Origin of the sequence: Kordiimonas sp. (genome assembly GCF_048260245.1) — a bacterium.
In the GTDB taxonomy this organism is placed as follows: domain Bacteria; phylum Pseudomonadota; class Alphaproteobacteria; order Sphingomonadales; family Kordiimonadaceae; genus Kordiimonas.
Genome location: NZ_JBLXGZ010000023.1, coordinates 1 through 56071, shown reverse-complemented (window position 1 = coordinate 56071; position 56071 = coordinate 1). Strand labels below are relative to the sequence as shown.

Annotated in this window: 59 protein-coding genes and 1 other RNA gene (1 of these 60 cut by a window edge); 24 read left to right on the top strand and 36 right to left on the bottom strand. The window is 55.9% G+C overall.

Annotation, left to right across the window (positions count from 1 at the left end; all coding sequences use genetic code 11):
• The 4 genes from ACN0VM_RS12295 to ACN0VM_RS12280 all read left to right on the top strand — a co-directional run.
• Positions 1-942 carry the 3' portion of a S41 family peptidase gene (locus tag ACN0VM_RS12295; RefSeq protein ID WP_417451182.1) on the top strand. Its footprint begins 408 nt before the window's first position, so the window shows 942 of its 1350 coding nt (coding positions 409-1350); its start codon lies off the left edge, out of view; its stop codon occupies positions 940-942.
• Between the two features lie 74 nt (positions 943-1016).
• Positions 1017-2168 carry a divergent polysaccharide deacetylase family protein gene (locus ACN0VM_RS12290; protein ID WP_417451181.1) on the top strand — a complete coding sequence of 384 codons (1152 nt, stop codon included), beginning with the start codon at positions 1017-1019 and terminating at the stop codon, positions 2166-2168.
• A gap of 8 nt (positions 2169-2176) precedes the next feature.
• Positions 2177-2647: an RNA pyrophosphohydrolase gene (locus ACN0VM_RS12285; protein WP_417451180.1), complete on the top strand. Its 471-nt coding sequence runs from the start codon at positions 2177-2179 to the stop codon at positions 2645-2647.
• A gap of 67 nt (positions 2648-2714) precedes the next feature.
• On the top strand, positions 2715-3227 hold the full coding sequence (locus ACN0VM_RS12280; protein ID WP_417451179.1) for a hypothetical protein: 513 nt from the start codon (positions 2715-2717) through the stop codon (positions 3225-3227).
• Positions 3228-3276: 49 nt separating this feature from the next.
• On the opposite strand, the gene ACN0VM_RS12275 is transcribed toward ACN0VM_RS12280, so the two are convergent.
• The 5 genes from ACN0VM_RS12275 to ACN0VM_RS12255 are packed head-to-tail and all read right to left on the bottom strand — an operon-like array spanning position 3277 to position 8160.
• Positions 3277-3684, bottom strand: a complete 408-nt coding sequence (locus tag ACN0VM_RS12275; protein ID WP_417451178.1) for a F0F1 ATP synthase subunit epsilon — start codon at positions 3682-3684, stop codon at positions 3277-3279.
• A gap of 20 nt (positions 3685-3704) precedes the next feature.
• A complete protein-coding gene (gene atpD / locus ACN0VM_RS12270) occupies positions 3705-5123 on the bottom strand; it encodes a F0F1 ATP synthase subunit beta (RefSeq protein WP_417451177.1) in 1419 nt (472 codons plus the stop codon).
• Between the two features lie 25 nt (positions 5124-5148).
• Entirely contained in the window at positions 5149-6042 is an 894-nt protein-coding gene (locus ACN0VM_RS12265; protein ID WP_417451176.1) for a F0F1 ATP synthase subunit gamma, read from the bottom strand.
• A 25-nt stretch (positions 6043-6067) separates the two neighbouring features.
• Complete coding sequence (atpA, locus tag ACN0VM_RS12260; protein WP_417451175.1) at positions 6068-7600, bottom strand: F0F1 ATP synthase subunit alpha; 1533 nt, start codon at positions 7598-7600, stop codon at positions 6068-6070.
• Positions 7600-8160, bottom strand: a complete 561-nt coding sequence (locus ACN0VM_RS12255) for a F0F1 ATP synthase subunit delta (protein WP_417451174.1) — start codon at positions 8158-8160, stop codon at positions 7600-7602. Before ACN0VM_RS12255 ends, atpA begins: the two co-directional genes overlap by 1 nt.
• A gap of 434 nt (positions 8161-8594) precedes the next feature.
• Between ACN0VM_RS12255 and ACN0VM_RS12250 the strand changes: the two genes are divergently transcribed.
• Positions 8595-8927 (top strand): hypothetical protein, encoded by a 333-nt coding sequence (locus ACN0VM_RS12250; protein WP_417451173.1) that lies wholly within the window; start codon positions 8595-8597, stop codon positions 8925-8927.
• An 82-nt stretch (positions 8928-9009) separates the two neighbouring features.
• On the opposite strand, the gene ACN0VM_RS12245 is transcribed toward ACN0VM_RS12250, so the two are convergent.
• Positions 9010-11319, bottom strand: coding sequence for a primosomal protein N' (locus ACN0VM_RS12245; protein ID WP_417451172.1), 2310 nt, complete (start codon positions 11317-11319; stop codon positions 9010-9012).
• A gap of 142 nt (positions 11320-11461) precedes the next feature.
• On the opposite strand from ACN0VM_RS12245, the gene fsa reads away from it, so the two are divergent.
• Together fsa and ACN0VM_RS12235 are read left to right on the top strand one after the other, a co-directional pair.
• Positions 11462-12115, top strand: a complete 654-nt coding sequence (gene fsa, locus ACN0VM_RS12240; RefSeq protein ID WP_417451171.1) for a fructose-6-phosphate aldolase — start codon at positions 11462-11464, stop codon at positions 12113-12115.
• 49 nt (positions 12116-12164) lie between these two features.
• Positions 12165-12827, top strand: a complete 663-nt coding sequence (locus ACN0VM_RS12235; RefSeq protein ID WP_417451170.1) for a hypothetical protein — start codon at positions 12165-12167, stop codon at positions 12825-12827.
• Here the strand turns inward: ACN0VM_RS12235 and ACN0VM_RS12230 are convergent.
• The 4 genes from ACN0VM_RS12230 to purE all read right to left on the bottom strand — a co-directional run bounded on the left by ACN0VM_RS12230 (position 12824) and on the right by purE (position 16010).
• A complete protein-coding gene (locus ACN0VM_RS12230) occupies positions 12824-13312 on the bottom strand; it encodes a hypothetical protein (RefSeq protein ID WP_417451169.1) in 489 nt (162 codons plus the stop codon). The two genes, ACN0VM_RS12235 and ACN0VM_RS12230, sit on opposite strands and share 4 nt — an antisense overlap.
• An 82-nt stretch (positions 13313-13394) precedes the next feature.
• The gene (locus tag ACN0VM_RS12225; protein ID WP_417451168.1) at positions 13395-14375 is read right to left on the bottom strand and encodes a hypothetical protein; all 981 of its coding nucleotides are present in this window, start codon (positions 14373-14375) and stop codon (positions 13395-13397) included.
• A 49-nt stretch (positions 14376-14424) separates the two neighbouring features.
• Positions 14425-15501 (bottom strand): 5-(carboxyamino)imidazole ribonucleotide synthase, encoded by a 1077-nt coding sequence (locus ACN0VM_RS12220; RefSeq protein ID WP_417451167.1) that lies wholly within the window; start codon positions 15499-15501, stop codon positions 14425-14427.
• Between the two features lie 11 nt (positions 15502-15512).
• Positions 15513-16010, bottom strand: coding sequence for a 5-(carboxyamino)imidazole ribonucleotide mutase (gene purE, locus ACN0VM_RS12215; protein WP_417451166.1), 498 nt, complete (start codon positions 16008-16010; stop codon positions 15513-15515).
• 215 nt (positions 16011-16225) lie between these two features.
• On the opposite strand from purE, the gene ACN0VM_RS12210 reads away from it, so the two are divergent.
• Positions 16226-16966: a GGDEF domain-containing protein gene (locus tag ACN0VM_RS12210; RefSeq protein WP_417451165.1), complete on the top strand. Its 741-nt coding sequence runs from the start codon at positions 16226-16228 to the stop codon at positions 16964-16966.
• 35 nt (positions 16967-17001) lie between these two features.
• Here the strand turns inward: ACN0VM_RS12210 and ACN0VM_RS12205 are convergent, their stop codons facing one another.
• Complete coding sequence (locus ACN0VM_RS12205) at positions 17002-17199, bottom strand: YdcH family protein (RefSeq protein WP_417451188.1); 198 nt, start codon at positions 17197-17199, stop codon at positions 17002-17004.
• 80 nt (positions 17200-17279) lie between these two features.
• On the opposite strand from ACN0VM_RS12205, the gene ACN0VM_RS12200 reads away from it, so the two are divergent.
• Positions 17280-17756, top strand: coding sequence for a TIGR02444 family protein (locus tag ACN0VM_RS12200; RefSeq protein WP_417451164.1), 477 nt, complete (start codon positions 17280-17282; stop codon positions 17754-17756).
• Here ACN0VM_RS12200 and ACN0VM_RS12195 read toward each other — a convergent pair.
• Complete coding sequence (locus ACN0VM_RS12195) at positions 17716-18309, bottom strand: UbiX family flavin prenyltransferase (RefSeq protein ID WP_417451163.1); 594 nt, start codon at positions 18307-18309, stop codon at positions 17716-17718. The two genes, ACN0VM_RS12200 and ACN0VM_RS12195, sit on opposite strands and share 41 nt — an antisense overlap.
• Before the next feature lie 153 nt (positions 18310-18462).
• Between ACN0VM_RS12195 and ACN0VM_RS12190 the strand changes: the two genes are divergently transcribed.
• Positions 18463-18627, top strand: coding sequence for a YdcH family protein (locus ACN0VM_RS12190; protein ID WP_417451162.1), 165 nt, complete (start codon positions 18463-18465; stop codon positions 18625-18627).
• 77 nt (positions 18628-18704) lie between these two features.
• Here ACN0VM_RS12190 and ACN0VM_RS12185 read toward each other — a convergent pair whose 3' ends face one another.
• Entirely contained in the window at positions 18705-19304 is a 600-nt protein-coding gene (locus ACN0VM_RS12185) for a DUF1013 domain-containing protein (RefSeq protein ID WP_417451161.1), read from the bottom strand.
• A gap of 188 nt (positions 19305-19492) precedes the next feature.
• Positions 19493-20479 carry an NAD(P)H-quinone oxidoreductase gene (locus ACN0VM_RS12180; RefSeq protein ID WP_417451160.1) on the bottom strand — a complete coding sequence of 329 codons (987 nt, stop codon included), beginning with the start codon at positions 20477-20479 and terminating at the stop codon, positions 19493-19495.
• 111 nt (positions 20480-20590) lie between these two features.
• Here ACN0VM_RS12180 and ACN0VM_RS12175 point away from each other — a divergent pair, with 111 nt between their 5' ends.
• Positions 20591-20785: a DUF1192 family protein gene (locus ACN0VM_RS12175; RefSeq protein WP_417451159.1), complete on the top strand. Its 195-nt coding sequence runs from the start codon at positions 20591-20593 to the stop codon at positions 20783-20785.
• 118 nt (positions 20786-20903) lie between these two features.
• Here ACN0VM_RS12175 and ACN0VM_RS12170 read toward each other — a convergent pair whose 3' ends face one another.
• On the bottom strand, positions 20904-21365 hold the full coding sequence (locus ACN0VM_RS12170; RefSeq protein ID WP_417451158.1) for an Hsp20 family protein: 462 nt from the start codon (positions 21363-21365) through the stop codon (positions 20904-20906).
• 193 nt (positions 21366-21558) lie between these two features.
• Positions 21559-21783 carry a 50S ribosomal protein L31 gene (gene rpmE, locus ACN0VM_RS12165; RefSeq protein WP_417451157.1) on the bottom strand — a complete coding sequence of 75 codons (225 nt, stop codon included), beginning with the start codon at positions 21781-21783 and terminating at the stop codon, positions 21559-21561.
• Positions 21784-21977: 194 nt separating this feature from the next.
• On the opposite strand from rpmE, the gene ACN0VM_RS12160 reads away from it, so the two are divergent.
• A complete protein-coding gene (locus tag ACN0VM_RS12160) occupies positions 21978-23762 on the top strand; it encodes an ABC transporter transmembrane domain-containing protein (protein WP_417451156.1) in 1785 nt (594 codons plus the stop codon).
• A gap of 7 nt (positions 23763-23769) precedes the next feature.
• On the opposite strand, the gene ACN0VM_RS12155 is transcribed toward ACN0VM_RS12160, so the two are convergent.
• Complete coding sequence (locus ACN0VM_RS12155; RefSeq protein WP_417451155.1) at positions 23770-24390, bottom strand: serine hydrolase domain-containing protein; 621 nt, start codon at positions 24388-24390, stop codon at positions 23770-23772.
• Complete coding sequence (locus ACN0VM_RS12150) at positions 24383-24832, bottom strand: serine hydrolase (RefSeq protein ID WP_417451187.1); 450 nt, start codon at positions 24830-24832, stop codon at positions 24383-24385. The genes ACN0VM_RS12155 and ACN0VM_RS12150 overlap by 8 nt, the downstream gene beginning before the upstream one ends.
• Positions 24833-25079: 247 nt before the next feature.
• Between ACN0VM_RS12150 and ACN0VM_RS12145 the strand changes: the two genes are divergently transcribed.
• Positions 25080-25712 (top strand): hypothetical protein, encoded by a 633-nt coding sequence (locus ACN0VM_RS12145; RefSeq protein ID WP_417451154.1) that lies wholly within the window; start codon positions 25080-25082, stop codon positions 25710-25712.
• A 118-nt stretch (positions 25713-25830) separates the two neighbouring features.
• Positions 25831-26643 (top strand): substrate-binding periplasmic protein, encoded by an 813-nt coding sequence (locus ACN0VM_RS12140; RefSeq protein WP_417451153.1) that lies wholly within the window; start codon positions 25831-25833, stop codon positions 26641-26643.
• 9 nt (positions 26644-26652) lie between these two features.
• On the opposite strand, the gene ACN0VM_RS12135 is transcribed toward ACN0VM_RS12140, so the two are convergent.
• From ACN0VM_RS12135 to efp, 5 genes are all read right to left on the bottom strand, one after another.
• Complete coding sequence (locus ACN0VM_RS12135) at positions 26653-27747, bottom strand: peptidoglycan -binding protein (RefSeq protein ID WP_417451152.1); 1095 nt, start codon at positions 27745-27747, stop codon at positions 26653-26655.
• Positions 27744-29045 (bottom strand): flagellar motor protein MotA, encoded by a 1302-nt coding sequence (locus ACN0VM_RS12130; RefSeq protein ID WP_417451151.1) that lies wholly within the window; start codon positions 29043-29045, stop codon positions 27744-27746. Before ACN0VM_RS12130 ends, ACN0VM_RS12135 begins: the two co-directional genes overlap by 4 nt.
• Positions 29046-29184: 139 nt before the next feature.
• Complete coding sequence (locus tag ACN0VM_RS12125; protein ID WP_417451150.1) at positions 29185-29880, bottom strand: glutathione S-transferase family protein; 696 nt, start codon at positions 29878-29880, stop codon at positions 29185-29187.
• Positions 29881-30071: 191 nt separating this feature from the next.
• On the bottom strand, positions 30072-30881 hold the full coding sequence (locus tag ACN0VM_RS12120) for an inositol monophosphatase family protein (RefSeq protein WP_417451149.1): 810 nt from the start codon (positions 30879-30881) through the stop codon (positions 30072-30074).
• A 66-nt stretch (positions 30882-30947) separates the two neighbouring features.
• The gene (gene efp, locus ACN0VM_RS12115; protein ID WP_417451148.1) at positions 30948-31511 is read right to left on the bottom strand and encodes an elongation factor P; all 564 of its coding nucleotides are present in this window, start codon (positions 31509-31511) and stop codon (positions 30948-30950) included.
• 522 nt (positions 31512-32033) lie between these two features.
• Between efp and ACN0VM_RS12110 the strand changes: the two genes are divergently transcribed.
• From ACN0VM_RS12110 to ACN0VM_RS12100, 3 genes are all read left to right on the top strand, one after another.
• Entirely contained in the window at positions 32034-32585 is a 552-nt protein-coding gene (locus tag ACN0VM_RS12110) for an MAPEG family protein (RefSeq protein WP_417451147.1), read from the top strand.
• A 172-nt stretch (positions 32586-32757) separates the two neighbouring features.
• Positions 32758-33240 (top strand): DoxX family protein, encoded by a 483-nt coding sequence (locus tag ACN0VM_RS12105; RefSeq protein WP_417451146.1) that lies wholly within the window; start codon positions 32758-32760, stop codon positions 33238-33240.
• Between the two features lie 228 nt (positions 33241-33468).
• On the top strand, positions 33469-35328 hold the full coding sequence (locus tag ACN0VM_RS12100) for a methyl-accepting chemotaxis protein (protein WP_417451145.1): 1860 nt from the start codon (positions 33469-33471) through the stop codon (positions 35326-35328).
• Between the two features lie 111 nt (positions 35329-35439).
• On the opposite strand, the gene thiE is transcribed toward ACN0VM_RS12100, so the two are convergent.
• The 5 genes from thiE to tkt form a co-directional block, all read right to left on the bottom strand.
• Positions 35440-36084, bottom strand: a complete 645-nt coding sequence (gene thiE / locus ACN0VM_RS12095) for a thiamine phosphate synthase (RefSeq protein WP_417451144.1) — start codon at positions 36082-36084, stop codon at positions 35440-35442.
• 138 nt (positions 36085-36222) lie between these two features.
• Positions 36223-37287 (bottom strand): class II fructose-bisphosphate aldolase, encoded by a 1065-nt coding sequence (gene fbaA, locus ACN0VM_RS12090; protein WP_417451143.1) that lies wholly within the window; start codon positions 37285-37287, stop codon positions 36223-36225.
• A gap of 275 nt (positions 37288-37562) precedes the next feature.
• Entirely contained in the window at positions 37563-38726 is a 1164-nt protein-coding gene (locus ACN0VM_RS12085) for a phosphoglycerate kinase (protein ID WP_417451142.1), read from the bottom strand.
• An 82-nt stretch (positions 38727-38808) separates the two neighbouring features.
• Positions 38809-39816, bottom strand: a complete 1008-nt coding sequence (gap, locus tag ACN0VM_RS12080) for a type I glyceraldehyde-3-phosphate dehydrogenase (RefSeq protein WP_417451141.1) — start codon at positions 39814-39816, stop codon at positions 38809-38811.
• Positions 39817-39878: 62 nt separating this feature from the next.
• Positions 39879-41864 carry a transketolase gene (tkt, locus tag ACN0VM_RS12075; RefSeq protein ID WP_417451140.1) on the bottom strand — a complete coding sequence of 662 codons (1986 nt, stop codon included), beginning with the start codon at positions 41862-41864 and terminating at the stop codon, positions 39879-39881.
• A 292-nt stretch (positions 41865-42156) separates the two neighbouring features.
• Here tkt and ACN0VM_RS12070 point away from each other — a divergent pair, with 292 nt between their 5' ends.
• The 6 genes from ACN0VM_RS12070 (at position 42157) to ACN0VM_RS12045 (ending at position 45593) form a co-directional block, all read left to right on the top strand.
• Entirely contained in the window at positions 42157-42684 is a 528-nt protein-coding gene (locus tag ACN0VM_RS12070; RefSeq protein WP_417451139.1) for a hypothetical protein, read from the top strand.
• A 2-nt stretch (positions 42685-42686) separates the two neighbouring features.
• Positions 42687-43004, top strand: coding sequence for a cell division protein ZapA (locus ACN0VM_RS12065; RefSeq protein WP_417451138.1), 318 nt, complete (start codon positions 42687-42689; stop codon positions 43002-43004).
• A 48-nt stretch (positions 43005-43052) separates the two neighbouring features.
• A non-coding RNA gene (ssrS, locus tag ACN0VM_RS12060) (6S RNA) lies at positions 43053-43212 on the top strand.
• 43 nt (positions 43213-43255) lie between these two features.
• Complete coding sequence (locus ACN0VM_RS12055; RefSeq protein ID WP_417451137.1) at positions 43256-43837, top strand: 5-formyltetrahydrofolate cyclo-ligase; 582 nt, start codon at positions 43256-43258, stop codon at positions 43835-43837.
• A gap of 40 nt (positions 43838-43877) precedes the next feature.
• Positions 43878-44693, top strand: a complete 816-nt coding sequence (locus tag ACN0VM_RS12050) for a TIGR00282 family metallophosphoesterase (protein ID WP_262690725.1) — start codon at positions 43878-43880, stop codon at positions 44691-44693.
• 147 nt (positions 44694-44840) lie between these two features.
• Positions 44841-45593 carry a hypothetical protein gene (locus ACN0VM_RS12045; protein WP_417451136.1) on the top strand — a complete coding sequence of 251 codons (753 nt, stop codon included), beginning with the start codon at positions 44841-44843 and terminating at the stop codon, positions 45591-45593.
• Between the two features lie 7 nt (positions 45594-45600).
• On the opposite strand, the gene ACN0VM_RS12040 is transcribed toward ACN0VM_RS12045, so the two are convergent.
• From ACN0VM_RS12040 to ACN0VM_RS12015, 6 genes are all read right to left on the bottom strand, one after another.
• On the bottom strand, positions 45601-46413 hold the full coding sequence (locus tag ACN0VM_RS12040; protein WP_417451135.1) for a LytR/AlgR family response regulator transcription factor: 813 nt from the start codon (positions 46411-46413) through the stop codon (positions 45601-45603).
• Between the two features lie 50 nt (positions 46414-46463).
• Complete coding sequence (locus tag ACN0VM_RS12035) at positions 46464-47696, bottom strand: sensor histidine kinase (protein WP_417451134.1); 1233 nt, start codon at positions 47694-47696, stop codon at positions 46464-46466.
• A 28-nt stretch (positions 47697-47724) separates the two neighbouring features.
• On the bottom strand, positions 47725-48831 hold the full coding sequence (locus tag ACN0VM_RS12030; protein ID WP_417451133.1) for an efflux RND transporter periplasmic adaptor subunit: 1107 nt from the start codon (positions 48829-48831) through the stop codon (positions 47725-47727).
• Positions 48832-48905: 74 nt separating this feature from the next.
• On the bottom strand, positions 48906-52010 hold the full coding sequence (locus ACN0VM_RS12025; protein ID WP_417451132.1) for an efflux RND transporter permease subunit: 3105 nt from the start codon (positions 52008-52010) through the stop codon (positions 48906-48908).
• A gap of 172 nt (positions 52011-52182) precedes the next feature.
• On the bottom strand, positions 52183-52674 hold the full coding sequence (locus tag ACN0VM_RS12020; protein ID WP_417451131.1) for a hypothetical protein: 492 nt from the start codon (positions 52672-52674) through the stop codon (positions 52183-52185).
• 97 nt (positions 52675-52771) lie between these two features.
• A complete protein-coding gene (locus ACN0VM_RS12015) occupies positions 52772-53287 on the bottom strand; it encodes a hypothetical protein (RefSeq protein WP_417451130.1) in 516 nt (171 codons plus the stop codon).
• A gap of 127 nt (positions 53288-53414) precedes the next feature.
• On the opposite strand from ACN0VM_RS12015, the gene ACN0VM_RS12010 reads away from it, so the two are divergent.
• Positions 53415-54176: a DUF1295 domain-containing protein gene (locus tag ACN0VM_RS12010; RefSeq protein ID WP_417451129.1), complete on the top strand. Its 762-nt coding sequence runs from the start codon at positions 53415-53417 to the stop codon at positions 54174-54176.
• A gap of 116 nt (positions 54177-54292) precedes the next feature.
• On the opposite strand, the gene ACN0VM_RS12005 is transcribed toward ACN0VM_RS12010, so the two are convergent.
• Together ACN0VM_RS12005 and ACN0VM_RS12000 are read right to left on the bottom strand one after the other, a co-directional pair.
• Positions 54293-55792, bottom strand: coding sequence for a PepSY-associated TM helix domain-containing protein (locus ACN0VM_RS12005; RefSeq protein ID WP_417451128.1), 1500 nt, complete (start codon positions 55790-55792; stop codon positions 54293-54295).
• A gap of 10 nt (positions 55793-55802) precedes the next feature.
• A partial coding sequence (locus tag ACN0VM_RS12000; protein WP_417451127.1) for a hypothetical protein occupies positions 55803-56071 on the bottom strand: 269 nt, incomplete at its 5' end.

The following is a 56071-nucleotide window of genomic DNA, read 5'->3' as shown; positions in this document are numbered from 1 at the left end:
GGAAAAACCCTGACAGAAGCTGTACGCACCATGCGTGGTCCAGTGGGCGCACCGATCATCGTAACCGTTGTCCGTGACGGCGAAGAAGCACCCTTTGATATAGAAATCATTCGCGAGAAAATCCTCGTCCGCTCAGTTCGGCACCGCATTGAAGATGACAGCATCGGCTATATCCGCATCACAACCTTCAACATGCAAACCGGCGAAGGCGTGGAAAAGGCAATTGAAGACATTGTCGGCCAGTTGGGCACCTCGCTTGATGGTGTCATACTTGACCTGCGCAATAACCCGGGCGGCCTATTGGACGAAGCCATTCGCGTATCTGATGCCTTTCTCGACCGTGGTGAAATTGTTTCCACCCGCGGGCGCCGCCGTCAAAATAATAATCGCTGGTACGCCACCACCGGAGACCTTCTCGATGGAGTACCCGTCGTTGTACTAACAAACGCTTATTCCGCTTCGGCGTCCGAGATCGTTGCCGGTGCCCTGCAGGATCATCGCCGCGCTGTCGTTATCGGAGACAAAACCTTCGGCAAAGGCACTGTGCAAAGCGAAATTCGACTGGGACGTACCGGAGACCGCGCCATCCGGCTAACCACTGCCCGTTATTTCACACCCAGTGGCCGTTCAATTCAGGAACGTGGGGTTGAACCAGATATTCAGGTTCTTTTCCCTCGCAAGAAGGGCCAGAGTGCGAAAACCCGGCGCGAAGCGGACCTTGCGGGCCACATAGAGAACGATCAGGACAACCCCGACCTTACAGGTGAGGAAGACATTGCGGCGGAATTGGAAGCCAGTGAGGAAGAACTGCCAACGGATGCAGAAGAAGGCGCTACACCGATTGACGTACAATTAAAATACGCAATTAAGCTGTTGAAAGATATGTCCAACCTGCCTAAATCTCAGGTTGCTGACGCGCGCCCGCTTGCCGAACAGCAGTAACGTTCAGCCAACAGGCCAAGACCGGATAAGTAGAACAAAAGGAACTGTCGAGAGTGCCGTCCAATTGGAATAGCTTGTTTATAGCCTGGGCTGTCAGCTTGATCATTGTCATCGGCGGAGGCCTCTTGTTCGAGTTCACCTACACGCCGACACCGGAAACGCAAGCGGCAACAACATCGTCAGTCGACACCGCCACGGCCACTGATCATGTGCCGGATGCTATCGGCAGCTATAACGAAAACGCCGACAGCGCGAGACAAGAGCCGGTATCTGCCCCGTCGCTACCCGATTCCAATAGTAACGGTAGCAACGACGGTGTCGATGAACTCCCTGCGCAGCAGGACCCGGTAAACGGCCTCTCCATGCCCGGTGCAGCAACCACAGGCGACGAAGCACGTGCCGCCATCAGTGGTCCGATGCCGGTCCAGGCTGATCCTGCCTTGCTGGAAACAACCAACCAAGGTCCACTTCCCCGTATTGCAGAGGACGGCCGTAAACCCTTCCAGGTTTATGCCGCACCGCCGCCGCGCGATACAACAGGAAGACCCAGCATAGCCATTGTCGTTACAGATATGGGTATGATGGCGCGCAATACCCGTCGGGCGATCGCAAAATTGCCGCAGGCCGTAACCTTTGCGTTTTCCCCATATGCCCCCAATCTTATCGAATGGGGCGAAGAGGCCCGTCGCAACGGTCACGAAGTTTTGCTCATGATCCCCATGGAGCCGCAAAATTACCCCCAAAATGACCCCGGCCCGCTCTCGCTACTGACCAGCTATTCAACGCGACAGAATGTCAATATGCTCAGAGCATCACTTGGCGGGTTCACTGGATATGTTGGCATCATAAACCATATGGGCTCTCGTTTTACCGCAGCAGCAGACAGTCTAAGGCCCATTCTTGATGAACTCCAAAGTCGGGGCCTTATGATCGTTGATAGCCGGGCCTCCCAGTATAGCAGAACAGTCAATATGGCACGTGCCATCGGCTTGCCGTCCGCCTATAACAACCGATACGTAGACGATAGTTTGATACAAGACGAGATTGCTGCTGAGCTTGAGGCCCTTGAAGGTCAAGCCCGAGCCACCGGTACTGCAGTCGGCCTCGCACACAATTACCCTGTATCTATCAACACGATAGAACGCTGGGCGGCCGGCCTTGAAGCGCGCGGCTTTATACTTGTGCCTGTCACCGCAATTGCTGACCGTCAGCCGCTGCCACGTTAGGATTGTCCATGGCTTCCTCATCTACACTGCCGTACCGGCCTTGTGCCGGCATCGTGCTCATTAATGCCGAAGACCAGATTTTTGTCGGCGAGCGTATTGACATGCCTGGCGCCTGGCAAATGCCGCAAGGCGGGATTGATGATGGTGAAACACATGACAAAGCGGCGCTGAGGGAGCTTGAAGAGGAAATTGGGGTATGTGCGAAGCATGTGGACATGCTCGCGAACACAGATGACTGGATATATTACGACCTGCCCCCACACCTATTGGGCAAAGTGTGGGGAGGCAAATATCGCGGCCAGAAGCAAAAGTGGTTTCTGATGCGCCTGAATTCAGATGACAAAGTGATTGATCTCAACACACAGCACCCGGAATTCAGCCGTTGGAAATGGACCACGCCTGAAATGCTTCTGAACGAAATTGTACCTTTCAAGCGCAACGTTTATAAGCAGGTGCTTATAGAGTTACTTTCAGAATAATTCACTCTCTTTACCGCCCCCATAAGTAGCGTTATTACTACTTATGTTGTGTTTGAGGGAGGAACGCATGAACGATTCGGACTATATTGAAAATATCCGCAATTTTTTGAATTCCATCGGTATTCAGGTTGTCTATAAACAATTGCCTGATGATACGTTTCTGCCCGGTCTCCGTATCGAATACGGCCAGCTTGCGGTTGATATCGACAAACTCAAATACCCGGGCGACATGTTGCATGAGGCCGGGCACATCGCCACCATGGCCCCGACGCTGCGCAAGACCACTTTCGCTGACGCAGGTACCGACATGGGCGAAGAGATCGCCTCACAGGCATGGTCATACGCTGCGGCACTTGCCTGTAACGTACCGCCTGAGGTCGTTTTTCACGAACATGGCTACAAGGGCGCTGCACAATGGTTGAAAGAGCATTATGAAGGCGAGCAGTGCTTTGCTGGCCTGCCTCTGCTGGCCTGGTATGGTCTCAGCGGCGCACCGGGTTGCGGAGACAATGGCCTTGCCAGATTTCCGATGATGAGTGCGTGGCTCAGGGCGCACGATGATCCCTCTATGGCGCATTAAAAAAGGCGGCCACTCAGACCGCCTTCCCAAAACTCTATGCTGATCACGCTTACGCGGCAACTACGTCCGACAATGCCACCATCCAAGCCAGCTCTTTTTCAAGCCGTGCGCGTTCCACATCATCTTTTGCATCGTCGATGTCTTCGCGGGTGTCTGCGATTTTCTGGTTGAGCTCACCGGTATCAACGCTATCGAGCGCAATAGTCTCTTCAGCGAGAATCGTAAGGCCCGATGGGCTAATCTGCGCAAGACCGCCTTTTACAAAAAGGCGATCAGGTGTCGCACCCTCGGTCTCAAAAATCTCAACCACACCAGGACGGATGGTGGACATCATGGGCGCGTGGTCTGGCAATGCGGCGAAATCGCCCTCAACGCCAGGAACCACAATCATCGCAGCTTCGGCATCTTTCAGAAGACGCTCCGGCGAGACGATCTCATAGTGAAGAGTATCGGTCATGATGTCCTTGTCCCGTTTTCTTACGCGGCTTCAGCAGCCAGTTTCTCAGCTTTCGCTACAGCCTGCTCGATGTTGCCAACGAGGTAGAATGCAGCTTCCGGCAGATGGTCGTATTCACCAGCCACGATGGCCTTGAAGCCAGTGATTGTGTCTTCGAGGGAGACGAGCTCACCCGGAATACCGGTGAAGATTTCCGCCACATGGAACGGCTGGCTAAGGAAACGCTGGATCTTACGGGCACGTGCCACAACCAGTTTGTCATCCTCTGAAAGCTCATCCATGCCCAGAATGGCGATGATGTCCTGAAGCGACTTGTACTTCTGCAGGACTTCCTGAACCGAACGGGCAACAGCATAATGCTCGTCACCAAGAACGCGCGGGTCAAGAATACGCGAGGTACTGTCGAGCGGATCCACAGCTGGGTAGATGCCAAGCTCGGCAATCTGACGGCTGAGAACTGTTGTCGCATCAAGGTGCGCGAACGAGGTCGCAGGTGCAGGGTCAGTCAAGTCATCTGCTGGGACGTAAACGGCCTGCACGGACGTGATCGAGCCTTTCTTCGTGGAGGTAATACGCTCCTGAAGGGCGCCCATGTCGGTGGACAGCGTTGGCTGATAACCCACAGCAGACGGGATACGGCCAAGGAGTGCGGACACTTCGGCGCCTGCCTGTGTGAAGCGGAAGATGTTATCAACGAAGAACAGAACGTCCTGACCTTCCTGATCGCGGAAGTATTCGGCCAAGGTCAAACCGGTCAGGGCCACACGTGCGCGGGCTCCCGGAGGTTCGTTCATCTGGCCGTAAACGAGGGCCGCTTTGGATTCGCCCTCGAGGTTGATAACCTTGGATTCGATCATCTCATGGTAAAGGTCGTTACCTTCACGGGTCCGCTCGCCGACACCAGCGAACACGGAGTAACCGCCGTGACCCTTCGCGATGTTGTTGATGAGTTCCATGATAAGTACGGTTTTACCAACACCGGCACCACCGAAGAGGCCAATCTTACCGCCTTTTGCGTAAGGCGCGAGAAGATCCACGACCTTAATACCGGTTACGAGCACTTCCTGTTCGGTCGACTGGTCTTCAAAAGAAGGAGCCTCAGCGTGGATTGGTGCAACCTGCTTGTGACCGACTGGGCCACGCTCGTCGATAGGCTCGCCGATCACGTTCAGGATACGGCCAAGTGTCTCAGGGCCAACCGGCACAGAGATCGGTGCGCCCGTATCAGTCACTTCAGCGCCACGCACGAGACCTTCGGTTGCGTCCATAGCAATGGTACGAACTGTATTTTCGCCGAGGTGGGAAGCCACTTCGAGAACAAGGCGTTCGCCGTTATTTGTTGTTTCAAGCGCAGACAGGATCGCTGGCAGTTGGTCGTCGAACTGTACGTCCACAACAGCACCGATTACCTGTGTTACGCGGCCAGTATTCTTAGCCATTTTTACACTCCTTCGTGTAAGCCACTCAAAGCGCTTCAGCGCCTGAAATAATTTCGATCAATTCTTTGGTGATGTTGGCCTGACGAGTACGGTTGTACGTAATCGAAAGACTGTCGATCATATCACCAGCGTTACGGGTTGCGTTGTCCATTGCCGTCATCCGGGCACCCTGCTCGGATGCCGCATTCTCAAGAAGACCGCGATAAAGCTGAACAGCGACGTTACGAGGCAAAAGATCCTCAAGGATGGCAGCTTCGTCCGGCTCATACTCGTAAACCGCACCGCCAAGGTCATCACTGCTATCATTCTCGTTCGCCGCTTCTGGCATCGGAGCCGGGATCAACTGCTGCTTGGTCGTGATCTGCACAAGTGCGGACTGGAACTTCGCATAAAAGAGCGTCGCAACATCAAACTCGCCACGTTCAAACATGGCCAGCACCTCGGTTGCGATCGGCTGCGCGTCACCGAAACCAAGGCGCTTGACGGCAGACATGTCTTTCACGTCGATAATCTTGTCTTTGAACTCGCGACGAAGAACGTTGTAGCCCTTCTTGCCGATGCACAGGACCTTTACCGTCTTGCCTGCAGCGATCTGCGCCCGGAGGTGCACGCGCGCTGCTTTGACAATATTGGTATTGAAACCACCGCAAAGGCCCCGTTCAGATGTCGCAACAATCACGAGTTCAACGTCATCCTTGCCCGTACCAACAAGAAGCGGCGAAGCACCCGGCTGGTCCTTGACGGCAACGCCAAGGCCCGTGAGCACTTTTTCCATCTGCTCAGCGTACGGTCGAGCCGCTTCTGCGGCGTCTTGTGCACGCCGCAGTTTGGACGCAGCAACCATTTTCATGGCTTTGGTAATCTTCTGCGTCGACTTGACCGAGTTGATACGGACTTTTAGGTCTTTAAGGCTTGGCATTGCTCAGCCTCTCCTATCCAGGGTCTTAGCTAAAGGACTTTGCAAAAGCGTCAAGAATGGATTTCAGCTTGGAAATCGTATCATCAGACAGCTTGCTTTCCTTGCGGATCGTCGCCAGTACGTCAGCGTGCTTCGCACGAACCTCAGCGAGGAACTGCTCTTCAAAGCGCGTGACATCCGTGGTGGCGACCTTGTCGAGATAGCCGTTCACACCTGCGAAAATGGACACCACCTGCTCTTCAACCGGCAGCGGGCTGTACTGGCCTTGCTTGAGAAGCTCGGTCAGGCGCGCCCCACGGTTAAGAAGTTTCTGTGTCGCCGCGTCGAGGTCGGAACCGAACTGAGCAAAGGCTTCCATCTCGCGGTACTGAGCAAGCTCAAGCTTGATCGAACCAGCAACCTGCTTCATCGCCTTGATCTGAGCGGCCGAACCCACACGAGATACCGACAGACCCACGTTAATAGCAGGGCGGATACCTTTATAGAACAGTTCCGTTTCAAGGAAGATCTGACCATCGGTGATCGAGATCACGTTGGTTGGGATATATGCAGATACGTCACCAGCCTGTGTTTCGATAACCGGCAGAGCTGTCAGTGAGCCACCACCACGCGCGTCAGACATCTTCGCCGCACGCTCAAGAAGACGTGAGTGCAGATAGAAAACGTCACCTGGGTAAGCTTCACGCCCCGGAGGACGACGAAGCAGCAGGGACATCTGACGGTAAGCAACAGCTTGCTTGGTCAGGTCATCGTGAACGATAACGGCATGCATGCCGCCGTCGCGGAAGAACTCACCCATCGCCGTACCAGTGTAAGGCGCGAGGAACTGCATCGGCGCTGGCTCGGACGCGGTTGCAGCAACCACGATCGAATATTCAAGCGCACCGTTTTCCTCAAGCGACTTAACGATCTGCGCAACCGTTGAACGCTTCTGACCAACAGCAACATAGATACAGAACAGCTTCTCGCTGTCGTCTTTTGCCGCGTCGTTGATCGATTTCTGGTTAATGAAGGTGTCAATTGCGACAGCCGTTTTACCAGTCTGACGGTCACCAATGATCAGCTCACGCTGGCCACGGCCAACCGGCACGAGGGCATCAATAGCCTTCAGGCCAGACTGCATTGGCTCGGACACGGATTGACGTGGGATAATACCCGGTGCCTTCACCTCTACGCGGCTACGTGTCACATCGGTGAGCGGACCCTTGCCGTCGATCGGATTGCCGAGCGCATCGACCACACGACCGAGGAGGCCTTTGCCAACCGGGACGTCAACGATGGCGCCGGTCCGTTTAACGGTGTTGCCTTCCTTGATGCCCGTATCGTTACCGAAAATAACGATACCAACGTTGTCGCTCTCAAGGTTCAGGGCCATGCCCTTAACACCACCCGGGAATTCAACCATCTCACCAGCTTGAACCTGGTCGAGGCCGTAAACGCGAGCAATACCATCACCAACAGAGAGAACGGTGCCTACTTCTGAAACTTCAGCGTCTGAGCCAAAGTTTGCGATCTGGTCCTTCAGGACCTTGGAAATTTCCGCCGCACGGATATCCATTACTGAACCCCTTTCATGGCGATTGCGAGGTTGTTGAGTTTGGTTTTAAGGCTGTCATCCACCATACGTGAGCCAACCTGAACCGTGAGGCCGCCGAGCAGGCTTTCATCAACAGAAGCGTCGATTGCCACATCATGGCCGACAGCCGATTTCAATTTCTTCTCAAGATCACCAAGCTGCTTTTTGGTAAGCTTGCGGGCGCTCACGACTTCTGCCTTCACTTCACCGCGATGATGCGCGAGAAGTTTCTCAAAGGAAGAAATAATGGCACCAAGTGCGCTCAGGCGACGATTCGCTGCCAGCACACCAAGGAACTTCTCAGTCAAGTCGTGCAGCTTGGCGGCCTGCGCCACACTTGCAATCCCTTTAGACTGTTGTTCCCGGCTGTAAAGCGGCGAACTGACAAGATCACGCATATCTGCGCTTTCTGCCGTCATGGCCCTCAGCTCGGAAAGATCGGATTCGACCGCATCGAGCGCTTTTGCCTCATCAGCGAGTTCAAATAGCGCTACCGCATAGCGGCCAGATATCCCGGAGACTATCGCTTTGTGCGAGGTCACGTCAGACGTTCCCCTAGGTTAGGCCTGAACCTGTTGAACCTTAGCAGACAAGACAAAGACATCCTGCCTACGCTCAATTGGCCAGTTTTAACAGGCATGAAAATTATACCTCTCACGGCTCTGGCCAGCCGAAATGCGTGCTCCCTCTAGCATAGAGAATTCAAGCTTGCAAGCCGCCATCGCCCTTTTGGGGATTCTTATTGTGACAGCTTCTTTTCGCGGCTTATGCTGCACCATCTTGCGGAGAGAACTTCAGGCGTGCGGTTTGCATGTTCACCCCTCCTATGCGACCGTTCTTCAGTAGCGTGCCGCATCTGGAATTACGTCTTCCAGAGGCCTCAATTGCAGCACCGCGCTGCCGTATTTTGTACACGTTGCCATAGTAGGAATAAACGCAAGGGCTACAACAAGGGAGTGTCGAGATGAGAAAAGTGATGAGCAAAACCCTGCTGGTAACTGCTATTGCGCTTGGCAGTAGTGTCGCGCCGGCTATCGCAGTATCAGCGACCCAACCTCAAGCTGGCAATGCGCAGGACCAACTTGAGAAAGACCGGGAATTTGCGCGTAAGCTGCGCGAACTTAAAGACAGGCAACATCGTGAATGGAACGAACTGATGGACGAACAGCGGGCCGAAGTTGCCGAGCTGAAGGGAAAAACACCAGAAGAACAGCGAAAAGCCTTGGACGAACACACAAACGAGAAGCGAGATATGAAAATGCGCCACCAGAAAGAGCTCGAGGAGCTAAAGGCGGAGTATAAGGGCTAGACCCTTTCCTCCGGGGCACCAGAGTACTTGGCTTTTTGGCAAATCGGTAAAACGGGGCCAACACCTTGCGCGGCGATGCTCCCTACATGAAGCTATAAGGGTCTATATCCACTTTCACCCGAACGCCTTTTTTAGGCCTGACCCGCGACAACCACGCCCGGATAAGCGGCTGAACCCGAATGTCTTTCCGCGTATGCACCAGCATACGGAAGCGGTGATGCCCCCTCACGCGTGCCATCGGAGCGGGGGCTGGCCCAACGACGTCTACACCGTGCTCGACTGGTGCTTTATTTGCCAGCATTCTGCCGGTATCCAAAACATCTGACATTTCAGGGCCGGAAAGAATTAACGCAACAAGCCTGCCAAAAGGCGGCATATGGTGCCGTTGACGGGCTGCTTTTTCCGCCGCCATAAATGTATCGCCGTCCCCCGATAAAAGCGCATGCACAACCGGATGCTCCGGTTCATAGGACTGCAGAAACACGCGGCCCGGCTTTTCGGCACGCCCTGCCCGACCCGACACTTGCACCAACTGCTGGTATGTACGCTCACCTGCGCGTAAATCTCCACCCCTAAGGCCAAGATCGGCGTCAACAACACCGACAAGAGTCAGATTAGGAAAATGATAGCCCTTGGTCACAATCTGCGTGCCGATAACAATGTCCAAATGTCCGCTGGCAATTTGCTGAACCATATGTGCTGTCGCGCTGGGGCTCATCATTGTATCGCTGGTCATCACGGATGTTCTGGCGGCAGGAAAACGATTGTTCACTTCTTCGAACAGGCGCTCAACGCCGGGCCCGCATGCCACCAATGTGTCCTCGTTTTTACATTCCGGGCAAGAGGTGGGAATTGGCTCAACATATCCGCAATGGTGGCACTGCAACTCTCGGCGAAAACGATGCTCAACAAGCCAGGCAGAGCAGCTTGGGCATTCTATCCTGAAACCACAGGTTCGACACAGGGTTAAAGGGGCATAGCCCCGCCGGTTTAAAAACAGCATCGCCTGTTCACCGGCTGCAATGGTCGTCTCAATCTCACGCACCAGAATGGGAGAAAGCCAGGTTCCTGCCTCCGGCGGTTCATGCCGCATATCAATGGCTTTCATGGCAGGTAAGACGGCGTTGCCGTGCCGTTCGCGCAGCACCAGTTTTTCGTACCGCCCTTCATCAGCATTCACGAGGGTCTCCAGCGACGGTGTCGCACTTGCGAGGACAATGGGGCAGGCCGCAAGTTTGGCGCGCACGATGGCCATGTCCCTGGCATGATAAAGCACACCATCTTCCTGCTTGAAAGACGGGTCGTGTTCTTCATCAACCACGACAAAAGAAAGAGTCTGAAACGGGAGGAACAGAGCCGATCGCGCCCCCACCACGACACGGGCGCTGCCATCCGCGACAGCGCGCCAGGCCCGGCGACGCTCTGCCTGGCCGACTTCCGAATGCCAGACAACAGGTGCCACCCCAAACCGCGCTTCGAAGCGCTCAAGCCACTGGCTGGTGAGCGCAATTTCCGGCACCAGCACCAACACCTGTGAGCCAGGTGCTTTCAATGCCTCCACGAGGCCTTCAAAATAGACCTCCGTTTTGCCAGACCCGGTGATACCGTCGAGCAGAAAAGGAGCAAACCCACCTTGCCAGACCTTGGCAGCTATGGATTTGGCAGCCTGCTCCTGCTCATCGGACAAATCCGGGCCTGAGCGAGCCAGCTCAGGCTGCGCGTAGGGCAGATCAACCGATATATCCAGCCCCTCCAGCAGCCCCGCTTTTTCAAGCCCGCGCACCACTCCTTCACTGACACCAGCCAGCCCTGCCACCTCGCTACTCACACGGGGCTTCCCATCTGCAAGAACCGCAAGCACTGCTTTACGTGCAGGCGTGAGACGGACCCCTTCCTGCGGCTTTGCAGTTATCTGATAATGTCGCCTCTGGGGCACCGCCCGTAACGCGCTTGACGCCGAAAGAGCCATCCGCAGCACAGGCCCCGGCGATGACATTGTGTAAGCCGATACCCAATCAATAAAACGCCGGAGGTCTTCCCTAATCACAGGCAGGTCGATGACGCGATTTATGGGTTTGAGCTTGTAATAGGGAAGCGAACCAAGGCTTTCACCACCCTCACGCCAGACGACCCCAACCGCCATGCGTCCCGCAAGCGGCACCTCAACAACCGCGCCTTCGGTTAACTGCATATGCAGATGGTCTGGCACCGCATAGTCAAGGACGCCAAGCATAGGCACAGGCAACAGAACACCAACCCGCGCGCCGTCGGTTTGCTCCTCGACCCCTGAAACTGTTTCTTCATTCGCTATATCAAGCGCAAGCGAAGGCTGCTGCATGAGAGTGTGTCCTGACGTGTGTTCTGCTTGCACCATAGAAAAGGCAACGGTCATAGGCAATCTCCCTATTCTCCTTGAAAAGGGAGATAAACTTTATTAGGCAAGCTGCCAGAAGCGTTTTAAGGTGCGGTGCTCAAGGTTCCAAGGCCACCCATCGTATCTGATGCCCCGCATGCGGGCACTTAAGGAGCAGGACATGAAATTTTTCCTAGATACCGCCAACATTGATGAGATCCGCGAAGCAAATGCCACCGGCCTTCTGGATGGTGTCACTACCAACCCATCGCTGATTAAAAAAGCAGGCCGTGACTTTTTTGAAGTAATTGCCGAGATCGCCAAGGAAGTGGATGGCCCGGTATCCGCAGAAACCGTCGCTCACGATCATGAAACCATGCTCAAAGAGGGATATAAATGTGCCAAGATTGCAGACAACATTGCAGTGAAGGTGCCGTTGACGGTTGAGGGCCTGAAAACCTGCAAGGCGCTCCGTGCTGAGGGTATCATGGTCAATGTCACACTCTGTTTCACTGCGAATCAGGCATTGCTCGCGGCAAAAGCCGGCGCCAGCTTTATCTCTCCGTTCGTGGGACGCCATGATGACGTCGGCTTTATCGGTATGGAGCTGATTGAGGACATCCGCGCTATCTACGACAATTATCAGTTCAACACAGAAATTCTGGTGGCAAGCGTTCGCCACCCAGCCCACATTCTGGAAGCAGCCCGCATCGGTGCGGACGTTTCCACCTTCCCGTGGGACGTGATGAAAAAGCTCTTTAATCACCCGCTGACCGCTAGTGGATTGGCCGCATTTGACAAAGACTGGGCCGCTACGGGCTTCTCCATCCTTTGAAATTCGGGACATGGGCGCGGGCAGCAGGCCGCGCCCCCCTTGTATCCAGATGACAGATAATCTCTTTCCAGAACTGCTGAAAACCCACACCTGGCCAGATATCCAGGGTGTGCGCGCCTGGGACTATACCCTTGGCGGCGGAGGTCGGCATCTCATCGATGCTATCATTCGCGGACAGAAACCCCGCTTCATGCTTGAGATCGGCTGCTTCCTGTGCGCAAGCACTCGGCGCTGGCTATCCCTCGACCCTGAGCTCAAAGTGGTAGGAATCGATCCATGGGATTCGAGTCTGATTGACCAGTGTCATCGTTACGTTGGCCGCCCCGCTCTCAGCCGCGCCTATCCCGACATCGTTGTGCAAAAGCAATTCGCCGCAGACATAGAATCTCAGGGCCCGTTTGCTTCGGCTCTAGCCAACCTGCGCGGATTTGAAGACCGCTTTGTACCTGTACGCGACTTTTCGCCCACCGCGCTATACAAGCTCAAGGATGCGGGTTTTGAACCTGACCTCATTTATATTGATGCTAACAAACAAGCTATTGATCTGGAGGTATGCATCGCGCTCTGGCCCGGTGCACAGATTACCGGCGATGACTGGCACTGGGGTCGGACCAAGGGATACCCGATGCGCCAGATAGTGCAAGCCTTCGCAGACATACATGGCCTCACTATTGAAGCTGACCATGCCACATGGGTCTTGCACCGCACTTAAGCCCCTTTATTGGCGACTGCGTCTGCGGTACGGATGTTACATTTAAACGCGCCAGGGGTAAAAAAGCCAAGCCCAGCAGCCCTAAGTACCTGATAGTCGGCAATGTCGCCTTTGAGGAAGCCTTCCGTCACCCGGATGTCTCGACCATATTCAGTTTCCGATGTCATGATCGTGCGGGTAAATGACCAACCGGAATTGGCGCGACCGTCGGGGCGTAAAGTAACCATCTGCCATTCAAAGTCTTTGCCGCGACACCAATCCCAGAATAGATAGTGATCAAAGGATGCATCATGATTGAGGGCACTGGACTGACCGGCATTCACCAGGAAACGCGGCACCTGTTCTATCGCAACAATCCGCCCCTCGAGAGAAGGGCGCTCCAGGATTTTTCTCTCGTAAGCGGTGTCCGGCCAAGGCCCCATGGACGTATGCGAAGCGCAGGCAGCCAAGGCCAGTAATATTACGCCACAAATAACCGTTCGCATCTTGTCCTCCCCATAACCCGGAAAAGATAATATCCCGCCCTTTCACCAGCACAACTTTTGGCTTAGCCTATGGCTTGAGACGCTATTTCAGGCTGTATGGTCGCAGCACCGCGCCGATGCGGCTGGCAAAGGCTTCAAGACGGATCGCCACCTGACGGTAGCTTTCCTGCGACTGGCCGGATGCAAGCCACGCATGCATTGCAGATGCGTTACGTATTACGCCGAGATCCTCTTCCAGCTGTGGGTTCCTGGCCCTGGCCTCAACCAAAAGCGCCGGCAAGACTCCACTGCGAAACGAAGCAAGCCGGGCCTCTTGCTCAAGTGTCAAGCGCCTGTCGCTGTACTTTGAGCCCGTCAGGAATTGTTGCGCTAGCAAGCCGCCAGTGTTCAGGTTTTTGTAGAACAATGGCTTGGCAACACCGCAAAGGACGAGGGCTCCGGTCTTTTGGTGCACTGCTATACCGGGATAGAGAAACGCAATTTCAGGGATCTGTGTGTTCGGATAGACATCCCATTTAAAGTATGCCTGAGCGACATCAAAATAATGCTCGAAATCGTCGACATTTCTCAGGCTGGCATCCTTAAGTAATTTGATGTCCAGCTTTGGTTTTGTGATGACGACAGTGTCATTGGAGACGTCGATATAATACGCGCCCAACTGCATCGCGCTCTGGAAATAGGGGCCATAGGTCAATTCGCCCCAAATTTTTCGAAACAGTCCCCCCTTGCGGAGAAACGGCTTCAACCCAATAAAATAGGGCGTAAATGGGCTACGCTTGTTCAGGCTCTTGTGAATATTGTCCCAAACGGCGTTGCGGATTACATCGCAATAGCCGTAGGGATATGTATAGACGTCCTTCATTTCAGAGAGAAAAGCAGGCTTTTGTCTGGTAGTTTTCGCTTTTTCGGCCTCAAAGTGTTGATCTACCCGCACGCGTAGCTTGGAAAGCCCGGCCGTAATAGTTCCTATGTGCGGGGTTATACACCTTCTGGAAAGATCATCGTCCTGTTCACTCACCGCAACGCAATCGTTGTCAGTCGCTTCCGAAAATTGCGGTAACATAAAATGATCGGCCTTTCAGGGGGAGAAGGGAATGACAGCGAGCAGTCATCTACTCGTTGCCGTTCACCCAGGTCACATGGCCCATCTTGCGCCCCGGCCTGGGGTCCTGCTTGCCATAGTGATGAAAATGCGCCTTCGGGTCCTCAAGATAAGGCTCAAACTCAAGGATTTCCTCACCCAGCAAATTTTTCATGAGGATACTGCCGCGTGCATCGGTTGCGCCAAGAGGCAAATCGCAAATGGCGCGGATATGTTGTTCGAACTGGCTGGTTTCCGCGCCTTCAATCGTCCAGTGGCCGCTATTGTGCACACGCGGGGCGATCTCATTCACAACAATTTCGCCGCTGCCATCATGGACGAACATTTCAACGGCCATCACGCCAACATATTCAAGCGCATTGGCAACTCTCGTCGCCTTCACCTTGGCTCTGGCTTCAACCATGTCAGATATTTTGGCAGGCACGGTAGTAGTATCAAGGATGTGATTGGTGTGGACGTTTTCCCCAACAGGAAACGCTGCAACGTCGCCTGATGCACTGCGGGCAACCACCACGCTGACCTCCCGGTCAAAAGTGACAAAACCCTCCAGTATGGCAGGCTGCCCCCCGGTAACCTCCAACACGCGGTCGATATCCGAGCGCGACTTCACCATGACCTGGCCTTTGCCGTCATAACCAAAACGGCGGGTTTTTGCGACTGCAGGCCGTCCAATTTCCTTGATCGCCGCCTTGAGTTCATCTGCTGATTGAAAGGCAACATAAGGGGCTGTTTTCACACCCGATGCATTCAGGAATTCTTTTTCCAGCAGGCGGTCTTGTGTAATCTTGAGAGCCCGCACACCTGGACGCAGCAGCGTGTCTCGCGCGACCAGTTCAGCTGTCACCGCCGGCACATTCTCAAACTCATATGTCGCTACATCTACGCTGCGAGCGAACGCTTCAAGGGCCTCTTCATCCTCATAATCAGCAACTGTCACATCCGTCGCAACCTGAAACGCCGGACTACCTTTATCTGGGCAGAATATGTGGCAACGATAGCCAAAATTAGCAGCAGCAAGCGCCAACATGCGCCCAAGCTGCCCACCCCCCAAAATACCGATTGTTCCACCCGGTGCAATTTGTGTCATGATAAAGTCTCTCAGGCCTCGTCCACAGGCGCCTCGGCGACGCTGGCCGTTTGGGCGCTTCGGAACGCATCAAGCCTTTCCGCAACGGCGCTATCCATAAGTGCAATAACGGCCCCGGCCAGAAGGCCTGCGTTTTTCGCCCCAGCCTTACCGATGGCCAAGGTACCAACCGGCACTCCTCCCGGCATCTGAACGATCGAAAGCAAGCTGTCCTTGCCCGATAGCGTGCTGGACTGAACAGGCACGCCAAAAACAGGCAAAGGGGTCATCGCTGCGGCCATGCCGGGCAAGTGCGCAGCACCGCCTGCGCCTGCGATGATACACTTCAGGCCGCGCTCTTTTGCTGATTTAGCATAGTCATACAAACGCTCAGGCGTGCGATGAGCGGAGACAATTCTGGTTTCATAGGCCACGCCGAGTTCATCAAGTGCGTCGGCGGCAAATTTCATTGTCGGCCAGTCAGACTGGCTGCCCATAATTATACCAACAAGGGGGCTCTCACTCGTCATAGCGTCGTTGTCCTCATGCTTGCGAGTTTTTGCAAGGACGGCGACCCTACACCACCAATACCCTGCCCGGTTGCGGAGCGCGCATTATAAGCAGGAGCCTTCCGAATGCAAGTGGCGATCAGAACGGCCTTTTTTAAGCTTAGCTTGCAAGACGATTCCCATTAGCGGCATAATGCTTTAAAACAGAATGAACTGCCACGGACCATAGGTTATTTATGAAGATCACCAGCACACCCGGTGCCTTTCGCACAGCACCCACACGGGAGGTCCGTAAGACGGCTGGCGCAGCAAGCGCTACCAATGCCAGCGCCCCGCGCCAAATTGACGACACTGTCAATGTCCAGACTATTCCGCCTGAGGAAATGACCCCGCGCGTACAGCGCGCCATCATGTCGCTGATGGATGAGGTTGATAAACTCCGGCGGGAATTAGACCACACGCAGCGTCGCCTTCGGGAGATGGAAGATATGGCTGATACCGATGCATTGCTGCCCGTGCCCAATCGCCGTGCCTTCGTGCGAGAGTTAAACCGTATGATCTCTTTCTCCGAGCGGTATGGGGCCCCTTCCACGTTGATGTTCATTGACCTCAATGACATGAAACAGATCAATGACAAATACGGCCACGAGGCAGGCGATAAAGCGCTGCTGCATGTGGCGCGTCTGCTCACTGAAAATGTCCGAGGTACTGATGTCATTGCTCGGTTGGGCGGCGATGAATTTGGGGTTATCCTGGCTCAGGCTGATGAACAGGTCGGTGCAGGAAAAGCCGCGTCGCTGGCACAACTCATCGCAGCCCAACCGCTCACTGTCGGGGGCGACCAGATCAATATGAGCCTAGCATATGGAACATACACCTTCCGTTCCGGTGACCAGCCGGATGAGGCGCTGGATAAAGCCGACAAGGCCATGTATGAAAACAAAAAGGAACAGAAGGGTAAGGATCAGGTTCGTTAGCGCCCCCTCCGCCCCCATGAAGTTTTAAGCGTCACTCAGGCGATAATATCGGGCACAAGCAAATTCTTAAGTTTGGCGATTTCATCCTTGAGCATCAGCTTGCGTTTCTTGAGGCGCTGTACCTGTAACAGATCAAGTGTTCCCGCTCGCGCAACCGTCGTGATCACGTCGTCAAGATCACGGTGTTCCTGAATGAGAAGCGCCATTTGCCCCTTGATCTCATCCTCGTCCATCAATTGCCTCAAAACCGGTTTTCCATGAAGAGGTGGCTTTATAGCATGCCGTCGACTGACAAGAAAGAGAAGCTACAAGAATGCAGGTGAACCCTGATCAGTTTTGGCAGTTCTGTAACAGCGTTTACAGTGCAACCGGCGTGAAAGAAGCCTGTCTTGAGGCTCAAGACCTTTATGGTGCGGATATCAACCTGATCTTTGTTTACCTCTGGTACGACTACCAAGGCCTTCTACTTTCTCTGCCAATCAGGGAAAAACTGGAAACTGTGTCGGCGATGTGGCAACGCGAGAAACTGGCACCACACCGCGCACGACGACGCGACGCCAAGGGCACACCAATATATGAGAGCATGCTGGCGGCGGAACTCGGCATGGAAAAGGACGAACAGGCCGCACTATTGGCCGTCATAGGCGAGAATGCATCTGTCAGAAACGACACGCCAACAACAGAGAAAACATCAAACTGCGCTGAATATTTTTCAGGCCTCGGGGCCCCGTTTTCGCTGCTTAAGCCCCTTATTTCGGACCATTACCGGAAGCCTCACCCCACCGATTGATATCGGCGGCATCCAGCCCGAATAGATCAAGCGCGCGTGTCGCGGTGTAGGTGACCATATCGTCTATGGAAACTGGATTGGCATAAAGCGAAGGCACCGGCGGCATGATAACAGCTCCCATCTCGGCCAGTGATGTCATCGTGCGCAGATGGCCAAGATGCAAGGGTGTTTCACGCACCATCAGCACAAGGCGGCGGCGCTCCTTGAGCATGACATCAGCGGCACGGCTGACAAGTGTCGAGGTAATGCCTGTACGGATCTCGCCCATGGTTTTGACGGAACACGGCGCAACAAGCATCCCCATTGTTTTGAAAGACCCGCTGGCAATCGCAGCGCCGATATCTGCGGCAGGATATACAACATCCGCCAAAGCCCGCACAGCCTTGGCTGTATGGTTCGTTTCTTCGGCAATGGTGCGCTCCCCCGCCTTTGAGAGCACGAGGTGTGTCTCGATAGCGCTGGGGCGCAACAGTTCCAGAAGCCGTATGCCATAGGCAACGCCACTGGCCCCTGTGATTGCTATTACCAGCCTTTCTGTCCGAGTCTCAGTCATTGTGCGCAACAATCCTTCAAAGCGTTGAAAGTCGCTTTTGCTAAGTGCCCGAAGATACAGGCTTAGTGCAGATGCGCCAATCTTTTCCGTGACAATTTCATGACAGAATGGTGAAATGGTCGAACCAAGAAATGCAAAAAAGGAGTGACGGGTATGAACCTAGAATCGCATGTTAATTCACTCAACGCCAAGCATGCCGAAATTGAAGACATCATCGCCCGTGAAGAACATCGACCGCGTCCTGATACAATGCGGCTGGCTCAGCTGAAAAAGCAGAAGCTCCGATTGAAGGAAGAGATGGCGCGTTTTAGACATTAGTCTGGCCAGCCGATCATCAAAAAAAAGCGTGAGGTCCAAACACCTCACGCTTTTTTTGTATCAATTTCCAGCAGCCTCTAATCTGCTTTAGTCGCCTCAGCAGCAGGTTGTTCCCCTGCATTATCTTCAGCTTCAGATGTTTTTTCTTCTTGCTTACGTTTGCGTTCAGCTGCGGTACGCACGGCGTCATCCAGTTCGATCTGCCGACAAAGACCCAGTCCTACCGGGTCCTGAGGCTTAATATTCGAGATATTCCAGTGGCTGCGCGAGCGAATCGCCTGAATTGTAGGCTTTGTGGTACCCACCAGGCGACTGATCTGAAGGTCGCTTAATTCAGGATGGTTACGCACCAACCAAGCAATTGCATCCGGCTTGTCCTGCCGCTTTGACACTGGCGTATAACGTGGGCCCTTGGTCCGCGGCATTGCCTTGACGGCATCTTCGCTCAAACTCAGCACACCCTTGGCGTCTTTCTGGCAACGGTTAATTTCGTCCCACGTCAGTTGGCCGCTTGCCGTCGGGTCTTGGCCGACGATATTGGTACCAACTGTGCCATCAGCAATGCCCTGCACTTCAAGCTCATGAAGTTGGCAAAATTCGGCGATCTGCCTGAACGTCAGCGATGTATTGTCCACGAGCCACACTGCTGTGGCCATCGGCATCAAAGGTTGTGTCATCCCAGTATCCCTACAAATTACAGAATTCCTCCAGCCCAGGTGAACTCTCGTCCACCTGCCCTCCCGGAAAGATCAAAATGTTCCTGAAAGGCGCGGGAGAAACTTCTCCCATTCCTTTCTTTAACAGGTCACAAACGGCCTGTCACCGCGAATAATAGTTAAAAGCCCGTGATTATCTGTGCTTTAGGCTAGTCATGCCCGACCTCAAGCATGATTTTACCGCGGTGCATACTTTCCTCCATTCGGGCATGAGCTGCTGCCGCATCCGCTAGCGGAAACACCATATCAACTTGCGGAGAAACGGTACCGTCTTCAAGCAGGGGCCAAACCTGCGCAAAAAGAGCTTTTGCGATAGCGCCCTTGAATTCATTATCTCGGGCCCGCAGCGTACTCCCGGTCAAGGTCAGGCGTTTTAACATGACCGGCAGCATGTTCAAATCAACAGCAGGACCACGCAGAAATGCGATGGAGACATGCCTGCCGTCAGCTGCCATACATTCGATATTTTTAGGGATATAGTCTCCGCCAACCATATCCAGCACCACATTGACACCGGCACCGTCGGTTACCTCGCGCACGCGTTCAGCGAAATCCTCCGTTTGGTAATTGATCACAGTATCCGCGCCCAGGCCACGACAAAAAGCCGCCTTTTCCTCATTACCGACCGTCGTGATTACCCCCGCACCAAATGCCTTGGCAAGTTGGATCGCGACCGATCCGATGCCACTTGACCCACCATGAACCAAAAGCGTCTCACCGGCTTTCAGTCCTGCACGATCAAACAAATTAGACCAAACGGTAAAAAAAGTTTCCGGAAGCGCGGCAGCCTGCACAAAACTATAACCTTTCGGCATTGGCAAAGTACTGGCTTCCGGCGCCCTGCAATAGGCTGCGTAACCACCGCCAGTCACAAGCGCACAGACTTTATCCCCGACAGAAAATCTATTCACATCAGCACCAACGGCAAAGACCTCGCCCGCCACCTCAAGCCCTGGTATGTCCGATGCACCGGGCGGCGGCGGGTAACGTCCTTCCCGCTGTACAATGTCAGGCCTGTTTACACCTGCCGCGAAAACTTTGATGACGACTTCGCCTGACCCCGCCTGCGGCATATCCCGCTCGGCCGGGACTAATACTTCAGCCGCACCAGGGCTTTTGATTTCTATGACTTTCACGCGCGATCTCCTTTTGCTTCTTCCCAAGGTGGGGCGCAAACACCTTGGTGACAAGCCCCTTACTCTTGGGCTAGATAGCAACAGTCGTTTCCAATAGGCAGGGGACAATTGATGGATTTTGAAGACCACCCGGTGAAGAAAGATGCGCCGTTAACCGCCGTTGAGCGAGAAGATCTGTCCACCATCAGCGCAGAAGAGCTTGAAACAAGGGTGGAGCGTCTGCAGGCAGAGATTGACCGCACACAAAAGGAAATGAAGGCGAAAAAGGCCAGCAGAGAAGCTGCAGCAGCCTTCTTTAAGTCCTGACTTTCATCAAGACACAAAAAGACGAGGGCTGAGCGGTCTCGGGGGAGGTTGGCCCGGCCCTCGCTTGAGTTCACGACAGCGAGGGGTCGTGGAGGAATTACAAAGTATTCGCTGCCTGTCAGGCGGCGTCAGCCTCAATCGTTTTCACCGACGAAGCGTCATCGGTCCGAATATCGATCTGGCGCGGACGCTTGTGTTCAGGGATCACCCGCTTGAGTTCAACCAGCAACAGACCGTTCTCGAATTTCGCATCGCCAACCTGAATTGTATCGGCAAGCTCAAAACGGCGCTCAAAGGCGCGCTTTGCAATACCGCGATGCAGGTAATGACGTTCCTTGTCTTCGTCCTGCGCTTTACCAGAGATCAGCAGCATGCCTTCCTGCACTGTAACCGTCAGTTCATCAGGCGCGAAGCCAGCGACAGCCATGGTGACGCGGTAATCGTCATCGCTCAGCTTTTCAATATTGTAAGGGGGGTACGGCGCAGACTGCTCTGTATTCAGGGCCGAATCAAGCAACCTATTCAGGTGATCGAAACCCACAGAACTGCGCATCAAAGGGGAAAGGTCAAAAGTTCTCATGTCATGTCCTCCATCAGAAGCGACTGATTAGCGGCCCGCAACCATTGCCAGGCCAGATAATTATCCAGTCCCGCCAATGCGGCGACCGGATGAAACCTATGTGGTGATACAGTCTTTTTTCTGCAAGAGGTGAAACGCAAAAAAGGCGTCCCAACTGGAACGCCTTTTCCGAAAACTATTATATGGTAACGACTTACTTCTTGAGCGACAGCGAGCCAAACCGCTTGTTGAAGCGAGCAACCCGGCCCCCTTCGAGAACCTGACGAGCGCCGCCGGTCCAAGCAGGATGGGATTTAGGATCGATCTCAAGTGTCATTGAATCGCCCTCCGAGCCCCAAGTAGAGCGGGTCTCAAAAGTCGTCCCGTCAGTCATTACCACCTTGATGGTGTGGTACTCGGGATGAATATCTTGTTTCATGGTCTTTAATCTCCGAAAACGAGGCGTCCGTTTAGCGGATGTTTTGCCTATATGCAAGGATGTTTCTACGTTTTTTTAGATAGAAGGGCAAATAAGCCGCCCGTGACGGCCTGAATAATAAGTTTTTAAAAACGTTCATTGGCATCGATGCACACGAGGCCTATATCTGCCGGGATGTAAACGGGGACAAAAACATGACTGATTCTTCCGTGCGGCTCGAGCACGAACCACCCAAAGGCAAACTCGCAAACCTGCGTACGCTCTGGTCCTTTGTCAGGCCTTATAAAACGCAACTGGTGCTCGCTGCCTTTTTCCTGCTTGTCGCCGCCACCACGGTCCTGATTGTTCCCACCGCCCTTGGCGACATTGTCGACAAGGGCTTTTCCGCTGACAATGCCAAGAAGGTAAATGACTATTTCCTTGTTTTTGTTGGCATTGTTGCCGTGATGGCGGTCGCAACGGCGTTTCGGTTCTACTTTGTCACATGGCTGGGAGAGCGAGTCGTCGCCGATATCCGCAAGGCGGTATACGAGCGCTTGATTACCCTGTCACCCGAATTTTTCGAGGAAAACCGGCCAGGTGAAATCGTCTCCCGCCTGACAGCAGATACCACATTGGTACAAACTATCGTCGGCTCCAGCGTGTCGGTATGGGCACGAAATTTCCTTATCGCGATTGGTGGCACCATCTGGCTTTTTGTCATGTCGCCCAAACTGATGAGCTATATCGTGGTGGTCATCCCCCTGCTTCTCGCTGTGATCATCTTCGCCGGGCGCAAAGTGCGCACCCTGTCGCGCACAAGCCAGGATAAAGTGGCTGATGTTGGCGCGCGTGCCAACGAGTCGCTCGCGGCACTTAACATCGTACAGGCTTTCACGCAGGAACGTGCGGAGGCAAAACGCTTTGGTGCGCACGTGGACGAAGCCTTCGTCGCGGCAAAACGCCGTATTACGGTACGCGCGGCCATGACATTTGCGATGATTTTCCTCATCTTCGGGGCCATTGCACTGGTGCTTTACGAGGGCGCACAGGACGTGATCGCAGGGTCCATGACCGGTGGCGAGATGCTTGATTTCATCATGCGGGCGGTGTTTGTGGCCGGCGCTTTTGGCGCCCTTTCGGAAGTATACAGCGAACTGCAGCGTGCGGCGGGGGCAGCGGGAAGACTCGCGGAGTTGTTGGCTGCGGAAGCCACAATCAAGGCACCTAGACACCCAATCGCCTTACCAGCTGTTTTGCAGGGTGATATTCATTTCGACAACGTAACATTTCACTACCCTAGCAAAAAAGATATTCCCGCACTTGAAGGCTTCAACCTGCATATCAAACCGGGTGAAACCGTGGCTCTTGTGGGGCCGTCTGGTGCGGGCAAATCTACCGTTCTGCAACTGCTGCTGCGCTTTTATGATCCCGAGGCAGGCAGTATCAAAATTGACGGGGTGGACATCGCACAAACCGCGCCGCAGGACTTCAGGTCACACCTGGCTTTTGTGCCGCAGGAGACCATCATCTTCGCGGACACTGTGGCAGAAAACATTCGCTATGGCCGCATTGACGCGACCGACGATGAGGTCAAACTGGCTGTAGAGGCCGCCGCCGCCAAAGAATTTATCGAGCGCGCACCCGAGGGTTATGACACCTTCCTTGGCGAACGCGGCACGCGCCTTTCAGGCGGCCAGCGCCAGCGCATTGCCATCGCCCGTGCCATCTTGCGCGACGCACCCGTACTCCTGCTGGATGAAGCGACCAGCGCGCTTGACGCCGAATCTGAGCTTAAAGTTCAAGAAGCGCTGGAGCACCTGATGGAAGGCCGCACCACGCTGGTGATCGCGCACCGTCTGGCAACGGTGAAGAAGGTTGACCGTATCGTGGTGCTGGACGACGGACGCATCGTAGCCGAAGGTACCCACGACGAACTCGTCGCCCAGGGCGGCCTTTATAAACGTCTTGCCGACCTGCAATTCAGCGCGGGAAGTTAGCGAAAAGCTAGTCTATCAGCGCCGGGATGATCTCACGCGAGAGGATCTGAAGCGGGATAAACTGGGCTGGTTCGCCGTAGTTTTTCCCTGTAAAGGCGGCAACTAGTTTCAGTTCCGGAACAATAAATATGAAGGTACCACCATTACCGTGGGCGTACATGAGGCTGACAGGTTTACCCTTCACTTCACCACTGTCGAGCCACCACAGATAACTGTACTGCTCGCGCCGTCCGTTAACATTTGTGTGCAATTTGGCAACGTTTTTGAGCCATTTTTGTGCAATGATTTGACCATTTCCGTGCAAGGTCTGTGCAGTGTTCGTGCCATCAGGCAGCGCCCCGTTGTTCGCCACCAGAAGACCTATTCTATGTAGGTCTGAAAGTCGCAACCGCAAGTGACCGCCGGTGTCTGTATAGCCCTGCGGCGTGCTTTCCCATTTGGCACCTTCGATGCCAAGAGGCGCGAACAAACGCTCATTTGCAAAGTCCGGCACCGTCCGCCCGGAAAGCTTTTTGATCACCCGCCCCAGAAGCACGACACCGCCGGTACAATAGCTGAAGTGCTTGCCGACCTCATAGGCCAGGGGCTGCTCGAGAAGGAACGCCGCCCAATCGCGGGTTTTATACATTCTTGTCTTCATGACCCACCGACGCCGGCACCCAGTCGTTGCACGCAATGCCTGAACGCATGGTCAGCAGGTCATCGATGGTAATATCTCGCTTGGCATCGCCTCGGGGTACGGCTGCGAACTCGTCCGGCAGAATATCGGAAACCTTACGCTTCACGCTTTTGAGGCTGCCGTCCTCGATCAATTCGCCGACCAGCAGTGAGGTGATGCTTTTGGTTGCAGAGCGAATATCGTGCCGACCGCTCGCTTTATAGCCCGGCGCATATGATTCGAAGACCAGGTCACCGTTAACGCTGAGCATAGCGCCGGTAATGCCTTTGTATTCACCGGCAGCAAGTTTATCTGCTACGCGCTCAATATCTGGAATGGCCCGCGCTGCCCCATCAGGCACGCCCAATAGGATCGCTCCTGCGACTATCCCTCTCAATAGATTTACTGTCACAGACAAACTACCCTCCCAAGGCTTCCACCAGCATCGTCAGAAATATGGCGCCAGAATGGCACATGCGGCAGTTCCCGTCAGGTTGGCCACCGCACCGCACCTGCCCCACCGCCGAAACAATAGCCAAAATTATCCCTATTGTTTCGCACCAACATTTTTGCTAGCTTGCCCCCGTGGCCTTGGGGGTTATTGTTGGCGAGACGTGAACATAGACCATGGTCGCTGGCAACAAGGAAGGGTATATTCAGTGTCGATGCTTCTAAAGCGCCTTACCGGGCTGGTTGCCGTGGCAATGTTTGCCATGTCAGCTACCAATCTTGCCTCCGCGACATATAACTATGGCGACTGGGATGTAAGCGCAGATGCAGGTACCTATGGCCCGATTGCGCTGGGCGATACCATCACCCTTGACGCCTGTGGCTCCACATATTTCAACTATTACAGTCAGGGCCAAAGTCACTCGCTTTGCAGCCTGTCCAGCCTGACAAAGTTTACCCTGACCTGGAAAGCCAAGATCGGCAACACCTGGTCACATATCACCCAGACATATAGCGGCAATGACACCGCAGATGGCCTGCAGGTAACGGTAAACACCGGTTCGGGCACTTTCTTCTCCAGCGTCGGCACCTACATGATTGGGCTGTATGTAACCGCGGATAACAACAGCTATGTTTATCTTCCGGGTGGTGGCTACGGCTTTTCCAATGACAATGGCGGTTATGATCCGGGCAATCAAAGCCTTGATTGGTCGGGCAGCTTCGCCATCAATGAGGCGACCAGCGTTCCGGAACCCGCGGCCGCGCTGCTTCTTTTACCCGGCATGATTCTCATTGCCCGGCGGGAGCGCCGCCGGCGGAAAACAAAGATCATTGCCATCTAAACCTTTTCTCAGGTGTAAACCATCTGCTTTTTCGTGCAATAACGACATCGACACGGTCAGTGCTTATTGGGTACACTGGTCGTATGGCAATGTTTTGGCGTGGAAGAGCTCCTGAAAAATGAAAAAAACTATGCGGGTCGCTGCCATTATGGTCGTCAGTGCGCTGCTGCAAACCGCGCCGGTTAAGGCCGCTTCGATCCGCCTCTGCAACAGCACAGAGTTTTGGCCGCCATACAGTTTCCTCAAGGACGGAAAGCTTGTTGGCGAGCATACTGCCATTCTCGACGCCGCCTTTAGCGACCTGAAACTCCGGTATATTCAGCTTGCCTTGCCGTGGAAACGTTGCCAGGACAGGGTAGCCGCAGGCGAACTCGCTGGCATTATTGGTATTTCCTACACTGAGGAGCGGAACAGACTGTATCACTTTCCGGCAGACGCCCGGGAGAAGGCACCACTTGATGCGCTTAGCCAGCTTGAGTTTGTGATTGTCACCCACGCCAACACCCCAGCCCCCGAAAGCATCAGCATCGAAGCCCTGCCCGAGCCCGTTGGCGCGCTTCTGGGGTACAGGCTGGCAAACACCGTGCGTAGTGCAGGCAAGCACGCTCAGGTCGTGGCGCAGCAATCAAGCCTGTTTCAGATGCTGGAAAGATCACGTATTGCATCGGCCGTCGTGCTACGCGGCACAGCTCAATACTACGTATCTCAAAGTAACGAACAGCTTGTCATTCACGAACCGGCGCTTTGGTCGACACCGCATTTCCTTGCCTTTGGGCGCACGTCGGATATCAAGGCCTCCCAAATGGCAAAGATCTGGGCAGCAGTTGAGGCTGTCCGATCGGACGACGCTCGCATGGCAGTTATCAGGCGCAAGGTAAACGAAACGCTGGCGCCATGCTTCGCCACGGACAGTGCTTGCCGCCACAACTAAAGACGTTTTCTAGCGCTGGGTCAGGCGCATCTCGATCCGGCGGTTGCGGCTGTATGCGAAGATATTCTCCGCTGGGTCTATGGGCTGAAACTCTCCAAAGCCGGTTGCTGCCAACCTGTCGGCAGGCACGCCGGCGGCGATAAGGAATTCGACCACGCTGATGGCACGCGCCGCCGAGAGTTCCCAGTTGTTACGGAACTGTGCGTTTGAAATCGGCCGTTTGTCCGTATGACCATCCACCCGCAATATCCAGTTCAGCTCTGGCGGGATCTCCCGCGATATCAGCATCAGGGTCTCCGCAAACTTGCGCATCTCCGCTCGTCCCTCAGGTCCCAACTCCGCGCTGGCGGAACTGAACAACAGTTCGCTCGCAAACACAAAGCGGTCACCCTCGATGCGGATTTCAGGACGCGACGACAACACTTCCTTCAGCCTGCCAAAAAACTCGGACCGGTACCCCGCCAATTCCTCAACCTTGCTGGCAAGGGCGCGGTTGAGCCTGCGGCCCATGTCCACAATTACTGCCTGATTGCGGCGGTCGCGTTCTTCGCTGGATTGCAGCGCAGCTTCAAGCCTGCCCAGCTGTTCCTGCAGCGCCGTGATATTCCGCTGAAGACGGGCGACCTCGGCACGCGCACGGGCGGAAATGCTGCGTTCTTCCTCCAACTCCCCGGCGGCAAGGCCATATTGTTCCTCAAGGCGGGCAGCCGCGGCTTCAAACCGCTCGCGCGCCGCGGTCATCTCCGAAAGACGTGTCTCACTGTCGCTCAGTTCCGCCGCTGTACTATCAAGCGTGGCCGAAAGCCTATCCCGGTCTTTGTTAGCCGATGTCAATGAGGCTGACAGTTCGGCCATACTGTCTCTGAGCGCAGAATTGGCCTGCTGTTCCATCTTCAACAGGTTGCCAAGCTGGGCGACCTGTCCCCTCAGCTCCGCCAGCGCCTGATCGCGCCCCGACAGGGCTTGCCCCAGGAAAAACTGCGCCAGCACAAACATCGACAACAGGAAAATGATGACGAGCAGAAGGGTGGACAGCGCGTCCACAAAGCCGGGCCAGCTGTTATCCTGCCCAGCCCCACCTATGCGCCGCCGTGCGCCGATCATGCGTCGTCATCCTCATCTCGGCGGGCCGACAAGCCCGTGGGCTTTGCCACAGGTTCGGCCGTGTAGTCCTTGGGTGACGGGCCTGATGCCTTCGCAGTCCCTTGGGGGCCACGCATGGTAGCCGGGCGGTGCAGGCCGGGTACTGTGCCCGTGCCGCCGTCCATGCTGGCCGCAATGGTGCGCGACAGCAGCTTGAGCTCCGCGCGCAATTCCTCAACCAGATTGTCAGACGTTCGCACCTGTTCATCAATCAGCCGCTTGATGCCGACATCAAGGTTACGGATATGACCTTTGGTCGCGTCATCCATTACCGGGTTGGCTGGCGCAGGAGGCGGTGCCTTGTGGCTGGTCGCCAGTTTGTCGATGGCTGTTGCCAGCATTTTAAACGCTTCATCACCTTTTTGCAGATGGGCGCTTTGCGCGTCCAGCTTGTCTGCCAGGGTTGCCAGCGATTCTGCTATATTCGTCATGGTATGCTGGCCCTGCAGCCGCGTATCTTCTGAGTGTTTGATGGTCCGCTGCAGCCGGTCGATGCCGTCGGCTGTCTGTTCCATCAGCGCCGTCATATAGGCGTTGGGGCTGGCCATGCCGTCCGACACTTCAGTACGTGACAGCTGCGTAACCGACGCCAGCCAGTCCTCAACACTGTTATAAAAGCGGGTTTGTGCCTGACTGGCCTGCAAGTCCATGAAACCAAGGATCAAGCTGCCTGCGAGACCGAAGAGCGAGCTTGAAAAAGCCGTCCCCATGCCAGAAAGCGGGGCTTCAAGGCCTGCTTTGAGCTCATCAAACATCAGCGCCATGTCACCGCCGTCAACCGTGAGGCCGTTAATGGTTTTACCGATGGCGCCAATGGTACCCAGAAGGCCCCAAAAAGTGCCCAACAGGCCCAGAAAAATGAGAAGCCCGGTGAAATACCGGCTGATCTCGCGGCTTTCCTCAAGGCGCGAGATAATACCGTCCAGCACTGAGCGCATCGACAGGGTCGAGAGCCGCATGCCACCCTCTTCCTGCGCACTCAGGAGCGAGGCAGCAGGCGCCAGAAGACGCGGGGCTGCGGCAGAACGATTGGCTTCCTGCCGCTGGAAGGCGGTGATCCACTCAATCTCGGGTGTCAGGTCAAACACCCGCCGGTAGGCAAAGCCAATACCGATCAGTAGTGTGAGCACAATCACACCGTTGAGCGCGATGTTGGCCATGAAGGCATCGATCATCGGGCCACGGAGCAGTGCCACCAGCACCAGTACCGCCACCAGAAACAGCGTCATGCGCATCAGAAATTTTCTTGGCGTCTGCATCGTGCCCTCACTTCCCCAAATTAACGTGATGTCCGGCATGATGCCGGAATATAAACTACAGCAATAGCTTGGCTATAGTTTAAGGGCAATATTATGACTGTAAATGGGGATTTACAGAAGCGCTTTATATGGCAGCTATTTACGCGGCAAAATGGGCGTCAACCATTGCCTGATGCTCTTTGGGTGAAGTGCCCAGCATGCTTTCCGCGAGTGTATTGAGCCGAGCCATCGCTGGATGAGCATAAACACGACCCAGATAGGCGGCAACACCCGGCCACTGGGCACCGTCCAGCGTCCAGTCGGACCAGAAAGCGTTACGCATCATGGCGCCAAGGGCAATATCCGCAACACAGAAATCGCCACAAATGAACCCTTCTGCTGGCACTTCCACTTCCAGATAGCCCAACACCTTGGGCAGTTCATGGTTGATTGCCTTGTCGACCAGCGCTTCATCCGTTTCCTGTTTCAACACGGCGGGACGCACCCGGCGCTGGAAGAACAGGTTATAAACCACGTTGCGCCCGATGTGGTCATCAGCATATTCCTCAAACCAGCGGGCACGGGCGCGGGCTTCGGGGTCTTGGGGATACACGTTTACCTCAGGAAATTTCTCCTCAAGATATTGTGCAATCACGCTTGAATCCGGCACGGTGAAGTCACCGATTTGCAGCACCGGTATGCGCCTCAGCGGGCTGATCTTTGTAAAAGCCTCATCCCCGGTAAACGGAATTTGGGGGATGCAGCGAAAAGGAATGCCCTTCATGTCCAGAATCGCCAGAACCTTACGGACATATGGGGAAATTGGGGTACCAATAATGGTAATCTCGTCTTTCATGGGTTTTCCTCTTCGCTGCTGAGCGTGACAATAGCCCGAAGCACCCACTTCTCAAGGGATTTCGAACCCTCAGCCTCGTATGCCTGTTATGCAATTTTGAAGGCTAAACCAAAGACCAGCCGCATTAGCCATACAAAAAAGCCGCCCCATGGTGGAGCGGCTCTTGAAAAATCAGCTTAAAGGCCAGATGCCTAGCCTTTGAAACCCCGGTGCACACGCTTGAGCGCGCGCTGCATGGGCGCATGAAGCTGATCATTGGCGGCGATGATATCACCAGACTTCATCATGCCACTGCCTCCACCCAGGTCGCTGACATAACCACCCGCTTCTTTTACAAGGACGATACCGGCAGCAATATCCCATGACGACAGGCCCGCTTCCCAAAAACCATCATAGCGGCCTGCAGCCACATAAGCGAGGTCAAGCGACGCTGCGCCAAAACGGCGAATGCCGGAGACATGCGGCATGAACTCGGCCATTTCAGCCATAAAGAGCTCATGGTTGCCTCGGCCCTTGAACGGGATACCGGTGGCAAGCAAGGCGTCTTCCATTTTGTTGCGACCAGAGACCCGCAGGCGCGACTCGTTCAGGTACGCGCCCTGACCCTTCTCGGCCCAGAACATCTCATCCGTGAGCGGGGCGTAGACAACACCTGCGGTCAGTTCACCGCGTTCCTCCACTGCGACAGAGATCGCAAAGTGTGGCAGGCCATGCAGGAAGTTGGTGGTGCCGTCCAGCGGGTCGATAATGAAACGCACATCGTCGCGCTTGCCCTTGATCTCACCCTGCTCTTCCATCAGGAAGCCAAAGTCGGGACGGGCACGGCTCAGTTCTTCAAACAGTGTCTTCTCGGTGCGCTTGTCAGCCTGCGAGACAAAGTCAGCCGGGCCTTTTTTTGACACCTGAAGCTGTTCCACCTCACCAAAGTCACGGCGCAGGTTGCGGCTCGCTTTCAAAATGGCGGAAACCATCACATTCATCAATGGTGAACGACGGGCCATGGAACTCTCCAATCTTGGGTTAGCTATTACTCAAAACAATAACAGAAGTGCGGAAGCGCGGACCAACTAGTCCGCGCGGCCTGCATATTCACGTTCTGCAGTGGAAACGATGATCCTGTCGCCAGCGTTGACAAAAGGCGGTACGCCGACCCGCAGGCCGTTTTCCAGCATCGCAGGTTTGTAGGAACTGGACGCTGTCTGACCTTTGACCACGGGCTCGGTCTCCGTCACTTCAAGCGTGACCTTCTCCGGCAGGCGCACACCAAGCGGTTTCTCGCCGTAAAGCTCGATCACAACAGTCATGCCGTCCTGAAGGAAAACACTGTCCTCGCCAACATCTTCGGCGGAGATGGAGATCTGTTCATAGGTGTTCTGGTCCATGAAAGTATACATGTCGCCTTCGGCATACAGAAATTGATAGTCCTGCTGCTCAAGGGTGACGCGCTCAACCTTTTCACTGGAACGGAAGCGTTCATTAAGCTTGGTGCCATCAATCAGGTTTTTCAGTTCAACCTGCAGATAGGCACCGCCTTTACCGGGCTGGGTATGCGCAATTTTGATCGCGCGCCACAGGCCACCTTTATGCTCAATAACATTACCCGGACGAACGGCGTTACCGTCGATTTTCATGGAGCACCTCTTAAGATCTCATATGTGTCAAAGAACAAGTTGGGCCGCGATGTAGCAGATTCGCCCACGTGTTGCAATGACATGATGCGGGCTGGTGGCGGAAAGCGACCGCTTGATGCAGGCATCAAGATAAACAAGTTAAAATGGCACAATCACTCTACTTCTGCTATAAATCGAGCGGGGCACGATTTGGGGAGACTATCATGAGACGGCTTACACAGCCTGTTTTGGCGCGTAATTCTGCTTGTTTTACGGGCATTAAGAACAAACCCTTTGGTTGCAATTTAGACCCTGAGGCACCTCCAGTAGGGACTGGCGCGGTATATCAGCCAGCCTGGCAGATGCCATCATTCCGATCGGGAAACCTGCAACAGTAACAGACACAACATTGATTTGGCGTACCTGCATGAACCGCGTTGGCATTTCGTCCATCGCGCAGCACGTCTGCGCGGAATACCGCATGGCACGCCCTTGCACGCCCAAAGCCAATATGCCTCAACCGCCCAACCATCGGTAAAACCCATGCCATATATTATTGAACAGATAGGGAGAAACCGCGCACACATAGTCAGGCAATGTGTGATTGTGGCGGGCTCCATCTTTGCCTTTGCTTATACCGCAACACTTTACACCAAGGGGGCAGCCATCTATCAGCCCACGGTGACGGATGGTGCGGACCCGCTTGGCCTTGTTATCAAATGGCTGCTTCTGCCCGCGACCTGCGTTGCGCTTGGCATCGCGAAGGTGGCCCAGAAACGCCTGAAAATCAGTGAGCTCATCACCGGGAACCGACCCATAGAAGGCAGTCACCCGGACATTGACATTCGCTTTTTGCAAAACACGGTGGAGCAAGCCCTGTTATGCCTGCTGGTATGGCCGGCCCTTGCCCTCAGCCTACCACCAATGAAACTGGGCATCATACCCGCCCTTGCTGTCTCGTTTGTCGCTATGAGGCTATTGTTCTGGGCAGGCTATCACATCGCCCCGACCCTCAGGGCATTTGGCTTTGCGGGTACATTCTATCCTACTTTGGTGGCGCTGGTATACGCGCTTTACCTTAATTTTCAAGCGTGAGTGACCAGCCTCGGCTACCGACGACCCCTTGTTGCACAATACGGAACGCCAAGTTCAACATTTCGCAATTTTCTTTCACGCCGCGAAACCTCACCTTGGTTTCAGCAGCGGCGATCGGTCGGAACGACAGGTCTGCGGCATAAAGATGCAACCCCATGTCTGGAGACTTAAAATGACGACACACGAAGCAACACAGGAAAGCCGCGGCCCCTTTGGCCTGCCAACACTTGAAAGCCTTCTCGGCCGATTTGGCGTAATCGGCACCACACTTACCCGTGTAGTCGCGGGACTGTTCCTGATGCCCCACGGCGCACAAAAACTGTTTGGCCTTTTTGGCGGCTACGGCCTTGAGGCAACCGGCCAGTTTTTCAGCAGCCAACTCGGGTTCTCAAACGGTTATCTGGCGGCATTAGGTGCTGGGTCGGTCGAGTTTTTCGGCGGCCTCGCGCTGGCACTGGGTCTTTTCACCCGTTCCGCTGCCATCGCTATAACAGTGATGCTTCTGGTCGCTTCCTCCGTCCACTTTGGTGCCGGTTTTTTCTGGACCAGTGGCGGCTTTGAGTACCCCGTCCTTTGGGCAATCCTCGCCTTCAGCTTCGCCTTCACCGGTGGCGGACGCTACAGCCTGGACCAGATACTGAACATCAAATACTGAGCAGCCTTGCAAAAAAAAGGCGCGGCCCAACGGCAGCGCCTTTTTCATATTCCTGACACCAAAAATAGCTTTTGAAGCAAGAAGTTGAGCGGAAGAAGATAAGAAAAAAAATTCCATTAACAACTTATACGAAAATATATTCATCCCAAACAGCGTCTTTTAAGCATTCATTAATGCAATTACACCACTCTTGATGACCTCTTCTATGAGTGGGGACACCGAAAGACCATGTTTTTTGATATTAAAAGGCCGGTTTTTGGCAAACGTCGCGACGATTTATACGCCGCACTTGAAGAAACTCAGGCCATCATCGACTTCGCTGTCGACGGCACCATCCTGAGCGCCAACAACAAATTTCTCAGCATTGTGGGATATACGCTCAACGAGGTTGTCGGCAAACACCATCGTATCTTTATGGACTCCGCAGAAGCTGAAGGCCCCGCCTATGATGCCTTCTGGAAAGACCTGCGGGCAGGAAAATGCCAGTCAACCACCTTCAGGCGCGTCACCAAAAGTGGCAGGTCGGTCTGGTTGCAGGCTATTTATCTGCCCATGCGCGACAACGCGGGCAATGTCAGCCATGTCCTGAAACTCGCCAATGATCAAAGCGCGGTCCACGAGACAGACCTTGACATGCGTGGCAAGATGAAGGCCTTGAACAAGGCGCAGGCTGTGATCGAGTTCAACCTCGACAGCACGATCATCACTGCGAATGAAAATTTCCTTGCTACAATGGGCTATACACTTGATGAGATTGTCGGACGCCCCCACAGCATTTTTGTACCCGGCAGGCAGCGATCATCCCAAGAGTATCTCAACTTCTGGAACGATCTGAGGGCGGGCAAGTCGTTCAGGACCCAGTTCATGCGAGTGCGCAAGGACGGGTCGGAAGTATGGCTTGAAGCCAGCTATAACCCGATCCTGAATGACGAAGGCCTACCGATCAAAGTGGTAAAGTTCGCCACAGACATCACAAAACGCAAACTGCGCGACGCAGATTATGAAGCCAAGATAAATGCGCTCGACAAAGCGCAAGCCGTGATCGAATTTGACCTTGATGGCACGATCATCACCGCGAATGAAAATTTTCTCGGTGTGATGGGTTATAGCCTTGATGAAATCAGGGGGCAAAAACACAGCATGTTTGTTGATGATCAAACCCGCGAGAGCACGCAATACCGACTTTTCTGGCAAGAGCTCGGCAAAGGACAATTTCAATCCGCGCAGTACAAACGGTTCGGTAAGGGTGGTAACGAAATATGGCTCCGGGCGACGTATAACCCGGTTATTGGTCCCGATGGTCGCGTGATGAAAGTGGTAAAGTTCGCAACCGACATCACCCATGTCCATCAAGAGCGGAGCCGCCGGGAAGCCGTTGCCGAAAATGTTTATCAAGACCTGGATGAAATTCTTGCCAGTGCACAAGTGGCGGACGAGCAGGCAAGCTCCGCCTCCTCTTCGGCGACTGAAACCGACGCGATGGTGCAAACTGTGGCCTCGGCGGCTGAGGAACTGAACGCGTCCTTTCAGGAGCTGGCACAGAGCATCGCACTGGCACGGTCATCGTCTGACCGGGTGGCCGAAGATACCGGGCTTGCAAACAATTCCACCAAAAAACTGACAACTGCCGCAGCGGAGATGAACAAGATTGTTATTCTGATCGAGGAAATCGCCGAACAGATCAACCTGCTGGCCCTGAATGCGACCATCGAATCTGCACGCGCTGGCGACGCCGGGCGCGGTTTTGCCGTGGTCGCCGGTGAGGTAAAAGCACTCGCTACCCAGGTTGCCTCCGCGACGGGCCAGATCTCAGAGGAGATCGCCAATATGCAGGCGATTTCTGACGATACAGCGTCACAGCTTTCCGGCATCACGACAGCGGTGAATGATCTTCAGGGCAGCGTCGGCGGTATCGCAGGTGCCATTGAAGAGCAAAGCGCGGTAACGCGGGAGATATCGCAGAGCATGCAAACTGCCGCGACAGCAGTTGCGGACGTCAACCGCAACCTGTGCAACCTTGCAAGCGAGGTGGACAAAACCCACCGGAGTGCGGAACACGCCGCCGAGCAGGTGAAAGCGCTTAAATAGCCAACGCGAAACAACCCAAAGGCGGCCTTACAAAAGGCAGGCACCGCGCTCTATTCCATTGTGACGGGCGCCGTGCAGTGTCAGTGGCCTGCATCACAGAAAATTGTGACATCAGGAGCTCAGGCCAAGCGCTTCGTTGAAGGCGCGCACAGCGGCCGCCGGGCCTTCAGGGTGATCCCACACGCCCGCACACACAGCAACAAAGTGGGCACCCGCTTCCGCGAGTTCACCGCAATTATCCGGAGTGATGCCACCAATGGCCACACAAGGAACCTCTGTCACTTCGTCCCAAACGCTCAGGAGCTCGACTTCCGGCTGGTGTTCGGTCGTTTTGGTGTCGGTGGGAAAAAATGCACCGAAGGCCACATAGTTGGCCCCCTCTTCCCCAGCCTTGTAGGCAAGGTGCAGGCTATCGTGACAGGTAACGCCGATATCCTTGTTGTGACCGAGGAGCGCACGGACTGTCGGCACGTCGCCGTCGTCCTGCCCAAGGTGTACACCGTCTGCGTCCACTTCTGCAGCGATATCAGCGCGGTCATTGATGAAGAAAGCCACATCATACTTATGGCAGATGGGCATCAGGGTCTGGGCGGCCTTGATGATCTCCGCGTCTTCAACACCTTTGAGGCGTAGCTGTACACATGCAACATCACCAGCCGCCAGTGCCTCGTCCAGCAAGCTGGCGAAAGCGCCCAGATCCGCGATTTCATCAGGCGTAATCAGATACAGACGACAGGCTTCCGGGTTTTGCGGCATGGTATGCTCCTACCTCAAATGACGTTTCTCTCCCGCATATGCCCGATTTTACCGCGGGCGGGAAGTGGTGTCTGTGAAAAACAACAAAAAACGGGGCAGCAACCGCCGCCCCGCTTCGGAAAAATGTCAGGCTGTGCCTCAAGCATCAGCCATGGTCTGCCCCTGTGCTCCGAGGTCCTTGAATGCCTCATCAAGGCGGGCCGCCATCGATTCTTCACACTTCCTCAACCACACACGCGGGTCATACTGCTTTTTGAACGGCTGGCCAGTTTCAGGATGAACCTGCCATTTGAACGCATCCTGGTTTTCGTTCACATACGCGCCAACGGCTTTAGAGAAAGCAAACTGGGTGTCGGTGTCGATGTTCATCTTGAACACACCGTAGCCCACCGCCTCGCTGATCTTCTCTTTCTCGGAGCCTGAGCCACCATGGAAAACGAAGTTGAGCGGATTGGCACCGGTTGCGCGTTCCTTGCTCACCAGTTCCTGGCTGTGCTTCAGAATTTCAGGGCGCAACTTCACATTACCGGGCTTGTAGACACCGTGGACGTTACCAAAAGACGCCGCGACGGAGAAGTGCCCCAATGGCGTCAGAAGGTCATAGGCTTTCAGCACATCCTCCGGCTGGGTATAAAGGCTCGGGTTCTCAAAATCGTCACCCACGTCGGCGCCCACACCATCTTCCTCACCGCCCGTGACCCCCAGTTCAATCTCAAGGCTCATGCCCAGCGGGGTCATGTCCCTGAGCACGCGGACGCAGGTCTCAAGGTTTTCGTCGATGGGCTCTTCCGACAGGTCCAGCATGTGGCTAGTATAAAGCGGCACTCCTTCACGCTTGATGTTTTTGCGGCTTTCCTCCACCAGCGCTTCAACCCACGGCACAAGGCCCCGATTGGCATGGTCAGTATGCAAAATAGCGCAGATGCCGTAATGCTCGGCCAACAGTTGCACATGGCGGGCAGCGGACACCGCGCCCAGCACCTTAGCGCCAAAGCTGTCTTTCATGCCCTTGCCAGCATAAAACTGTGCACCACTGTTGGAGAACTGGATGATCACATCCGAACGGTTTTTGGCGGCAGCTTCCATCACGGCATTGATGGAGTTGGTGCTCACCACGTTTACCGCGGGCAGCGCATAGCCCTTGTCCTTACAGTTTTGCACGAGGGCTGCGTAATCTTCACCGAATACGACACCTGGTTTCATGATTATTCCCTGTATTTTCCAGCGTTTTTGGGGCCCGATTCTTTTGTTTTATGTTGCGTGGAACCGGTGGGCTTTAGATACACAAATGGCCCCCCAGCCGCAACGCAAGATGGACTGAAAAACCCTATTTTCACCAGTATTTAACATAATGTTGTCGGCTTTATGGAAATGGCAGCGCTGTCAATATCGCGGCATCATTTTTACGCCCGACTCGGAACACAAAAAAGCCCCCGACCAAGTGGTCGAGGGCTTCGCTGATTCGGTTTCCTCTGAGACTAGCCGAGCGCGGTCACACCGGGCAGCGGTTTGCCTTCCATCCATTCAAGGAAGGCGCCGCCTGCCGTTGAGATATGAGTGAAGTTGTCCTTTACGCCCGCATGCGCCAGTGCCGCCACGGTATCGCCACCGCCTGCCACGGTCAGCAATTTTCCCTCATGCGTTAGCTTGCCAGCAGCGCGCGCCAGCGCCACCGTCGCCATGTCAAACGGCTCCATCTCGAACGCCCCCATGGGGCCATTCCAGACCAGCGTTTTGCATTCTGCCAGCACGCCGGCCAGGGTTTTGACCGTCTCCGGTCCGGCGTCGAGGATCATCTCGCCGTCCACAACCGCGTCAGCCGCCTTGACCGTGTTTTCAGCGTGCGCCTTGAACTCGCGCGCCACAACAACGTCCGTCGGCAAGTGCACGGCGCAGCCCGAAGCTTTCGCGTTATCGAGAATTTTGAGCGCAGTGTCCTTCAGGTCCTTCTCGCACAAGCTTGCGCCGATATCATGCCCTTGCGCATAGAGGAAGGTGTTGGCCATGCCGCCACCGATGATCAGATGATCAACCTTGGCCACAAGGTTCTCAAGCACCGCCAGTTTGGAGGACACCTTGGCACCGCCCACAACCGCGACAACGGGCCGCTCGGGCTCACCCAGTGCTTTCTCAAGCGCCTCAAGTTCGGCGCCCATAGTTTCCCCCGCGGCGGATGGCAACAGATGCGCCACAGCTTCAGTGGACGCATGCGCCCGGTGCGCGGCCGAGAAAGCATCGTTGACATACACATCACCCAGAGCAGCAAAACGTTTCGCAAGCGGCGGGTCGTTTTTTTCCTCGCCGGGGAAAAAACGGGTATTCTCGATCACCACCACCTCATCGTCGGGCAGCTCGTCACCCAGCGCCGCAAAACCGACAGAGCGGCCAAGCACGCTTGCCAGCGCCGACACAACGGGCTTCAGGGACATCTCAGGCACCACTTGCCCCTTGGGGCGGCCAAAGTGTGCCAGCAAGACCGAACGTCCGCCTTGGGCCGCGATCGCGTCCACGGTGGGTTTTACGGCCTGCAGCCTGGTGTCGTCCGACACGCGGCCGTCAGCCATCGGCACGTTGAGGTCAACACGCACAACGGCGGTCTTGCCGGTGAGGTCACCAAGGTCGGAAATACGTTTGAAAGCCATTTGAATAAGCTCCGAAAATTTCGGTTAAGACAAAAAAGGGCGACCAAAAGGGCCGCCCTGTATCTGGTTCACGCGCGCGGCGTTAGCCTAGCTTGGCCATCGCAACCGCAGTATCTGACATGCGGTTGGAGAAGCCCCACTCGTTATCGTACCATGTCAGGATACGGACGAACTTGCCGTCGATAACCTTGGTCTGGCTGCTGTCAAACGTCGAGCTGTTCGGGTTGTGGTTGAAGTCAATGCTCACGGCGGGCATGTCTTCGTAACCAAGCACGCCCTTGAGCGGGCCTTCAGCCGCAGCCTTGATCGCCGCGTTGATCTCATCCGCTGTTGTCGCGCGGGCAGCATCAAACTTCAGGTCAACCATGGAAACGTTTGGCGTTGGCACACGCACAGCCGAACCGTCAAGCTTGCCAGCCAGTTCCGGCAGCACAAGGCCGACAGCTTTCGCGGCACCCGTTGATGTCGGGATCATGGAAAGCGCAGCAGCACGCGCACGGCGCGGGTCCGAGTGCAGGGTGTCGAGCACCGGCTGGTCGCCTGTGTAGGCGTGCACGGTGGTCATGTACCCACGCTCGATGCCGACGAGGTCATTGAGGACCTTGGCAACAGGCGACAGGCAGTTGGTGGTGCAGGATGCGTTGGAGACAACCGTGTCTTCAGCCGTCAGACTGTCGTGGTTCACGCCAAACACGATGGTTTTGTCAGCATTTGCGCCCGGTGCCGAGATCAGCACTTTTTTGGCGCCAGCGGTCAGATGCATCGCGGCCTTGTCGCGCGCGGTGAAGATGCCGGTGCATTCCATCGCCACGTCAACCTTTTCTTCACCCCATGGCAGTTCCTCAGGGTTGCGGATGGCGGTCACACGGATGCGGTCGCCGTTCACAACGATAAAGTCACCGGCAACACTTACCTCACCCGGGAACGGGCCGTGTACGCTGTCACGCTTAAGGAGATAGGCGTTCATATCAACATCGCCGAGGTCGTTGATCGCAACAACCTTGATGTCGGTCCGGCCGCTTTCATAAATGGCACGAAGCACGTTACGGCCGATCCGGCCAAAACCGTTGATGGAAACACGAACTGTCATCCGCGGGGTCCTCCTGGAAAATTGATGGTCAGTAGGGGCTATTTACTATCGTTAAGACTTTCTTAAAGCTTCTCGCGCACCGCTGCAACAAGCGCGTCGGCTGTAATGCCAAAATGCTTGTATAGCTGGTCTGCGGGCGCCGACGCACCAAAGCTGTCGATGCCGATATTCACGCCGTCAAGGCCGGTGTATTTTGCCCAGCCGTATGTGCTGGCAGCCTCGATGGAACCACGCACAGTGCCCTCCGGCAAAACGCTTGCCTTATAGGCTGCGTCCTGCGCGTCAAACAGCTCGGTACACGGCATGGAAACCACGCGGGTTGGCACGCCGTCAGCTTCGAGCGTCTCGCGTGCAGCAACTGCCAGCTCAACTTCAGATCCCGAAGCCATCAGCACCACACGTGGCGCACTGGAGGCTTCCTTCAGAATATAACCACCCTTCGCACACAGGTTTTCGTCCGTGTGCTCATTGCGCTGCTGGATGGTGCTCTGGCGGGTGAGCGACAACACCGAGGGCGTTTCTTTGCTCTCAAGCGCCAGCGCCCAGCACTCGGCGGTTTCAACAGCATCACAAGGGCGGAACACATTCAGGTTCGGCATGGCGCGCAGTGAAGGAACATGCTCAACCGGCTGGTGGGTCGGGCCATCTTCGCCAAGGCCGATGCTGTCGTGTGTCATCACATAAATGGCACGCTGTTTCATCAGTGCCGCGAGGCGAATGGCAGGCCGGGCATAATCGGTGAACACCATAAAGGTGCCGCCATAAGGCACATGCTGGCCATAAAGCGCGATGCCGTTCATCGCCGCGCACATTTCAAACTCGCGGATGCCGTAGTACATGTAACGGCCGGAGAAATCATCTGCCGTGATGGGCGCTGTCTGGCTGGTTTTTGTAAGGTTGGAGCCGGTGAGGTCAGCCGAGCCGCCGATCGTCTCGGGCACAACACCGTTGATCACTTCAAGCGCCATCTGGCTCGCCTTGCGGGTGGCTACCTTCACAGGTTCCGCCGCCAGTTTGGCCTTGTATTCGTTGATCGCAGCCGTAAAGCCCTTTGGCATGTCTTTGTTGGTGCGGCGGTCAAAGTCCTGCTTCACAAAACTGTCGAGCGCATCAAACCGGTTTTTCCAGTCAGCCGAAACCGATTTACCGCGGCTGCCAGCTTCAAGCCATGCGTCCCGCACATCAGCCGGGATTTCAAACGGCGCATGGTCCCAACCGAGAAATTCACGCGTAGCCTTGATCTCGTCATCACCCAGCGGCGCGCCGTGGGTCGCCGATGTACCCTGTTTGTTGGGAGCGCCATAGCCAATGGTGGTGCGGCAAGCGATCATCGAAGGCTGGTCGCTGTTCTTGGCTTCCTGAATGGCAGCTTCAACGGCTTCCATATCATGGCCGTCAACGGCCTGCACATGCCAGCCAGCGGCTTCGAAGCGTGCGCCATGGTCTTCACTGGTGGAAAGGTCTGTCGCCCCGTCGATTGAGATGGAGTTATCGTCCCACAGCACAATCATTTTTGAGAGTTTGAGGTGACCGGCCAGCGAGATCGCTTCCTGGCTCACACCTTCCATCAGGCAACCGTCACCGGCCAGCACGTAGGTATAGTGGTCAGTTACAGCGTCACCATATTCGGTGTTCGACAGACGTTCAGCAATCGCCATGCCCACGCTGGTGGCGAGGCCCTGACCCAGCGGACCGGTTGTCGTCTCGACGCCCGGACATTCGCCAAACTCGGGGTGGCCCGCCGTCGGGCTGTGAAGCTGGCGGAAATTCTTGAGATCGTCCATCGTCGGGCGCTCATAGCCTGTCAGATGCAGCAGCGAATAGATCAGCATGGAGCCGTGACCGGCGGACAGGACAAAGCGGTCCCGGTTCGGCCACGTGGGCCAGCTTGGGTCGAAGTTCAGGAATTTCGTGAACAGGACCGTTGCCACATCGGCCATGCCCATCGGCATACCGGGGTGGCCCGAGTTGGCCTTCTGTACAGCATCCATCGAAAGGGCGCGGATCGCGTTTGCCATACGGGTTTGCAGGAGGTCATCTTGGCTCATGTCAGTATCGTGCATCTTGGTCTACTTGTCTCTGGGGCGGTGCGACCCACACGCGGCCTTGGTGGTAGCCGAGCGAGGGGCGCCGGAAAATTGCGGCCAAAATGGCCGGGAAGGCCGCGCTAGTCAACCGAGAAGCGGCTTTTATGGCCCCAAGCAGTGCTTTTATTCACCCCCGCCCGCGTGATGGCGATTGACGCCCCTGCCCCCAACCACCTATCTTTCCCCAAAACATGCCGAATCCAGCCCGACGCGAAGTATTTGCGGCCGAGTGGGTAAATGGGGGACCATAAGAATGGCTGATAATACAAAACCGACCGAGCTTGAAGGCGCGCGCACGCGACTCGAAAGCGCGCTGTCGCGCCTTGCGCAAGGCGTCGCCAGCACGCGCGAGACCGTCAGCGCCACCCGCGAGATTGCGGAAGAAAAACTGGCGCTGGTGGAACGGGTGACCGCGCTTGAGAAAGAGAACCTCAAACTGCATGAGCAAGTCGCCGCCCATGCGCTGACCGAACCACCAGAGGATACCTCGGAAGTGCTGGAGGCGCTGCAGACGGAGAAAACCGTACTGGAGCAGAATTACCAATTGCTCAAGCGCCAGTATGCCCAACTGCAGGACGAGCTGGAAGCCTATGAAAATGCGAAGGGCACCGAATGGGCGGGTGACAGCGCACATGAGACAGACGGTGCCACCGCAGCACTGGAGGCCGAGAATGGCCAACTCAAGGCCCGCGTGGCCGAGCTTGAGGCAGAGCGCTCCGGCGTGCGCGCAGAGCTTGACGGTGCCATTGGCCGCCTTGAAACAATGGTAGGGAGTGCATAACCATGGCGCAGATCAATGTATCGGTAAACGGCAAAACCTACCCGCTGGCCTGCGCCGAAGGCGATCAGGAACGGCTGGGCAAACTGGCCGCATATGTGGATGACAAATGCAAGGACCTGACCTCAAAGCTGGGCCATGTGGCGGAAAACCGCCTGCTGCTGATGGCGGCGGTACTGATTGCCGACGAACTGCATGACAGCATGTCAACAGGCGGCGGCCCCGGCCTTGTGGGCGGCCTGACGGAAGCAGACATGGCGGCGGTTCTCAACGAAGTGGCCACTGAAATCGAGGGCATAACGGACCACCTCGCGGCCAGTTGATCACTGCCGCTATTGCACAACGACGCCCGAAGGCTTACATAGGCGACGCGGGCTCTGCACTGTGCGTGCGATACGCAGTAACCCCTGGGGCTATAAATACCTCTAGGGAGCTGTCCCTGGGCGGGACCGTGGTCCCATCCAAACGGCGCCCACCTGACTTGTCAGGTTCCAGAGGGTACAAACTTCAAACGGCAGTCGCGGTCCCCGCACCCACAACCACACCAGCCATCACTTTCAGGAATGCCGCCGCTATGCCCACCGTACATGACAAGATGACGCTGCGGCAAAGCGCAAAGCGCATCCGCATGGGCGCCTATGAGATGTACGGCCTTGACGCGGCAGAGCGCGCCGCCCAGCACGGCATGGGGCTTTTTTCAAGTTTTGAACGGCACGCCGTCATTGGCGCTTACCTGCCAATGCAGGATGAGCTGGACTGCCGCCTGCTGATGCACAGCCTCACCCGCGCGGGATACCGTACCGCACTGCCGGTGGTGACGGCCAAGGCAACTCCGCTATCGTTCCGTCTTTGGGCCATGGGCGACCCGTTGGAAGCTGGCCCTTTTGGCACGCAGCACCCGGTGCCCGACGCGCCGGAGGTAGTGCCAAACGCGCTGATTGTACCCCTGCTCGCCTATGACGCGGACTGTTACCGACTGGGCTGGGGCGGCGGCTATTATGACCGCACGCTCGCGGCCCACAGCGAGATAAAGGCTTTTGGCTTTGCCTTTGGCGCGCAAATCGTCGATCATGTGCCCAGAGAGGCGCACGACTGGCCCCTGCAGGGCGTGATCACCGAAGAAGGCGTGATCCTGCCACGCAAGCAGGCTGTATAGCCGTCACCGCGCCATAACCAACCAGTAGGCACTGATTTTTATGCGACTTTTGTTTTTGGGTGACCTTATGGGCCGGTCCGGCCGCACCGCCGCCGATAGCGCCCTGCCCACCTTGCGTGAGAAACTGAAACTCGATTTTGTTGTCGTTAACGGCGAAAACGCCGCCTCGGGCTTTGGCATCACCAGCAAGATCGCCGGCAGCACCATTCAGGCTGGCGCCGATGTGATCTCCGGCGGTAACCACACCTTCGACCAGAAGGAAATCCTGTCTGCGATCGACAATGACGACCGTATCCTGAGGCCGATCAACTATCCCGAAGGCACGCCGGGGCGCGGCTTCGCGCTTTATAATGCTCCCAGGGGCAAAAAGGTGCTGGTCATCAACGCCATGGGCCGCGTGTTCATGAATGCGATGGAATGCCCGTTCCGCGCCGTTGATGCCGTGCTCAAAAAATACCGCCTTGGTGTGACGGCCAACGCCATTATCGTGGATTTTCACGGCGAGGCCACATCGGAAAAGATGGCCATGGGTCACTTCCTTGACGGCCGCGTCAGCCTTGTTGTCGGCACCCACAGCCATGTGCCCACCGCCGACTGCCAGATATTGGATGGTGGCACCGCCTACCAGACCGACGCGGGCATGTGCGGCGACTACAACAGCGTGATCGGCATGAACAAGGAAGAGCCCATCAGCCGCTTCCTGACCAAAATGAACAAGGAACGCTACAGCCCCGCCGACGGCGAGGCCACCATCTGCGGCACCTTCGTCGAGACCGACGACCGCACGGGACTGGCGAAACGCATCGAGCCACTCAGGATGGGCCCAAGGTTGATGGAGCATGTGCCGAGCCTCTAAGCCTACCCACACGTCGTCATTCGACGACTTGATCGGCGAATCCACACCCGCCAACGCCGCCATGGACTCACTGGCCGGAATGAGAAGCCTGCCTCTGATGGCATATGTGCTGTAAAAACAAGCAATATAAGTGAACCGGAGAACAATTTGGCTGATATTCAACAGCATAAAACGAGGCCTCTGAGGAACCGACCCTCTGCCGCGAACAACACAAATCATCTCAAGAATTTCAAGATGCTACTTATGGATGCTGTTGGTTTCCTAACCCAAGCCCATCAAGTAAATAACAACGATTTCTGGGGCCACACAAGCTCTGCTAGGGCATCAGTTATCAGTACTTGCTTGCTGTTGGAATGTGCTGCCAACTGCTGCATCGACGGCCTCAAGTTGAGTAAGAATCTTCAAGCTGAGGTGGACCGCTTCTCCCCCCTCTCAAAGTTTGAATATTTTATACAACTTCGTTCGCACGAAAACTCCTTTGATCATGGAATAGTAGAAGTTGCCCAAATCAAAGACCTTCAAAAAATCCGCAATGACTACGTACATATGAAGGTAAAAAATGCGGATTGGGAAACAGCACCATTGAACCAATCAGAACAACTGGCTGACTATGGCAACTACAATACTCTCAATCTTCCCAAAGATCCCACCGTCTGGAATTTTGATAATGCACATACCGCGCTCAATGCGGTCACTAAATTTTTCAACCTCTATTTTCTTCAATGGCTCGAGCTGAGTGCGAGTGACGTTATCGAGTTACTCATTTATGAGGGGCCAGTTGAACTTCCCAATGTTCGCGGACACTCCATCGCTGTCGGAATATATGGATCGGCATTTAAAAAAGCAGAAATCGATTTTGGATTAGACTTCGCCTTTCTTCTCAAAGAAGAAGAACTGTAAGCCCCCCTCACAAAAACCGGCCAACCACGTCCTTGTAGGACCGGCTGACTTTCAGCTCGGTGCCGTTTTCGAGCGTAAGGAAACATTCGCCGTTTGAATGCGGTTTCACTTCGCGCACCTTGTCGAGGTTGACGATGGTGGAGCGATGAACACGCTGGAAGATTTTGGGGTCAAGCCGGCGTTCCATGGTTTTCATCGTCTCACGCAGGATGTGGGTTTTCGCCCCCACATGAATGCACATATAGTCGCCCGCCGCGTCGATGAAATCCACGTCTGCGACATCAACGATGGTGATATGGCCACGGTCCTTGATGCGCAGGTGCGGGTCAAAGCGGGCTTCCTTGCTTTCGACCGGTTTTTCCAGAAGCGCTGTCAGCGCCTCCACCGGCGGGTCCTGCAGGTTTTCGATCAGCTCCACAAGGCGGGCGTTCTGTTCGATCGCGACACGCTGTGCCATGCTTTCGCGCACGCGCGCCATGGCCTCGCCAAGGCGGTCTTCATCCACCGGTTTCAGCAGGTAATCAAGCGCGTGGGCCTCAAACGCCTCCAGCGCATATTGGTCATAGGCGGTGACAAACACCACCAGCGGAATTTCGGCTTCCCCCACCAGCGAGCGCAACACAGAGAAACCGTCAAAGCCCGGCATCTGGATATCAAGGAATATGAGGTCGGGCTTCAGTTCCTTGATGGCGCGCACCGCCTCACGCCCGTTGGAGCAGGTGTCCACCACCTCCACGTCCTCATAAGGTTTCAGCCTGATCGACAGCCCGCGAATGGCGAGCGGTTCATCATCAATCAATATTGTCCGAATTTTAGCCATAATACCCAGTCCCGTCTGTCTGTCGTGCTGCACACCCCTTGCGCACAAGCCTAGGGGCGGTTTTCCCGTTCACAAGGAATTTCAATGAAAATGCCAAGGCCCCGCGGCTCCAGGTTCTGGAGCGTGAAGCGGTGCCGCGGCCCGTAAATCTGCATCAGGCGTTCCTTGGTGTTGACAATGCCCACCCCCGAGCCTGACTGGCTGACGATATTGCCAAGGTCGGCAATGCCGGGGCCGTTGTCCTTCAAGACCACCACCAGCTTATCACCGTCCACATGCGCGCTGACATAAATCGCGCCCCCTTCAATTGACGGCGCGATGGCATATTTGATCGCGTTCTCAATAAGCGGCTGTAACAAAAGGCTGGGGATCAGCGCGGTTTTGGCATCGTCTTCAATATCAAAATTCACCGTCAGCCGGTCCTCAAAACGCACATTCTCGATATCGAGATAAAGCCCGAGCGCATAGAGCTCCTGCTCCAGCGTGATGCGCTGGGTGGGCTGGTTCACCAGCGTGAAGCGCAGGAAACTCGAAAGTTTTGTCAGCATCTTGTTGGCGTCGGTCTCCGCCCGTTCCAGCACGAGGGTGGAGATGGCGTTCAGCGTGTTGAAAAGGAAATGCGGGTTGAGCTGATACCTGAGCATCTTGAGCTGCGCCTGATGCGCCATAGCCGTGGCCTTCAATACCTGTTCCTGCTGTTCACGCATGCTTTGGTAATAGTGATAGCCAAAATAAAGCGCCGACCAGGCGAACAGGGCGGTCGTCTCAAACATGGCGTTGCCGAACATCTCAAGCCCCGAGAAGGGCGGCAGGCCGGGCACAATGCGCGGCGCGATGTAAAGCTCGATCATCGAGAACAAAAGCCCGCACGCCCCACACATAAACAGCACAAACAACAGCAGCCATTGCAAAGGCCAGTTACGCGCCATGCGGTAAAGCTGGCGCAGCATCGTCGTCATGGCGAGGCCGACCAGCGCGGCGGCAATGATAACCCATGAAAAATAATACAGGTCCTGTCCATTGGTGATGGCCTGAAAGGTACGCAGAAAGCTGTAGCCTATCCAGCCGCCAATCTGAAATGTCCAGAATGTGCGTTCTTTTGACCCTAATAGACTGTCCATACGCGACAGTTGCCCCCGACGTTCCCTGAATTCAATAGCCGGGCCTTCGGTACTGACACCTGAAAACCCGCTGGCGGGAACAACAAACTCTGTCCCCGCGTCGCGGGCATTATGGGCCGCTTGCGGTCCTTCGCCAACACTGTTTTTAACGCGTTTTGCCATCTGTCACTCGAAACACGGCGAAAGGCTCCTAGCGGCCGTTCGCCAACTGCGTGCTACCTTCACGCAGTTGCACCCGCTGGCCGGGGCGCAGGCGCTCACCGCCACGCACAATCACCCGGTCACCATTTTCAATACCGCCCAACACCGCCACGCGCCTGCCCGTGGCGGCCCCTGTGGTCACCAGCAGGCGCTCTGCCGTGTTGTCATCCTTGATGCGGTAAACATAGGTGCCGTCCGTCCTGAGCACCAAGGCATCGCGCGGCACCGCTACCACTTGCTGTGGTGCGCTGGCCGGTACACCCACTTGCACCGCCGTCCCTACCACATAGGCGCTGCCCGCCGGCACACTCACCCTGATTTCCATCGCCCGGCTCAGGCTGTCACCCACCGGGATGATCGCTCGGATGCTGGTATCCATAACCGACGCATCACGCCTGAGCACAACCGGTTGCCCGTCCGTCAGCATGGCCGACAGGCTGACCGGCGCCTGCGCGCTGACTTCCAAATGCTCGGTGTCGACGAGGCGAGCGATCTGGCGGCCCGGCGTGGCATATTCGCCTGCCTGTGCCAAGCGCTGGACCACCCGGCCGGGGAAAGGCGCGCGCACCCGGGTGCGCTCAAGGTCCACTTCGGCCTGCTCCGCCGTCACACGGGCCTGCGCCAGTTCTTCCTCGGTCATCAGAAGCGTGCTTTCGGCTTCCTCAACCCGGCTTGGCGGCACGTTTTTATTGACGGCCAGTTCGCGCACGCGGTCGAGATCAGACTTCAGGTACACAATGCGCGCCTTCAGCCGTTTGATCTGGCTATGGGCGCGGGCCAGCGACAGCGCGTGGTTGCGGTCGTCAATCTCGGCAACCACGTCGCCTTCCTTGAGCAGTGTGCCTTCAGGGGCGACCCACTTCACCTTGCCGGATATCTCGGCCGCGATGCGGCTATCGTTGCGGCTGACGACCGTGCCCGGCATATAGGCCTGTGGGGCCATCATCTCCGCACTGGCTTCAGCCACCTCGACAAGGGCTGGCGGCATCTCCTGCTGCTGTGCTGACAGCCCTGTGGTGCCGCATGTGGCGGTAGCAAAAACCAGCGCCACACCCATGCCTTTTGTCCACTTGGTCCAATTCCTTTGGCTAAACATTCTATTTCCTCGCTTATTTCGTTTTATTATTCAGTTTGTTATGCGGACTGGCATTCGACTTGGCATTCCAGCCCTTATTCCGCCGGACGCAGCTTACGATCCCGCAAGCGGGCGATGGCAGCAAAGACAAGCCCTGCTTCCTTGAACCGCAGCAGACAGGGCAGCAGCACAAGAGTAAAGACGGTCGACAGCGCCATGCCGCCGACAATGGTGGTGGCCATGCCGCGGTAAATCTCGCTACCCGCACCAGGGAACAGCACCAGCGGCAACATGCCCATGATGGACGTGAGCGTGCTCATGAAAATGGGCCGCATCCTGAGCGCCAGCGCGCGCTCCACCGCCTCGTCCCTTGTCAGCCCCTCTGCTTCACCGGCGCGGGTCTGGGCAACCAGCAGGATGGCGTTATTGACCACAAGGCCCAGCAGGATGATAAAGCCGATCATGGTCAAAAGGTCCAGCGGCGCAAAGGCCACCCAGTTCAGCACCCGAAGCGCCAGCACGCCGCCCACGGTCGCCAGCGGGATGGTGATGACCACGAATATCGCGTCCCGCGGAGAGCGGAACAGCGCCGCCAAAATCATGAACAACAAGCCAAGGGCCAGCACGAAGTTCATCGACAGCGAGCCTACTGCACGGTCAAGCGCATCAGCGTCCCCGCCATAGCTGATGATACCGTCCGGCGGCAACAGGGGCCTGATCGCCGGTTCGACCTTCTCCTTGAGGATTTTAACCATATCTTCAAGCGGCATACCGTCGGGCTGGTTGATGTTGAGCGTGACAGTACGCTTGCGGTCCATACGCTGCACAAAGGTCGGGCCGACGCCGCGTTCAATCTGCACCAGATCACCCAGCACCACAGTGCCGCCGTTTGGTGTGGCGATCGGCACGCTTTCCAGCATTTCAGGCTCGGACCAGTCCTGCGACTTCAACACCATATCAACCCGGCGTTCACCGTCGAAGTGTTCACCCAGCCACAGGCCGTCCCCCAGCGCGCGCACGATACGGGCGATGTCATTGCGGGTGAAGCCCACCTCCGCCAGACGGCGGTCATTAGGGTGTATTTTAAGCTCGGGCGAGATCACATTCGGGTCAGGGTTCGGTTGCGCACGGGCGCCGGGCAGGTTTTCCTGCACCAATTGCATCGCCGTTGAGGTCACATCGCGCAGGGCGTCAAGGTCCTTTGAATGGATGTTGAACTGCACAGAACCACCACCGCCAAAACCACCAAACAGGTTACCCTGCTGGCCAAAGGCGAACACATCCGGAAAACCAGCTAGGATTTCCTCATTCACAAGGCGTTGCAACTCGCCCACCTGCTCCTGATCCTTGGCGCGGATGCCCAGCGTACCGGCCGCGCCGTTCGGGAAGGTGATGATATAATAGTTCCTGAGCGCCGGCTCCTTCTCACCGCTCATATAAGGCTCAAGTCTTTTGACGATGACCTGTGCGATTTCCTTGTCAATGGTTTCCACATTCGCACCCGACGGGAACATCATGAAGGCATCCACCGCATCGCGTTTGACCGGCGGCAGATAGTTGAGGTTCGGGAGCAGCGCCCAACTGAGGAACACGGCCCCGCTCATCAGACCGCCGATCAGCGACAGGCGGCGCAACGGCGTACCCGTCAGCCACATCAGTCTGGCGGCGAACTTCTTGCCGCGCCCGCCTGCGTCTTCATTGGTCGGCAGCTTTTTGAGCCAGTGCTGTGCCGCAACCGGCAGCACTGTCACCGCGACAACCAGGGAAACACCAACACCGATCGCAATGGTAAGTGCAAGGTCAGCGAACAGTTGGCCTTCCACATCCTTGAGGAAGAGGATAGGTACAAAAATCGCGACGGTCGTTGCCGTAGATGCCAGAAGCGCGCCCCACACCTGCGACGCACCAATAAGCGACGCCATGTTCGGTTTTTCTCCGCGCTCTCGCAGCCTGACGATATTCTCCAGCACCACAATGGCGGCATCAAGCACCATGCCGGTGGCAAATGCCAGCCCCGCCAGCGAGATGACGTTAACCGTTCGGCCAAACAGCGCCAGCACAATGATAGTGGTCAGCAGGCAAACCGGGATCGTCAGCGCAATCAAAAGCGTCGCGCGCACCTGACGCAGGAACCACCACAAAACGCCAACCGCCAGCAACACCCCGACAAAAAGGTTGGTGGTAAGAAGGTTGATAGCACGTTTGATAAAGACAGACGGGTCAAAGGACTTCTGGATCGAGATACCCTTCTCCGCCAGAATGCCCGCATTCAACTCATCCAGCGTTTCGGTCAGCCGGTCGATGGTCGCAAGCACGTTGGCGCCGCTGTTCCTGACAATGCGCATACCCACAGCAGGGTTGCCGTTCTGGTAGACCACCTGTGTGGCATCCGGCGGGGCCACGCGCACGGTGGCGATGTCCCCAAGCGTTACCGGGCGACCGTCGCGCCAGTCAAGGATCTGTGCGCTTAACTCCGAAGGCTCGTACCGGCCCTGGAAGTTCAGGAGATAACGCCTGCGCCCCACCTCAAGATACCCACCGGAGCTGTCCACCGTACGGCCAATCACGCGGGCAATGGCGTTGACGTTGATACCAAGCTCGGCGGCGCGGACCGCATCAAATTCTATCTGCAGTTGCTCGCCAAAGCCGCTGCCGGCTTCAACCGATACGCGGGAAACCCCCTCAACACTTTCAAGCTGAGGGACAACCTCATCCTCGATGAAGGTGACATAATCACTTTGTGAGATCTTGCTGTCTTCGGTGAACTGGGTGAACAGGTAAATCAGCGTCTCGCCTGATGGGTCGCCTCCGTTCATCAACACTTGCGGGCGGTCGGCATCGGCCGGCAGGGGCGGCAGGCGATTAAGGCGGCTGATCACTTCAATCAACGACCGGTCCATGTCAGTCTCAAGCGCAAACTCAAGCGAGACAAAACCAAAGCTCGGGTTGGAGAAGGTGCGCATCTCCTCAAGGCCGGGGATGCCCTGCATCACCTCCTCAATGGGCTCGACAATCTCTGATTCAATTTCCGAAGGGCTGGCTGCACGCCAGAAAGTCTGCACCGCAAGCTGGGGGCGCTCAATGGCTGGGAAAAGCTGCACCGGCAACTTCGACAGCATGACAACACCCAGCACAATAGCCATCGCCGCTATGACGATGACAGCGGCCGGATTTTTCAGGCTCTGCTCTGTCAGTTTCATGGGTAGGGTTCCTCGCGTCGTCTTTTGTAATATTGTTACAAAACGCGGTATGAACCCATCGCTGGCGCGAGTGAATCTGAATGCGATAAAATGCACGGCGGTTGCGACAAGGCGCCGCACCACACGCGATCGATGCCACCAACCTGTGATGGCGTGACTTTATCAATAAGGGTTACCGAGACTCGCCGGGCTGCATGGCCTCGCTCTCGGAACTGGCATCCCGCTCAGCTTTTTCTGCCTTGCTGAGTTTTTCCATTTCCTCAAACTCGCCCAATCCGCAGCTGCCCCACCGGCGACCAAAACTGTCCAGTACCGTGATAATCTCCATGCGGCACAGGCTGGAAATGGAGGTTGAATACATAAAGCGCTCCTCTGATGCGAGGCGCGAGCATTTATGCGGCAAGCGGTTCATATAGGCTTTCTTGCCAATACTCTTGAAGAAGATGGTCTGATCATCAATGATTGTAGAATCGCGCAGAAATCTCAGCGGCACACAGCTTTTGGTCTTTCCCGTTGCCTTGTAGTCATCCATGATGCGTGCGAGGCGTTTCTCCGACCGGGTCATTTCACTGTTCCCGTCATCGGCACCGCCATCGGCGAGCGATTGACCACCAAAGGCCATCAGGGCGACGATAAGCGTTGGCCACAGTGTTTTTTTCTTCATTGTTTTTCTCACGGCTTGCTCACTTTCCCCGGTAACCTATCGTAGCAAGACTGAACGATTGCTGAACGAACCTGTTGCTGAACGATCAGTTGGCCGTCTACCCGTCCAGCTTATCCAGTTCCCTTTGCATCAGCATGCGAAGGTCAGCCCCCAAATGCGCCAGAACAATCTGTTCATTTTTACCAACCCGTTCAATGCTGTCATCGAAGGCCAGCCCGTGCACCTGGGCGACCTGCAGAAGATAGGCGACAAAGGCGTCAGCGCGCGCCCGGATAATCCAGCCGAACGGGCGCACCGGCGCACCGTGCTTGGCACACAGAGCGTTAAATTCTTCAAAAAGATGCGGAATCAATGTACCGCCAATGCGCTTGAGCCCCACACAGAAAGCAGCAAAGGGCGGAAGTTCCTCCTCGGCAGCATCCTCTTCGTCTTCCTGCTGGCAGGACGCCACGGCCTCAAGCCCGGAGACCATGGTCTCCAGTTCACGGTCCAGCGCGGCGGCGATATCGTTGGCCACGTCCTGCTGCCGCGGTGAGAGCAACGGCCTGCCTGAAGCTTCCAGCCCCCGAAGGCTGGCGCTTAGAAAATCAACGATGGTAGCCTGTTCGCCCATAAATATCCTTTCCTGCACCATATAGCGCGCGAATATGGTGTGCCGCAAACCTTCCCTAAAAAAATTTGATCAATATGATCCACATTCAGCGATTATCGTACAAGAAACAACAGTTTCAGGAGGTATCATGCTTGAATTATACACCACCGGGGCAATAGCGCTGGGCATTGCATTGCTGGGGCTCTGGGTTTTCAGTATCTGGCGCGGGCATGTCAGTTTTATCGACGCCTTCTGGGGCACAGGCTTCCTGATCGCGGCTTATGCCGCCGCCAATGAACTGCTGATACTCGGCGACAAGCAGAAGCTGACACTCTTTCTCCTAACCCTTTGGGGATTAAGGCTTTCTATCCACCTCCTGCGGCGATACCTGAAACATGGCGAGGACCACCGCTATGAAAAAATACTCGGCGATCGCACTGGTTTGAAGCGCCACTTTTATTCGCTTTACATTGTTTTTATCCTTCAGGGCGCATTGATCCTGATTGTGGCGGCACCGGTCTTCGGCATTCTCGCAGATGCGCCGCAAGGCATTGATAACATTGCCATATTGGGCGTTTTGCTTTGGGGTGTCGGCCTGTTTTTTGAGGCGGTCGGTGACTGGCAGCTCAGCCGCTTCAAGGCCGTCTCTTCCAATGAAGGCAAGGTGCTGGATAGCGGCCTGTGGGCCTGGACCCGCCACCCCAACTATTTTGGCGACTTCTGTGTCTGGTGGGGAATTTGGCTTATCGGCCATGACCTTACGCTGATTTTCGCGCCGCTTCTGATGAGCTTTATCCTGATGAAATGGTCCGGCGTGCCGATGACCGAACGGTCGATGACCAAGCGCCGCCCGAAGTATGCAGACTATACCGAACGCACCAGCGCCTTTTTCCCGCGCCCGCCAAAATGACCCATATTGGCACAGATTATTGCACAAATCTGTGCCAAATGTGTGCAACATGTGTGCAATAAAACCGCGTTTTCTGCCCATATCTGTGCAGGATTCGCGCAACGTCTGTGCAACGTCTATTCAGCGGCTGACGGCACCACCTGCGGTGTGCGAGCAAGCGGCCAACCCTGCCACAAAAGGATCGCGGCAACGGCCAATAATACCACATTCACCCCGATCGCGGCAGGGGAATTTACCGCGCCCCAATGCGCCGCCCATTTGACCAGAACACCAAAGGTGATCATCAGCCCGGAGGCACTTCGCAGGGCCCGCGCAAATGCCGCCCGGTCTGTCACCAGGGCTGACAGGCTGACAAGGCCCAAAAGCACGAGCCAGAAAATGGCGTTCAACAAGGTACCCTCAACCGCTGAGACCGTCGGCAGGGTGAAACAGACCGCAAGCGCCAGCGGCGTACCCCAGATGGTAGCGGCCCACGCCCGTTCAAGACGCGGCATGGCGCGGCCTTTCTCGCGCCGTTTGATCAGCCAGATATTCACCCCCGTGGCAGAGACAATGGAGATGGCAAGCCCCAGCACACCGTAAATAAGCTTCACCGGCAGCCCGCCAAACGAGCCAAAATGCACCGTATAGGCGCTGGCGACAACCTGCTGCCCCACAGGGCCGTCCGAGTGGCCAAGCTTGCTGGTGATGGTGCCGTCCGGCCCGAAGTAATAATTTTCGCCGTATATCAACCGCGCCGGATGACGCGCCAGAATATACCCGCTTTGGCCCACCGTGCCCGGTTCATGCATGATGACATACCACGGCTGAAGGTCACCGTGTTCGGCGCGAAAGTTATCAAGCGCGGCAGTGATATTGAAAACGGGCGCCGGGGTCATGTCCTCGGCCGGGTCGGAGCCGAACACCGGCTCATAGAAGGCTTCAATGTCACCGTCCAGATAGCTGTTCGCGACAAAATAGGAAAGCACAGAGGCAAGGCCGATCCCCGCCCCCGTGAGCGCCACCAGAATGTGAAACGGCGCGCCCCACACGCTGAGGCGGTTGTGAATGTCGGCCTGCGCCAGCTGCTGGTTGCCCTTGATGCGCATGGCAAAGGCATCGCGGAAAATACGCGGGTGCGCCAGCAGGCCGGAGATCACCAGCCCCACCAGCATGGCCCCCAGAATGCCGACAACCGTCAGGCCCAGCACCGTGGGCAGGTGCAGGTAATAGTGCAGCCCTTCAAGGAACTCCGCCCACGGGTGGTGGATGGGCGTGCCGAGCGTACCGTCCGCGTCCGCGTACCAGCCTTCTTCCCCGTCAAGCGAGACACCAAGGCGCGGCATGCCGTCGGTGGGCACGCCGATATAAAAATGGTGCGGCACGTCGCTGGCGCGCGCGAGGCCAGCGTCAGCGGCGCGGCCTGCGGCCTCGGGGGTGACGCTGGCAAACTCCGGCACCTGCGGCTGTTCCCAGCGTTCAAATTCTTCATGGAAGACCATGAGCGTACCCGACAGGCACAAAATATACATCAGCGCACCCACCGCAAGCCCGACGGCCGAGTGGCCGGAGAGCATCTGGGCGACAAAGCCGGTTTTTTTCTTCGGCGCTGGCGCCGCTTGGGTATCGGATGCCATGACAGCCCCCCTAAATTACAAAATGCGTGCCAATGGCCCCAAGCACACCGCTTAAAACCACAATGCCGCCGCGCCGGACGACCGGCATGTCATAGGTCGCAAAAACCGAAAGCACCGCCCACAAAAGCGGGAAAGCAAACAGCACCGCCATCAGCTGCCCGGCGCTGGCACCACCGCCCATGGCACCATAAAGCCACAGGCACAGGTAAAGCGCCGCAACCCCGGCAATTGGCCCCGCCAGCAGGAAGGTGAACACCCGCCTGCCGGTGATCGGCCAGT

Excerpts from the sequence above, each read along its gene's own strand:
- ACN0VM_RS12285 (WP_417451180.1), top strand. The coding sequence starts at position 2,177 with ATGGCTTCCTCATCTACACTGCCGTACCGGCCTTGTGCCGGCATCGTG.
- ACN0VM_RS12280 (WP_417451179.1), top strand. The coding sequence starts at position 2,715 with ATGAACGATTCGGACTATATTGAAAATATCCGCAATTTTTTGAATTCC.
- ACN0VM_RS12275 (WP_417451178.1), bottom strand. The coding sequence starts at position 3,684 with ATGACCGATACTCTTCACTATGAGATCGTCTCGCCGGAGCGTCTTCTG.
- atpD (WP_417451177.1), bottom strand. The coding sequence starts at position 5,123 with ATGGCTAAGAATACTGGCCGCGTAACACAGGTAATCGGTGCTGTTGTG.
- ACN0VM_RS12265 (WP_417451176.1), bottom strand. The coding sequence starts at position 6,042 with ATGCCAAGCCTTAAAGACCTAAAAGTCCGTATCAACTCGGTCAAGTCG.
- atpA (WP_417451175.1), bottom strand. The coding sequence starts at position 7,600 with ATGGATATCCGTGCGGCGGAAATTTCCAAGGTCCTGAAGGACCAGATC.
- ACN0VM_RS12250 (WP_417451173.1), top strand. The coding sequence starts at position 8,595 with ATGAGCAAAACCCTGCTGGTAACTGCTATTGCGCTTGGCAGTAGTGTC.
- ACN0VM_RS12245 (WP_417451172.1), bottom strand. The coding sequence starts at position 11,319 with ATGACCGTTGCCTTTTCTATGGTGCAAGCAGAACACACGTCAGGACAC.
- fsa (WP_417451171.1), top strand. The coding sequence starts at position 11,462 with ATGAAATTTTTCCTAGATACCGCCAACATTGATGAGATCCGCGAAGCA.
- ACN0VM_RS12235 (WP_417451170.1), top strand. The coding sequence starts at position 12,165 with ATGACAGATAATCTCTTTCCAGAACTGCTGAAAACCCACACCTGGCCA.
- ACN0VM_RS12230 (WP_417451169.1), bottom strand. The coding sequence starts at position 13,312 with ATGCGAACGGTTATTTGTGGCGTAATATTACTGGCCTTGGCTGCCTGC.
- ACN0VM_RS12225 (WP_417451168.1), bottom strand. The coding sequence starts at position 14,375 with ATGTTACCGCAATTTTCGGAAGCGACTGACAACGATTGCGTTGCGGTG.
- ACN0VM_RS12220 (WP_417451167.1), bottom strand. The coding sequence starts at position 15,501 with ATGACACAAATTGCACCGGGTGGAACAATCGGTATTTTGGGGGGTGGG.
- purE (WP_417451166.1), bottom strand. The coding sequence starts at position 16,010 with ATGACGAGTGAGAGCCCCCTTGTTGGTATAATTATGGGCAGCCAGTCT.
- ACN0VM_RS12210 (WP_417451165.1), top strand. The coding sequence starts at position 16,226 with ATGAAGATCACCAGCACACCCGGTGCCTTTCGCACAGCACCCACACGG.
- ACN0VM_RS12205 (WP_417451188.1), bottom strand. The coding sequence starts at position 17,199 with ATGGACGAGGATGAGATCAAGGGGCAAATGGCGCTTCTCATTCAGGAA.
- ACN0VM_RS12200 (WP_417451164.1), top strand. The coding sequence starts at position 17,280 with ATGCAGGTGAACCCTGATCAGTTTTGGCAGTTCTGTAACAGCGTTTAC.
- ACN0VM_RS12195 (WP_417451163.1), bottom strand. The coding sequence starts at position 18,309 with ATGACTGAGACTCGGACAGAAAGGCTGGTAATAGCAATCACAGGGGCC.
- ACN0VM_RS12190 (WP_417451162.1), top strand. The coding sequence starts at position 18,463 with ATGAACCTAGAATCGCATGTTAATTCACTCAACGCCAAGCATGCCGAA.
- ACN0VM_RS12185 (WP_417451161.1), bottom strand. The coding sequence starts at position 19,304 with ATGACACAACCTTTGATGCCGATGGCCACAGCAGTGTGGCTCGTGGAC.
- ACN0VM_RS12175 (WP_417451159.1), top strand. The coding sequence starts at position 20,591 with ATGGATTTTGAAGACCACCCGGTGAAGAAAGATGCGCCGTTAACCGCC.
- ACN0VM_RS12170 (WP_417451158.1), bottom strand. The coding sequence starts at position 21,365 with ATGAGAACTTTTGACCTTTCCCCTTTGATGCGCAGTTCTGTGGGTTTC.
- rpmE (WP_417451157.1), bottom strand. The coding sequence starts at position 21,783 with ATGAAACAAGATATTCATCCCGAGTACCACACCATCAAGGTGGTAATG.
- ACN0VM_RS12160 (WP_417451156.1), top strand. The coding sequence starts at position 21,978 with ATGACTGATTCTTCCGTGCGGCTCGAGCACGAACCACCCAAAGGCAAA.
- ACN0VM_RS12155 (WP_417451155.1), bottom strand. The coding sequence starts at position 24,390 with ATGTATAAAACCCGCGATTGGGCGGCGTTCCTTCTCGAGCAGCCCCTG.
- ACN0VM_RS12140 (WP_417451153.1), top strand. The coding sequence starts at position 25,831 with ATGAAAAAAACTATGCGGGTCGCTGCCATTATGGTCGTCAGTGCGCTG.
- ACN0VM_RS12135 (WP_417451152.1), bottom strand. The coding sequence starts at position 27,747 with ATGATCGGCGCACGGCGGCGCATAGGTGGGGCTGGGCAGGATAACAGC.
- ACN0VM_RS12130 (WP_417451151.1), bottom strand. The coding sequence starts at position 29,045 with ATGCAGACGCCAAGAAAATTTCTGATGCGCATGACGCTGTTTCTGGTG.
- ACN0VM_RS12125 (WP_417451150.1), bottom strand. The coding sequence starts at position 29,880 with ATGAAAGACGAGATTACCATTATTGGTACCCCAATTTCCCCATATGTC.
- ACN0VM_RS12120 (WP_417451149.1), bottom strand. The coding sequence starts at position 30,881 with ATGGCCCGTCGTTCACCATTGATGAATGTGATGGTTTCCGCCATTTTG.
- efp (WP_417451148.1), bottom strand. The coding sequence starts at position 31,511 with ATGAAAATCGACGGTAACGCCGTTCGTCCGGGTAATGTTATTGAGCAT.
- ACN0VM_RS12110 (WP_417451147.1), top strand. The coding sequence starts at position 32,034 with ATGCCATATATTATTGAACAGATAGGGAGAAACCGCGCACACATAGTC.
- ACN0VM_RS12105 (WP_417451146.1), top strand. The coding sequence starts at position 32,758 with ATGACGACACACGAAGCAACACAGGAAAGCCGCGGCCCCTTTGGCCTG.
- ACN0VM_RS12100 (WP_417451145.1), top strand. The coding sequence starts at position 33,469 with ATGTTTTTTGATATTAAAAGGCCGGTTTTTGGCAAACGTCGCGACGAT.
- thiE (WP_417451144.1), bottom strand. The coding sequence starts at position 36,084 with ATGCCGCAAAACCCGGAAGCCTGTCGTCTGTATCTGATTACGCCTGAT.
- fbaA (WP_417451143.1), bottom strand. The coding sequence starts at position 37,287 with ATGAAACCAGGTGTCGTATTCGGTGAAGATTACGCAGCCCTCGTGCAA.
- ACN0VM_RS12085 (WP_417451142.1), bottom strand. The coding sequence starts at position 38,726 with ATGGCTTTCAAACGTATTTCCGACCTTGGTGACCTCACCGGCAAGACC.
- gap (WP_417451141.1), bottom strand. The coding sequence starts at position 39,816 with ATGACAGTTCGTGTTTCCATCAACGGTTTTGGCCGGATCGGCCGTAAC.
- tkt (WP_417451140.1), bottom strand. The coding sequence starts at position 41,864 with ATGAGCCAAGATGACCTCCTGCAAACCCGTATGGCAAACGCGATCCGC.
- ACN0VM_RS12070 (WP_417451139.1), top strand. The coding sequence starts at position 42,157 with ATGGCTGATAATACAAAACCGACCGAGCTTGAAGGCGCGCGCACGCGA.
- ACN0VM_RS12065 (WP_417451138.1), top strand. The coding sequence starts at position 42,687 with ATGGCGCAGATCAATGTATCGGTAAACGGCAAAACCTACCCGCTGGCC.
- ACN0VM_RS12055 (WP_417451137.1), top strand. The coding sequence starts at position 43,256 with ATGCCCACCGTACATGACAAGATGACGCTGCGGCAAAGCGCAAAGCGC.
- ACN0VM_RS12050 (WP_262690725.1), top strand. The coding sequence starts at position 43,878 with ATGCGACTTTTGTTTTTGGGTGACCTTATGGGCCGGTCCGGCCGCACC.
- ACN0VM_RS12040 (WP_417451135.1), bottom strand. The coding sequence starts at position 46,413 with ATGGCTAAAATTCGGACAATATTGATTGATGATGAACCGCTCGCCATT.
- ACN0VM_RS12035 (WP_417451134.1), bottom strand. The coding sequence starts at position 47,696 with ATGGCAAAACGCGTTAAAAACAGTGTTGGCGAAGGACCGCAAGCGGCC.
- ACN0VM_RS12030 (WP_417451133.1), bottom strand. The coding sequence starts at position 48,831 with ATGTTTAGCCAAAGGAATTGGACCAAGTGGACAAAAGGCATGGGTGTG.
- ACN0VM_RS12025 (WP_417451132.1), bottom strand. The coding sequence starts at position 52,010 with ATGAAACTGACAGAGCAGAGCCTGAAAAATCCGGCCGCTGTCATCGTC.
- ACN0VM_RS12020 (WP_417451131.1), bottom strand. The coding sequence starts at position 52,674 with ATGAAGAAAAAAACACTGTGGCCAACGCTTATCGTCGCCCTGATGGCC.
- ACN0VM_RS12015 (WP_417451130.1), bottom strand. The coding sequence starts at position 53,287 with ATGGGCGAACAGGCTACCATCGTTGATTTTCTAAGCGCCAGCCTTCGG.
- ACN0VM_RS12010 (WP_417451129.1), top strand. The coding sequence starts at position 53,415 with ATGCTTGAATTATACACCACCGGGGCAATAGCGCTGGGCATTGCATTG.
- ACN0VM_RS12005 (WP_417451128.1), bottom strand. The coding sequence starts at position 55,792 with ATGGCATCCGATACCCAAGCGGCGCCAGCGCCGAAGAAAAAAACCGGC.